Genomic DNA, 55,353 nt, shown 5'->3' with positions numbered 1-55,353 from the left:
CACAGCACCAGCGGCGTGACCAGCGCGGGAAAGACCGCGACGCCCACATATTTGAGGTGCAACAGCGCCCAGTCGGGCAACTGCCGTCCGCCGAGGATGCCGAGAAATGAAAACCGGATCAGGAAGGTGCCGACCCCCAGACCTAGCGTAAGGCCCCAAAAGGCGGTGTCGGAAATCATGGGCGCACCCGCGCGGCGCGGCGGCGCAGGTAAAGCTCGGTCTGGGCGCCGGCGACCATCGCGATTCCGGCGGCGACCGGCAGGCCGAGGCTCCATGGCACCCAGGCAAAGGCGATGGCCGCCAGCGCCGAGACCAGCGCGGCGACGACATGGGGCAGCGACCGCAACAGCGGCGCCAGCATCGCGATGAAACAGACCGGCACCGCGAAATCGAGCGACAGGCTGGCCGGCAGGCCGCGCCCCACCACCGCGCCGATCAGGGTAAAGGCGTACCAGACCGGGCAGATCAGCATCATGCAGCCGAAGTAATAGGCCACCTTCACCGCGGTCGGCATGGTCGGGTTGTCCTCGTAGGTGCGCACCGCCACGGCAAAGGCCTGATCGACCATCAGGTAGGCCATCAGCGCCCGCACCCCCAGCCGCGCATGGCCCACATGCGGCACCAGCGCCGCCGAATACATCGCCATGCGCAAATTCACCGCCAGCGCGATCAGCAGCGCGATGAAGACCGGGGCGTTTTCCTGCAACAGCGCCAGCGCGGTGAATTGCGAGGCCCCGGCGATCACCAGGACCGACATCGACATGGTTTGCAGGATGTCGAGCCCGGCATCGCGGGCCACCACGCCGAACAGCATCGAGTAGGGCACCACGATGATGATGAACGGCGCGCAGTCACGATAGCCGCGCCAGAAGGCCTCGGCCCGGGTCATTGCAGGTTCCGCGAGCGCCAGAGGAGCCGGATATAGGCCTTGCCCGCGGCCGCCGCGGCGCAGGTGTCCTTTTGCCGTTGGATGTCTTCGGCGGCGCCGGGGCCGACGAGGGCCAGTTCCTCCATACGGTCGCATTGAGTCATGTCTGCCATGAGGTCGTATTTCAGCTCGATCCCGGCAATGGCGGCGATCTCTTCCGGCGCCGTTTTGCGGATCTCGGCCATGTGCGCGGCGATGCCGTCAAACCACGACTCGCGGGCCTCGCGGAAGCATTGCGAGGCAAGGGCAGGGCTGTCGGGCGGGATCGCGCGGCATTCGGCCATCGTCTTGGCCAGACAGGGCGCGGGAAAGTCACCCATGGCCGCGTGCGCCTCGACGCAGGCGGCGACGGCGGGCAGGTCGATCTCGGCCGCCGCGGCCGGAACGGGCCCGGCCAGAAGGGCGGCGAGGCCCAGCGCGGTGCGCAATCTCATGACGTCTCCTCCCCGGGACGGTATGAATCCCCTTGCATTTGGTATACCAAATTGAAAACCTGTGCCAAGGGCGGCGGCAATGGCGGCGCGCCCATGGGAGGCAAGCCATGACAGATACCCGCGCGAACAAGCGGTTCCGCTCGCAGGAATGGTTCGACAACCCCAACAACCCGGGGATGACCGCGCTTTACCTGGAACGCTACCAGAACCAGGAATTCACACGCGACGAGCTGCAAAGCGAACGGCCCGTCATCGGCATCGCCAATTCCGGCTCCGACCTCGTGCCCTGCAACAAGATCCACGTCTTCCTGATGGACCGTATCAAGGCTGGCATCCGCGAGGCGGGAGGCGTGCCGATGGAGTTTCCCGTCCATCCCCTGCAGGAGACCGGCAAGCGGCCCACCGCCGCGCTCGACCGCAATCTTGCCTATCTGGGGCTGGTGGAGATCTTGCACGGCTATCCGCTGGACGGGGTGGTGCTGACCACGGGCTGCGACAAGTCCACGCCCGCGATGCTGATGGGCGCTGCGACCGTGGACATTCCGGCGATCGCGCTCAATGGCGGGCCGATGCTGGACGGCTGGTGGAAGGGCAAGCGCGCCGGCTCGGGTACCATCGTCTGGGAAAGCCGCCGCCTGCTGGCCGAAGGCAAGATCGACTATGACGAATTCATCAGCCGGGTCTGTTCGTCGGCCCCGTCGCTGGGCCATTGCAACACCATGGGCACCGCCAGCACGATGAACGCCATGACCGAGGCGCTGGGCATGAGCCTGACCGGCAACTCCGCCATCCCCGCCCCGTTTCGAGAGCGTATGGGGATGGCCTACGAGACCGGCAAGCGCATCGTGCAGATGGTGCTGGACGATCTGAAACCGTCCGACATCCTGACGCGCGAGGCGTTCGAGAACGCCATCGTGGTCAACGCCGCCATCGGCGGATCGACCAACGCGCCGCCGCATCTTCAGGCGGTCGCGCGCCACGCGGGCGTCGATCTCGACGTGACGGATTGGGAGCGTATCGGCTACGACGTGCCGCTGCTGCTCAACATGCAGCCGGCGGGCGAATACCTGGGCGAAAGCTTTTTCCGCGCCGGCGGCGTGCCCGCGGTGATGGGCGAGCTGATGAAGGCGGGCCGCATCCACGAAGGCGCGATGAGCGCCACGGGCAACACGATGGGCGTCAACCTCGCGGGGGTCGAAAGCGTCGACCGCGACGTGATCAAGACCTATGACGCGCCGATGCGGTCCAATGCGGGGTTCAAGGTACTCACGGGGAACCTGTTCGACTCGGCTTTGATGAAGACCTCGGTGATTTCCGACGATTTCCGCGCGCGGTTCCTGTCGGAGCCGGGCAAGGAAGGCATCTACGAGGCCCGCGCCGTCGTTTTCGAGGGCCCCGAGGATTACCACGACCGTCTGAACGACCCCGCCCTCGGCATCGACGAGAACACGATCCTGTTCATCCGCAACGTGGGCTGCGTCGGCTATCCGGGTTCGGCCGAGGTGGTCAACATGCAGCCCCCCGATCACCTGATCCGGGCCGGCATCAACCACCTGCCAACGGTGGGCGACGGGCGCCAGTCGGGCACCTCGGAAAGCCCCTCTATCTTGAACGCCTCGCCCGAATCCGTGGTGGGCGGGGGGCTGGCCTATCTGCAGACCGGCGATACCGTGCGGCTGGACCTCAATGCCAGCCGGATGGACGCGCTGGTGGACGAGGCCGAATGGGAGGCGCGCAAGTCCGCCTGGGCGCCGCCCGAGATCGTCAGCCAGACGCCGTGGGAAGAGATCTACCGCACCCATGTGGGCCAACTGGCCGATGGCGGCTGCCTGGAACTGGCGACCGCCTATCAGAAGGTCGGGCGCGACCTGCCGAGAGACAACCACTAGGCCCCGCCGGGGCAACGGAACGAGGGGAGGCGCGCCATGGCGCAGACGATCATCATCACCGGTGCCGCGCGCGGCATCGGCAAGGCCTGCGCCGAGGCGTTTCTGGCCGCGGGCTGGCGCGTGGGCATCGTCGGGCGCACCCAGGAGACGGTGACCGCGGCGGCGGCCAGCCATCCCGACGCGCTGGCGCTGCCCTGCGACGTCACCGACGAGGGCCAGGTGGATGCGGCCTTCGACGCGGCGCTCGCCGAATGGGGACGGATCGACGCGCTGTTCAACAACGCGGGCGTGTCGGTCATGGGCGGCACCGTCGACGAGATCTCGGTCGAGGACTGGCGGCGCTGCATCGACATCAACGTGACCGGCAGCTTCATCTGTGCCCGTGCCGCCTTTGCCCGGATGCGCGTGCAGGACCCGCAAGGCGGGCGGATCATCAACAACGGCTCGGTCTCGGCCTATGTGCCGCGCTGGGGCTCGGCGCCCTATACCGCCTCGAAACACGCCATCACCGGGCTGACGCGGTCGCTGTCGCTCGACGGGCGGCCCTACAACATCGCCTGCGGCCAGATCGACATCGGCAACGCGCTGACCGACATGGCCGCCAAGATGACCAAGGGCGTGCCCCAGGCGGACGGGTCCATCGCGGTCGAGCCGGTGATGGACGTGTCGAACGTGGCGAAATCGGTGCTGCACATGGCATCGCTGCCCTTGGAGGCCAACGTGCAGTTCATGACCGTGATGGCGAGCGCGATGCCTTATATCGGGCGGGGGTGAGGGCCGTCTCGGAAACCATCAAGTAGACAACCCAAGGGCCGAACGGGCGGGGCACTGGGCCGGTCGCCCTACGGTTCGGGAAGGGCTTGCGCTTTGTATCGTAGGAAGCCGGCTTCGCGGCGTGGACCCGGCCGTTCTTGATCTCGGGCGGGCGCACGGGTAGCCTATCGCTCGATGCTTGGTGCGCGGTCTCTTACCGCTTCAGGCATCGGGCAGGCGTGACACGGTGATATTCTCCCGGCCGTAGCACGATCCCTGGATCGGAGCGATATGCGGGGTTTCCGGGCAACCGGGTGGGAGGCCCCGCCGCCTGCACCACCCCTATCAGGCGCTGGCAGGCCATGCGCGAATTTACCGGAGTGCGGCGCGGCGCCTACAGTCACCCGCGGGAAACGGACGGGAAACGAGAAGGAAACCCCGACCGAAATCCGAAAGCGTAGTGCGGTTCAAACCAAGGCGTCAGACCGCCCGGCTTCCGGTGCGCGTGTGGCGGGTGAACGGGGACGGTGCGCCCAGCCCGGACCGAGCGTTTCGAGGACCGGTTACACCGCCCATTCCGCCAGCGCCGCCCGGTCGACCTCGACCCCCAGCCCGGGGCCCGTGGGCACGGCAACCCGGCCCTCTTCGCAGACGATCGGCGCTGTCAGAACGGCCATGCGGAACGGGTTCACCGTGCGGTCGAACTCCAGCCACGGGTCCGAGGGCGCGTGGCGCTGGGGCACCGGCGGCAGGATCGCCAGCATTTGCAACGCCGCGGCCACGGCCACGCCGGTGCCCCAGACATGGGGCACCAGCCGCACCCCCTCGGTTTCGGCCAGCGTTGCGATCTTGCGCATCTCGGTGATGCCGCCGCAGCCGCAGACGTCCGGCTGCAGGATATCCACCGCCCGGGCCGCAATTGCCTGGGCATGGGCATAGCGCGCGTGCCATGTCTCGCCGCCGGCCACCGGGATCGGCTGGCCCCGCCGCACCTCCTGGTACGAGGTCAGTTGTTCGGGTACCACGGGTTCCTCGAACCAGTCGATATTCTGGTCGGCCACGGCCCGGCCCAGCCTTATCGCCTCGATGGCGTCGTAGCCGTGGTTGGCGTCGATCATCAGGTGCCGGCCCTCGCCCAGCACCGCCCGCGCGGCACGGATCGCGGCGACGTCGATCTCGTGGCCATAGCCGATCTTGATCTTGGCCGCGGTAAAGCCCGCCTCGGCATAGCCGGCCAGCTCGGCCTCCAGCGTCGCGATCCGGTCGTGCCCCACCATGCGGAACCCGCCGGTGGCATAGGCCGGCACCGAGCTGCGGTAGGCGCCGCCGGCCAGCACATGCACCGGCACGCCGAAATGCCGGCCCGCAATGTCCCATAATGCGATGTCGATGCCCGATTGGGCCGTCACGGCGAGGCCGCGCTGTCCCTGGTCGCGGAACTGGTTGTAAAGGGTGGTCCAGATCGGCTCGCTCTCCAGCGGGTCGCGGCCGACGATAAGCGGCGCCATCGCCGCGACGACGCCCGCGTTGGCCTGCGCCGGCCCCAGGCATTCGCCCCAGCCCGCGGTGCCGTCGTCGCAGACGATCTCGACCAGGCAGGCCCAGCGTTCGGTGAAGGTGGAAAACGCGCTCTGGAACGGCACGTCCAGCCGGTGGCACAGAAGGTGGGTCTTGACCTGGGAGATTTTCATGGCGGGCCTTTCGCTTGTGGATCAGGCTGCTAGGCTGGCTGCAATACGGCAGGGGAGGGCCAGAGATGCAGCAGGTTTTGATGACGGGCGCGGCCGGGGGGATCGGCACGCTGCTGAGGCCGATCTTGCCCAAGCTCGGGGTAAAGATGCGGCTGAGCGACATGGCCGACCCCGACGGCGGCCCGGCCCCGGACGAGGATTGGGCGATGGCCGACCTGACCGACGCCGCGGACGTGGCCCGCGTCGTCGAGGGGTGCGACGCGATCCTGCATTTCGGCGGCATCTCGACCGAGAACCGGGCCGACCTGATCCACGAGGTCAACGTCAAGGGCACCTACACCCTTTACGAAGCGGCGCGAAAGGCGGGCGTCCGGCGCATCCTCTTTGCCAGCACCAACCACGTCATCGGGTTTCACCGGCGCGAGACCCTGCTCGACGCCGACAGCGAGGTTCGGCCCGACAGCATTTACGGCGTCTCCAAGGCCTATGGCGAGGCGCTGGCGACCTATTACTGGCACAAGTTCGAGATCGAGAGCCTGATCCTGCGCATCGGCTCGTGCTTTCCCGAACCCAAGGACCGCCGCATGATGGCCACCTGGATGAGCCGCGAGGACATGTTGCGGCTGATCGAGACGATGCTTTTCGCGCCGCGGCTGGGCTGCCCCGTGGTCTACGGCGTGTCCGACAACCCCGAATGCTGGTGGGACAATTCCAAGACGGCCTACCTGGGCTGGCGGCCTCGGGACAGCTCGGCCCAGTTCGCGGCGAAGTTCGCCGATTTCGAACCGGAGGATCCGAACGACCCGGCGGTGGTCTACCAGGGCGGGGGCTTTGCCAAGGCCGGCCATTACGAGGACTGAGCCTTTTTCTGGCGCTCCCGCTGCCAGATATAAAGGCCCGAGGCGATGATGATCGCGCCCCCGCCCAGCGTCCAGACCGTGGGCCAGGTGTCGAACACCAGGATGCCGGCCACGGCCGCGGTGAAGACCTGGACATAAACCATCGGCGCCAGCAAGGATGCGTCGGCCCAGCGATGCGCGATGGTGGCCGAGATATGCCCGGCCGCGCCGAAAGCGCCCACGGCGAAGAAGATCACCCATTGCATCGGGGTCTGCGGCCACAGCCAGCCGCCCAGGACAAAGGGCAGAAGTGCCAGCGCCGCCACCCCGCTCGACCAGATCTGCTGGGTCGAATTGGCCTCGACCCCCGCCAGCATCCGCGTCATCACGAAATACATCGAGGCCGAGACCATCGCGCCGAGGCTGAGCAGCATCGCCGGGTGGAACGACGCGCCCCAGGGCTGCATCACCACCAGCACACCCAGAAAGCCGACGCAGACGGCGGCGATGCGGCGGATGCCCACCCGTTCCCTGAGGATCGGAATCGCCAGCAGCGTCACCGCGATGGGCCCGGCGAACATGATCGTCGTGGTCACGGTGATTGGCAGGTATCTCAGCGCCGAGAAGTTCAGAACCGTGCTGCCCAGCAAGAAGAGCGAGCGGAAAAACTGCAACTTCGGGCTGTTGGAGACCAGCGCGCCGGCGCCGTCCTGCGGCAGGTAGAGCGACAAGGCCAGCAGCCAGTGCACCAGATAGCGCATGAACACGACCTGCAGCGTCGGCAGCCCGGCCAGGATCAGCCACTTGGCCGAGCTGTCGATGCAGGTGAAAAAGGTCACGGCGAGCGCCATCAACAGGACGCCGCCTGTGGTCTTTTCCTCTCTCGGTCGCGCGATTGCCATGGCTCAGCCTGCCGCCCACCCGCCGTCGATCACATGGGCCTGACCAGTGGTAAAGCCGGCTTCGTCCGAGGCCAGGTAGACGGCCAGGTGCGCGACCTCCTGTGCCGTGCCGATCCGGCCCATGGGCTGGCGGGCGACAAAGGCCTTGAGGGCGGCCTCGTAATCGCCCATCGCGCGCAGCCTGTCGTGCAGCGAGGGGCTGTCGACCGTGCCCGGGCAGATCGCGTTGACCCTTATCCCCTTGGTCACGTAGTCCAGCGCCACCGATTTCGTCAGCCCGATCACCGCGGCCTTGGACGCGCCGTAGATGCAGCGGTTGGGCGCGGCGACGATCGAGCCCGCCACCGAGGCGATGTTGACGATCGACCCGCCGCCGCGCTCCAGCATTCCGGGCAGGGCGGCCTGCATGGTGTGAAACTGTGCCTTAACGTTGAGGTCGAAGGCAAAGTCGAACTCGTCGTCGGTGGCGTCCAGTATGGTGCCCGAATGCACATAGCCCGCGCAGTTGACCAGCACGTCCGGCCCCGCGGCCTGAACCGCCGCGGTCACCGCCGCCTTGTCGGTGACGTCGAGGGCGAAGGTTTCGGCGTCGAGCCCGGCCAGCAGTTCGGCCTTGAGGTCCGTCGCGGTGACGGCGGCCCCTTCGCGCACCAGGGCCTCGGCGATCGCCCGCCCGATGCCCTGGCCCGCGGCGGTGACGAAGGCGCGTTTGCCGGCCAGTCTCATGGGCGTTCCTTTCCCAGGTTCCTGGCCATCCAGTCGACCATCTGCGGCACCATCAGATCGCCGCTGCCGCCGTCGCGCGCCTCGATCAGCGTGGCCAGTGGCGCCCCCGAAATCCGGCTGTGGCGCTTCAGATCGTCGGCCATCTGCTTGTAATAGCCCACATCCTTGGCCGCGTTGGTGACCGAGAAGGCCAGGTCGACCTGTCCGTCCATCGCGTAGTTGCGGATGAAATCCATCATCCCCGAATGGTTCGGCCCCGCCGCCAGCACGCCGTATAGCGCGCCGCGCTCGATGCCCGCCGCGTCGGCCATGGCAAACGCTTCGGACATCGCCATCGCGGTGGTCATGGCGTAGAAATTGTTGATCAGCTTGATCGTGTGCCCGTTGCCCAGTTTCCCAAGGTGAAAGACGTTCTCGCCGAGGGTATCGAGCACCGGCTTGACCCGGTCGAAGGCGGCCTCGTCGCCCGCGCACATGATGTTGAGCAGCCCGTCCCTGGCATGGGCCGGCGTCCGGCCCAGCGGCGCGTCGAGATAGGTCGCGCCCTTTTCCGCCAGATCGGCCCCGATCTTCAGAGTCGAGGCGGGCAGGGAGGTGCCGAAATCAATGATGACCTGCCCCTCGCGCGTGCCTTCCAGCACGCCGTCGGGGCCGTAGATGCGGCCCTCGACCTGATCCGAGGTGCCGACGCAGATCATCACGATGTCGCTCGCCTCGGCCATCGCCTTGGCGCTGGCGGCCTCGGTGCCGCCGCGCGCCACGGCCTCTTCAATGCCGCTGCGGTCGCGGTGGCCCAGGACGCTCAAGGTGTAGCCCGCGTTTTGCAGACATTCGACCATCGCCCGGCCCATAAGCCCGAGACCGATGAAACCGATGCTGGGTTTGCTCATGTCATCCTCCTGTCATGTTCCGCGAAAATCGTCTGGCACCTCGCCCGTGCCGACCGGCGCGCCGGTTTTGGCCGACAGCGCCACGGCCAGCGTCGTTTGCAGGGCCGCCAGCCCGTCGGGGCCGGTGCACAAAACGTCATCCTTTCCGCCGGCCACGACGCCCGCGAAACGTTCGATCTGGGCCAGCAGCGGGTCGAGCCGCTCGAATTCCGGCCCGGCGTGGCGGTCGAGCGGTTTGCTCCACTCGATTTCGCCCGGCCCGGAGCGGCCCCAGCGGGTGAGCGAGGGAAACGCCAGCGCGCCCTCGCTGCCCACGATGCGCAGGTAATCCTCGCCCGACAAGGCGATGCCGGGGTTTTCGCCGCAGCCGGCCTCGAACGCCCAGGGCGAGGCGCCGGCGTCCGACATCAGGAACGACCCGAGCGCGCCGTTTTCAAACCGCAGCGCCACCGCCGCGGTGTCCTCGACGGCAAGGCCGCGGCGGGCCGACGACACCAGCGCCGTGGCCTCGGCCACCCGGCCGAAGAAAAAATGCAACAGGTCGATCTCGTGGCTGAGATTGGTCAGCAGCGGCCCTGCGCCCGGTGCGCGGTGCCAGGCGATGTCGAAATAGCTGTCGGGCTTGCGCAGCGACCACAGGCCCTGCACCCCGACCGGCGCGCCGATTGCGGCCACCGCCGCGCGCGCGGCGCGCGAAAACGGGTGGCAGCGGCGGTGATGCCCGGTGAAGAGCGGCAGGCCGGCCGCCGCCGCGGCGGCGATCAGCGCGCCTGCGTCGGCACATGTCGCGGCGAGCGGCTTTTCCACCAGCACCGGCCATCCGCGGCCCAGCGCCTCGGTCGCCGACGGGAAATGCGCCGGCGTGGGCGTGGCCACGACCGCCGCGCGGGTGGTGCCGGGCACCTCGTCCAGCGTCGCCACGGCGGGCAGACCCATGCCGGCCAGCGCCGCGCGGCGGGGCGCGTCGGGCTCGACGACCGCGCTCAGCGCGATATGGGGCGATGCTGCCGCCACCTCGGCATGGCGCAGCCCGATCGCCCCGCCGCCGATCACGCAGAGAGGTAACGGCACGCTCACATCACCGCCCCGATCTGCCACGGGACGAATTCGTAGTCGCCCAGACCCTGCGCCTCGGATTTCGACCTGTCGCCCGAGGCCATCCGCAGCCACATCCGATAGATCTCGCGCCCGACCTCCTCGATCGTGGCGCGGCCGGTCAGGATGCGGCCGGCGTCGATATCCATGTCGTCGGTCAGCCGCTCGTACATCTCGGTATTGGTGGCGATCTTCATCGAGGGCGAAGGCTTGGCCCCGAAGGCCGAGCCGCGCCCGGTGGTGAAGGCCACGAGGGTGCACCCGGATGCGATCTGCCCGGTGACCGAGGCCGGGTCGTAGCCAGGGCTGTCCATGAAGACGAAGCCGGTCGTGTCGATGGGTTCGGCGTATTTGTAGACGCCCATCAACGGCGTGGTGCCGCCCTTGGCCGCCGCGCCCAGCGATTTCTCCAGTATCGTGGTCAGCCCCCCCTGCTTGTTTCCCGGCGAGGGGTTGTTGTCCATGCTGCCGCGGTTGCGCTCTGTGTAGTCCTCCCACCAGCGGATCAGGCCGATCAGCTTGTCGCCGATGTCGCGGCTGGCGGCGCGGGCGGTCAGCAGGTGCTCGGCGCCGTAGATCTCGGGCGTCTCGGCCAGCACGCCGGTGCCGCCCTGGGCGACCAGCAGGTCGCAGGCATGGCCCAGGGCCGGGTTCGCGGTGATCCCCGACCAGGCGTCCGAGCCACCGCATTGCAGCGCCACGGTCAGCGCGGAGGCCGGGCAGGGCTCGCGCTGCGCAGCGTTCACCCTGGGCAGCATCGCCTCGATCTTGGCGATGCCCAGTTCGACGGTTTTTCGCAGCCCGCCCACGTCCTGGATGTTCATGGTCTGGAACAGCGGCCCCGGTGTCAGCCCGTGGGCCTCGATCAGCCAGTCGATCTGCATCATCTCGCAGCCCAGCCCCGCCATCAGCACCCCGCCCACATTGGGGTTGCGCGCGTAGCCCCAGAGCACGCGCTGCAGCGCCTCGAACCCGGTGCCGTCGCCGCCCATGGCGCAGCCGGTGCCATGGACGAAGGCCACAACGCCGTCGACATCGGGGTAGGGGGCGAGCACGTCGTCGGTGAAATGCGACGCGATCATCCGCGCGGCGGTGGCCGAGCAGTTCACCGAGGTCAGCACCGCGATGTAGTTGCGCGTGCCGACCCGGCCCGAGGGGCGGCGGTACCCCATGAAGGTGTCGGCCTCGGCCGCCGGGGCGGCGGGCCGCAGGTTGGTGCCGAATTCGTACGCGGTATCGACGTTGCGAAAGTCGAGATTGTGGGTGTGGACATGGGCGCCGGGCGCGATGTCCTCGGCGGCGTAGCCGATGCGCTGGGCGTATTTCACCACCGGCGCGCCCTTGGCGATCGGCGCGCTGGCCATCTTGTGGCCGCGGGGGATCGGCTGGGCGGCGCCGTCCTCGCCCAGGGCAAGCGGCGCAAGCGCGGTGACGACGTTGTCGGCGTCGGAGAGGCGGACGGTCTGCATGGCGAGGTCGGGTCCTTTCGGGGGCTCTGCCCCCGCGCTGCGCGCTCCCCCGGGATATTTTCGGCCAGAAGAAGCGGGGGGCGTTTGTCGGGGGCGGCGGTGTGGGTCAGGCACAGGCGGGGCTGTCGCCCGTCCAGCGATGGATCGGGATATGGGGCTGGCCGGAGAGGCGCGCGCGCGCGGCGCGCCACATGTCGCGCCAGGCCTGCCAGTCGCGGAACTCGGCGCCGGGGGCGGCGCGCGAGCGGGCGACGAAATCGGGGAAATGGGCGCGGCCGGTGGGCTGGCCGGTGACGTTGTAGCGGATGTCGAAGGAGCAGCGGAAGCGGTCGGAGACATTGTCGAGCGAGGCATGCGGCGTGAGCGGGTGGAAGATCACCGCGCCGCCCGCCTTGACCGGCAGGGGCCGGGCGAGGGCGGGGTCGATGCAGCCCTCGGCGATGGAGGTCTGGCGGCGGGGGCAATGGGGGTACATGCGCGGCTTGCCCGGGATGACCTGGAGGCAGCCGTTGTCCTCGCTGGCATCTGTGATCGCCAGCCAGACGGTGACCATCGTGGTCCGGTCGCCGGCTTCATGGGCGACGGCGCGGTCCTGGTGCCAGTCGGTGGCCATGATATGGGCGGTGGTCTCGGTGGCCCTGAGGGTGCGGGAGGGCGGCTTGAGGCGGACATGCTGGATCGGGTTCGCGGTGATCTCGGGGCCGATCAGGTCTTCGACCAGGTCGAGCAGCCGGGGCGCGGTGAGCATGTCGAACACCGCCGGGCCGAAATGAAACGGGGTGTCGGCCGCGATCTCGCCGCCCGGTAGCGAGATGTCCATCGGCTGGAACCAGTCGACGCCCGCGGCATAGGCGGTGAGCAGCTTTTCGAAGAAATCCGCCCCGGCCGCTGCGGGCGGCACGCGGCCTTCGGCCTGCCAGCCCGCGTAAAGCCGGTCGAGCAGGCCGGCGTATTCGGCGCGAACCGCGGCGAGCGTGGCCGCGGGCAGAACGTCGTCGACCACGAGCACGCCGGTTGTGGAGAACTCTTCGATCTGGTCGGGGCTGAGAAACAGGGTCATGGCCGGCAGCTTTCAAGTTTGTCCCAGTCGAACGCGACGCCATGGCCGGGGCGATCGGGCGCGATGGCGTGGCCGTTTTCGATGGCAAGCGGTTCGTCGATATAGGAGTCCAGCCCGAAGCCGTGCGCCTCGAGGTAGGAGCGGTTGGGGCAGGCGGCCAGGAGCTGGACGGTGATGTCGTGGGCGCCGTGGCTGGTGACCGGCAGGTGGTATGCCTCGGCCAGCCGGGCGATCTTCATGAACGGGGTGACGCCGCCGCAATTGGTGACGTCGGGTTCGGGGAAGCTGACGCCGCCCTCGATGGCGGTGCGGAACTCCCAAAGCGAGCGCAGGTTCTCGCCCGAGGCGATGGGGATGCCGCCCTCGGTGAGGATGCGGCGGTGGCCGGCGGGATCTTCGGGCGGGATCGGTTCCTCGAACCATGTAAGGTCGAACGCGCGGAAAGCGCGGGCGGCGCGGATGGCGCCGTCGACGCTGTATTTCATGTTGGCGTCGGCCATCAGCGGCAGGTCGGGGCCGAATTCCGCGCGCATCGCGGCCATGCGGGCCACGTCTTCGGACAGCCTGTCGCGGCCGACCTTGATCTTGATCGCGCGGTGCCCCCTTTCGATGTTGTCGTGGGTCTGGGCGACCAGTTCCTCGGGGGTGAGGTCGAGGTCGATGCCGCCGGCGTAGGCGGGCACGCGGGGGTCGTAGCCGCCCAGCAGGCGCCAGAGCGCCAGGCCGGCCCGTTTCGACTTGAGATCCCACAGCGCGATATCCAGCGCCGATTGCGCCAGCACCGTGGGCCCGCCGCGCCCGCCGTAATGGAAGGCCCACCAGAGATCTTTCCAGATCGCCTCGATCAGGTCGGGGTCGCGGCCGGCGACGCGCGGGGCCATCTCGCGGCCCAGGATGTCGGCGATGGCGCCGCCATTGACGCCACAGGTGAAGGTGTAGCCGACGCCCTCGGCGCCGTCGCTATCGGTGATGCGCGCGGTGACGATCTCGAAGCCGGTCATCGTGCCGTGCATGCTGTCCTCCAGCGTGCGGGGCAGGGCGATCAGGTAGTGGTCGGCGTGCAGGCGGTCGATGCGGGGCATGGGGCCTCGAGCGGATTGGGGGCGCGGCGCGCCCGAAAGCAGGCCCGGGCCGCGGCGTGGGCCGCGCCCCGCGCCAAGGCCGTTCTAGAGAAACAGCGTGACGATCGGCGGCCAGGTCAGCAGCACCGACAGCGCAATCAATTGCAGCACGATGAAAGGCAGGAAGCCGCGGAAGATCGCCGTCAGGGTGATATGCGGCGGGGCCACCGATTTGAGGTAGAAGGCCGCGGGCCCGAACGGCGGCGACAGGAAGCTGACCTGCATGTTCATACAGAACACCACGCCGAACCAGATCGGGATGAAGCGCGGATCGACCGTTCCGAGCCAGCCGATTTCCTCGGCGGGCAGGCGCACCACGATGGGCAGGAACACCGGCATGATCAGCAGCACGATGCCGATCCAGTCCATGAACATGCCCATGATCAGGAAGATCAGCATCATCACCAGGATGATCCCCATGGTGGGCAGGTCGGCCCCCACGATCAGGTTGGCGACATAGGTCGGCCCGCCCGCCAGCGTGTAGGCCGCGGCCAGCGAGGCGGCGCCGATCGTCACCCAGATGATCGTGCCGGTCGAGCGCAGGGTCCGCAACAGGCTGTCCCAGACGATGTCGAACGTCATCTCGCGCCGGATCATGCCGATGACGAAGACCGCGACCACGCCCATCCCGGCCGCCTCGGTGATGCCGGTGATCCCCATGTAGATCGAACCCAGAACCACGCCGATCACGACAATCGGGGCAATCAGGCCCTTGCCCATCTCCCAGCCGCGCGCGCTGCGCTCGCGCCCGATCACGACGTAGACCAGCAGCGCGGCGATGGCGAAGGCGCCGATGATCCAGGGGATGTCGCTGACCATGCCGAGTGCGATCGGGTCTTCGCCCTCGCGCACGGTGTTGGTGCTGGTCGCGGTGAAGAACAGCGCCCTGAGCAGCAGGAAGCCGGTGAACCACATGGTAAAGCGCGACAGGAAGCCCAGGAACATCAGCCCCTTTTCGCGGCCATGCGGGTCGTTCGGGTCGTCCTCGGGCAGGGGAGCGAGCGAGGTGTTCATCCGGGTGCGCACGATGATGTAGATCAGGAAGAACGAGGCCAGCATGAACCCGGGCAGGAAGGCGGCGGTGAACAGCGCCTTGATCGAGGTCTCGGTCACCAGCCCGTAAAAGATCAGCACGATCGAGGGCGGGATCATGGTGCCGAGGCTGCCGCTGGCGCAGATCGTGCCGATGGCAAGGTTCTGGTTATAGCCCAGCCGCAGCATCTGCGGCAGTGCGATCAGGCCCAGAAGCACGACCTCGCCGCCGATGATGCCCGACATGGCGGCCATGATGACGGCCATGATCGAGGTGACGATGGCGATGCCGCCCCGCGTGCGCGACAACCAAACGTTCAGCGAGCTGTACATGTCGCGCGCGATTCCGGATCGCTCCAGTAGCGCGGCCATGAATATGAAGAGTGGTACCGATATCAGGACGTAATTCGTCATCTGACGGTAGACCGCCTGGCCCAGCACCGACATCGGCCCCTGACCGAAATCGCGAAACAGGATGCTGGCGTCGAATTTCAGCGCCAGCGTGACGAAGGCAAGGAAGGCCGAGGCAAAGCCCAGCGGCATGCCGATCGCCAGGAGCGCAAACATCGCCAGAAGGATGATGAGGCTCAGGGTGCCGATATCGACCATGGCTTATTTTTCCTCCAGCGCGCGGCGGATATTCTCGATTTCGGTTTCGTCGATATCCTCGATGCCCTTGTGGTGCTCGGGCAACTTGTTCCAGTCGGCGATCAGGTTCGACACCGCCTGGATCGTCACCAGCATGATGATGAACAGGATCGCCGGCTTGACCGTGCCGGGGATCGGCGGATCCCATGCGGTGCCGAAGGTCTCCATCCTCAGCATTCGACGCATCGCGTCGTTGTAACCGCCCCAGACCAGCGCGAAGAAAAAGCCGCAAATCAGGCCAACCGAGATCACGTCGGCCGTCTTTTGCATCCAGCGGGGCATGATGTCGTAGATCACGTAGATGCGGATATGGCTGCGCTGCTGCATGGCGTATTGCCCGGCCAGCAGGAACACGAAGGATGCGATCCACAGCGACAGCTCGTTGGCCCAGAGCGTGGGCCGCGAAAAGACGTAGCGCGACACCACCTCGTAAAACATCACCAGCACGATCAGCGCGACCGAGATCATCGCCAGCCGCCCGCAGACCATCGAGACGACATCGAAAAAGCCGCCCGGCTCGGGTTCGATGTCGCCCTTGGTGTCGGACAGGTAGAGCGAAGTGAAAAGCAGGCTGCCGGCGATGCAGATCAGCATGGCCCAGACCATGGGTCGGCCCGTCGGGCGGATCATCTCGTGCATGCCGATGGCGTTCTCGTCGATGATTTTGTTGGCCACCAGCCAGACATAAAGGATCGCCGTCACGCCGCAAAAGGCGATCATCGCCAGTTTTACATGCTGCCTCATGGGGCCCAGCCACAGGCTTCGATCTTGCATCGTCAGCCTCCCCCTACCTTGCCGCAGTTGAAAAAATGGCGAGCCCCGGTAGGGACCCGCCAGAAGCCGTTACAGGCTCGCCATCAGGCCCGAGGGATCAGTTGATCAGACCCAGTTGCTCAAGGTAGGTCTTGTGGCTTTCCAGAAGCGCGGCGGCCTCGGGCGAGCGGGTGCCCCAGTCTTCCCACGCCACCTGGGCGGCGCGACGGAACTCGGCGCGGTCCTCGGACGACCAGTTGTAGAGGGTCACACCCTGTTCCTTGAGCGCGGCCGCCGCTTCGGCGTTGGCCTTCTCGTTATAGAGCGCGATCTGGAAGCTCAGCTTTTGCCAGGCGGTGTCGATGATCCGGCGGTGCTGTTCGCTCAGCCCGTTCCAGACGTCGAGGTTGCACGCCAGATGGTCCGACGGCATCGAGTGGAAACCGGGATAGGTGGCGTGCTTGACGATGTCGTAAAGCCCGAGCCCCACGTTGTTGGCCAGGCCGCTCGCGTCGGCGCCGTCGATGATGCCGGTCTCCAGCGCGGTGAAGATCTCGGTGAAGTCCATCACGATGGGCGAGGCGCCGAGTTCGTCGAAAATCTCGGTCTCCATGCCCGGGGGCGAACGGAATTTCCAGCCTTCAAGGTCTCCGATGCCGGCGATGGGCTTCGACGAGGACAGCGATTCCTGGCCGTAGATCGACCAGCCGATTAGCTGCATGTTCTGCTCGTTGTAGAGCTCTTGCGCAGCGTCGTAGCCGCCGCCGTGGTAGAGCCAGCTATACTGCTGCCAGGGCGTCTCGTAGCCGCCCATGATGTCGCCAACGAACTGGAAGGCGGGGTTCTTGCCGGTCTGGTAGGCGCCGCCGGTGGCATCGCAATCGACGATGCCGTTGATGGCGGCATCGAAGGTTTCGGTGGTGGCCACGACCGAGGACGAATAGAACATCTCGATGGCGATTTCGCCGCCCGACATGGTCTGAACGTCATCGATCCACTGGGCCAGCCGCTGGCCGGTCGGGTGCTCGGTGGCATAATGCGTCTGGATGCGCAGCGTCACGTCCTGCGCCATGGCCGGAACCGCGGCGACAGAGGCCATGGCAGCCGACTTCAAAATCGATCTCAGCTTCATATTACTCCTCCCTTGGGGTCCTATCCCCCGAATGTTTGCGCATCCTCCCTGCGCAAGATGGTATACCATCCTGCCAAGACGCTAGCGAAAGCCACCTCGACAATCAACGGGTTTTGGTATACCAAATTCCGCAAATTGCACGGTGGCACGCCTAAAGATAATTTTTGAACATCGTAACCCGCCGTGAGAGACCCGAATGGCCGACCAGACCCTGCCGGAACAGATAGCCCAGACCCTCCGGCGCGATATCCTGCGCGGGAAACTGGCACCCGGCGAATCGATCAAGGAACGCGACAACGCGGCCGAGATGGGCGTCAGCCGCACCCCGATGCGCGAGGCGATCCGGATCCTGGCCAAGGAGGGGCTGGTGATCCTGCGCCCGTCGCGCAGCCCGATCGTGGCCAATCCCAGCCTTCAGGACATTACCGACAACATCGAGGTGCTGGCCTGTCTCGAACTGAAATCGGCGCAGCTCGCCTGCGAGCGGGCGACCGACGAGGAGCTGACCCGCATCCAGGGCCTCCAGCAGCACATGGAGGCGGTCTATGACACGGTCGAACCGGTCGACGTGTTCGAGATCGACATGCGCTTTCACATCGCCATCGCGCAGGCCTCGCACAACCCGTCGATGGCCGAGACCCACAACGCCTATCTTTCGCGGCTGTGGCGCGCGCGCTACCTGTCGGCCGTGCGCAAACGCTCGCGCGACCGCGTGCTTGCGCAGCACCGCGCCATCGTCGAGGGGTTGCTGGCGCGCGATGCCGCGCAGGTGACGCAGGAAATCGGTAGCCATCTGGAGCATCTGGCGATCAATGTACGGCACCGGTTCGAGGAAGACGGGCTGGTGCCGGAACAGGCGGCGTCCTGAGGGCGGCGCGGAAAACTATGCCGAAACAAGAGGAAAAGGGCGCATCATGAAGTTGTTGCGATATGGCCCGGCCGGGGCCGAAAAGACCGGTATGCTGGATGGTGACGGGCAGGTGCGCGACCTCGGCGCGCATGTGCCGGTGCTGACGGGGGCGGCGCTGACGCCCGAGGCGCTGGACCGGCTGCGCGCGCTCGACCCCGCCGAGTTGCCGCTGGTCGCAGACCCGGGCCGGATCGGCGCCTGCCTCGCCTCGGTGCCGAATTTCTACTGCATCGGCCTGAACTACGCCAAGCACGCCGCCGAAACCGGGGCCGAGCCGCCGAAAGAGCCGATCGTCTTTTCCAAGGCCAGCTCGGCGCTGTCGGGGCCGTTCGACCCGGTCATCATTCCGCGCCAGTCCGAAAAGGCCGACTGGGAGGTGGAACTGGGCGTCGTGATCGGGCGCGAGACGCTCTATGTCTCCGAGGCCGACGCGCTGAGCCATGTCGCGGGCTATTGCGTGATCAACGATGTCTCGGAACGGGCCTTCCAGATCGAGCGGGGCGGCCAATGGATCAAGGGCAAATCGGCCCCCAGCTTCGGGCCCATCGGCCCGTGGCTGGTCACCGCCGACGATGTGGCCGACCCCCAGGCGCTGGCGCTGTCGCTCGACCTCAACGGCACGCGGGTCCAGGACAGCTCGACCGACGACATGATCTTTTCGGTGCGCGAGATCGTCAGTTACATGAGCCGGTTTCTCAAGCTCATGCCGGGCGACATCATCGCCACCGGCACGCCCTCGGGCGTCGGCATGGGGATGAAACCGCAGCGGTTCCTCAGGCCCGGCGACGTGATGGAATTGCGCATCGAGGGGCTGGGCGAGCAACGGCAGGAGGCCGTGGCGGCGGGCTAAGGGGCAACCGCCCGCGGGATCTTCGCGGCCATAAGGCTCGCCGCGCGTCGCGCGGCGACCCGCCGGGGGCTCTGCCCCCGGACCCCCGGGATATTTTCGGCCAGAAGAAGCCAGGGGGCAGGACAGGCGTCGAGGGCCGTGCCGGGTGAAGGGGCACTCGTCCCGCTGACCGAGGGGACGATGCCGCTGCGTCCGCTCTCGCCCTCAGTGGATCAGCGACCCGCCGTTCACGTCCACCTCGGAGCCGGTGACATAGGCCGACAGCGGCGAGGCCAGGAACAGGCAGCAGCCGGCCACGTCCTCGGCCGTGCCGGCGCGCGCCATCGGGATGCCGTCGAGGATCATGGCCATCATCTCGTCGGCCAGTTTTCCGCCGGTGATGTCGGTGGCGATGAAGCCCGGACAGACCGCGTTCGAGCGCACACCGTCGGGCGCCAGTTCCCGCGCCATGGCCTTGGTCAGCCCGAGGATGCCGGCCTTGGCCGCCGAGTAATGCGGCCCGCCGAAGATGCCGCCGCCGCGCTGGGCCGAGACCGACGAGATGTTGACGATAGAGCCTGTCGCACGCTCGCGCATGTGGGGGATCACCGCCTGGCTCATGTAGAGCGTGCCGCGCAGGTTGACGTCGAGCACGGCGTCGTAGTTTTCCGGCTCGATCTGCATCAGCTTCAGCGGCTGGGTGATGCCCGCGTTGTTGACCAGCACGTCGATCTGCCCGAAGGCGTCGAGCACCGCGGCGGTCGCGTCGACGCAGGCCCATTTGTCGGTGACGTTGCAGGCCAGCCCCAGATGCCCCGCGCCGATATCGGCCGCGGCGGCCTTGGCCTGGCCCTCGTCGAGGTCGAGAATGGCCACCCGCGCGCCGTGTTCGGCGAACATCCTTGCGGTGGCCTTGCCCAGCCCGCGCGGCGACGCGGCGCCGGTGACGATCGCGGTCTTGCCGTCCAGCAATTTCATCTTGGGCTCCTTCAAAGCCAGGACTTGACCGACGCCGAGATCGCGTCGACCGACAGCCCGTATTGGTGGTGCAGCGTCGGCAGGGCGCCGGCGTCCAGGAATTCGTCGGGCAAGCCGACCTGGCGGAACGGCACATGCACGCCCGCGCGCATCAGCGCCCCGGCCACGGCCTCGCCCAGCCCGCCGATGACGGTGTGGTTTTCGGCGGTCACGACCAGCCGGCCCGATTTCGCGGCTTCGGCGGCGATGGTCTCGACGTCCAGCGGCTTGATCGTGGGCACGTGCAGCACGGCGCAATCGACGTCGTCGGCGGCCAGCCGCTCGGCCGCGTCCAGAACCCGCATCGTCATGAAGCCCGACGAGACGAACAGCACGTCGCGCCCGTCGCGGATCGTCTGCGCCTTGCCCAGCTTGAACTTGTAGCCGTAACGCCCTAGCACATCAGGTACTTTCCCGCGTAGAAGGCGCATGTAGACTGGCCCGGGATGCGCCGCGATGGCATGGGTGGCCTGCGCCGTCTCGACCGCGTCGCAGGGGTCGACGACGGTCAGGTTGGGCATCCCGCGAAAGATCGCCAGATCCTCGGTCGCCTGGTGGCTGGGGCCGTAGCCCGTGGTCAGCCCCGGCAGGGCGCAGACGATCTTGACGGGCAGGTTTTCCTCGGCAATCGCCATGGCGATGAAGTCGTAGGCCCGGCGCGAGGCGAAGACGGCGTAGGTGGTGGCAAAGGGCGTGAACCCCTCGCGCGCCAGACCAGCGGCGGCGGAGATCATCACCTGTTCGGCCATGCCCATCTGGTAGAAGCGGTCGGGGTAGGCGTTGGCGAAAACATGCATGTCGGTGTATTTCGACAGGTCCGCCGACAGCCCGACGATATCGTCGCGCGCTGCCGCCAGTTCGCGCAGGGCGTGGCCGAAGGGGGCGGCGACGGTCTCGCGCCCCTCGGCGTCCAGCGATGCGATCATCGCCGAGGTGCGCGCGCCGCCAGCGCCGGGGGCAACACGCGGGGTGTATTTCGACTTGCGCCTCGAATGGGCGCCGAAAGGGGGCTCGTGGGTCATTCGGGCTTCTCCGCGTCGAGGATGGCCAGCGCCTTGGTCCATTCATCGGGTTCGACCCGGATGAAATGGGTTTTCTCGCGCGCTTCGAGGAAGGGGATGCCCTTGCACATCCGGGTGTTGCAGATGATGACGCGCGGCTCGGGGCCGGCATGGGCGCGCGCCGCGTCGAAGGCGGCGACCAGCGCGTTCAGGTCGTTGCCGTCGATCTCTTGCGCGTACCAGCCGAAGGCGGCCCATTTCGCCGCCTCGGGGGTGCGGGCCAGTGCCTCGCGGGTCGGGCCGTCGGCCTGCTGGTTGTTGAAATCGACCACCGCGATGAGGTTGTCGAGCTTCCACTGCACGGCGGACATCACCGCCTCCCAGGTCGAGCCCTCGCCAAGCTCGCCATCGGACAGCAGGTTGTAGAGGAAGGCGGGGTTTTGCTTGCGCTTCAGCCCCAGCGCGGCCCCCACGGCGATGCCGAGGCCATGGCCCAGCGAGCCGCCGGTGATCTCCATCCCCGGCGTGTAGGACGCCATGCCCGACATCGGCAGGCGGGAGTCGTCCATGCCGTAGGTGGCGATCTCGTCGTCGGGCAGGATGCCGGCCTCGATCATCGCCGCGTAAAGCGCGATCGCGTAATGCCCGATGGAAAGGTAAAAGCGGTCGCGCCCCTCCCACTCGGGCTCGCCGGGGCGGTAGCGCATGGCGTGGAAATGGGTGACGGCAAGCAGGTCGGCCGCGCCGAGCGCCTGGCCGATATAGCCCTGGCCCTGCACCTCACCCATCAACAGCGCGTTGCGGCGGATCGCCCAGGCGCGTCGCGCGAGGCTCACGTTCGATCCGGCCTTGGCGGGGTCTGCTGTCACGGAATCCTCCCTGGTGCGCGTTGAATGACAGGGTGCATCAGTCGCGCGGGACGGCCCCGTATAGCAATCTCGAAATCTTAAGGCGTTCGTTAGAAAAACTTCAGACCCTGGTGCCAGAAAGCGATGGTTGCGGCCCGCCGCGCGTGTCTATCCTGCGCCGAATACGCGAAAAGGAGGGGCGGGCATGAACCTGTCGACGATGCTGGCGATACGGGCGGCCGAGGGGCGCCCGGTGCGGGTGGGGCTGATCGGGGCGGGCAAGTTCGGCTCGATGATCCTGGCGCAGGCGAAATTCATCGCCGGGCTGCACGTGGTCGGCATTGCCGATCTCGATCTGGCCAAGGCGCGCGGCGCGCTCTCACGGGTCGGCTGGGGGGAAGAGCGGTTCGGCGCGCCCTCGTTCGCAGCGGCGATGGAGGCGGGCACCACGCACCTGACCGAGGATGCCCGCGCGCTTTGCGCCGCGGAGGGGATCGAGTGCATCATCGAGGCCACGGGCCACCCCATCGCGGGGCTGCGCCATGCCATGGCCGCCATCGACGCGGGCAAGCATGTGGTGATGGTCAATGTCGAGGCCGACGTGCTGTGCGGCGCGCACCTGGCCGAGCGGGCCCGGCAACAGGGCGTGGTCTATTCCATGGCCTATGGCGACCAGCCCGGCGCGATCTGCGAACTGGTGGACTGGGTCCATTCCTGCGGTTTCGAACTGGTGGCCGCCGGAAAGGGCATGAATTTCGCGCCGCCCTACCGTTATTCGACGCCCGACACGGTCTGGAGCTTTTTCGGCTGGACCGACGAAGAGGTCGCCGCGGGCGATTTCAACCCGAAAATGTACAACTCCTTCACCGACGGCACCAAGGCCGCGATCGAGATGGCGGCGGTGGCCAATGCGACCGGGCTCGATTGCCCCGATGACGGGCTGGCCTTCTACCCCTCGGGGTTGCAGGACCTGGCCGAGGTCTTCAAGCCCGAGTCCGAGGGCGGGCGGCTGCCGAAGGCCGGGCTGGTGGATATCGCCGCCAGCCGCGAACCCGACGGGCGCGTGGTGCTGAACAACATCCAGTACGGCATGTTCGTCACCTTCCGCGCGCCGGACGACTATACCCGCGCCTGTTTCCAGCAATACGGGCTCTTGACCGACAAGTCGGGCTGGTACGGCTCGATGTGGCGGCCGTTTCACCTGATCGGGCTGGAAACCAGCGTGTCGGTGCTGTCGGCGGTGCTGCGCGGCGAGGCCACAGGGTCGTCCACCCGCTATCGGGCCGACGCGGTGGCGACCTCCAAGGGCGATTTCGCGGCGGGCGAATATCTCGACGGCGAGGGCGGTTTCAAGGTCTGGGCCAAGGCGATCCCGGCCACGCAGTCGATGCAGCGCAACGCCCTGCCCATCGGGCTTGCCCATCACGTGAAGCTGAAAAAGCCCATCGTCCGCGACCAGGTGGTCAGCTTCGACGATGTCGAGATCACCGAAGACCTCGACATCGTGGCGATGCGCGACGAGCAGAAGCGGCTGCTGGACGGCTAGGGCAGGGGGCGCCGCGGCCCGGCCCGCGCGTTCGACGCCCGGACAGGCGGAGGAGTTGGACAGGTTTGCCGCATCGTGGCAGGCTGGCCGCAAGGGACTGGTCGAAAAGGGGTGGGAGATGATCGATCCGCAAGGCGTTGCCCGGATGGCCGCGGACTACACCGCGGCATGGAATTCGAAATCGCCCGAGGCGGTGGCCTCGTTTTTCGCCGAGGATGGCGGCATCGTCATCAATAGGGGCGACCCGTGGTCGGGGCGCGCGCGGGTCCGCGACATGGCGGCCGGGTTCTACGCCGATGTGCCTGACCTCAGCCTGACATGCGACGATATCCGCTGCTCGGGAAACCATGCGGTTTATGTCTGGACATTCACCGGGCACGACGCAAAGACCGGCAACCCGCTGACCGTGCGGGGCTGGGAAGAGTGGGAGCTCGACGACGATCTCAAGGTCGTGGCCTCGCGCGGCTGGTTCGATGCCGACGAATACGCGCGGCAGGCCGAGGGGCGATAGCGCAGCGCGCCGCAAGAGCGCGCGCTGCGCCCATCGGCCGGGCAGCGCGCCCGAGCCGCGGCCTGAAACGGGTGAGGCGTTTGCCGGGGCCTTGGGGCCGACACGCCGCTCACGTCAACAAGGAGACCGACAATGCGCCCGAACCGACTGCGCGAGATCTGGGGGACCGGCAAGGCCGCGATCAACGGCTGGCTGGCGATTCCCAGCGGGTTTTCGGCCGAGACCATGGCCCATCAGGGCTGGGATTCGCTGACCGTCGATCTGCAGCACGGGGTGGTCGACTACCAGGCCGCCGTGGCGATGTTCCAGGCGATCTCGACCACCGACACCGTGCCCATGGCCCGCGTGCCCTGGCTCGACCCCGGCATCATGATGAAGGTGCTGGACGCGGGCGCCTACGCGGTGATCTGCCCGATGGTCAACAGCGCCGAGGATGCCGAACTCCTGGTCAAATCGACCAAGTACCCGCCCTTGGGCGGTCGCAGCTTCGGTCCGATCCGCGGGCTGCTTTATGGCGGGGCCGATTACCCCGAACATGCCAATGACACCGTGGTCGGCTTTGCCATGATCGAGACCCGCGCGGGGCTCGACAACCTCGAGGACATCCTTTCGGTGCCGGGGCTCGACGCGGTCTATATCGGCCCTTCGGACCTGTCGCTGGCGCTGGGCTGCCGGCCCACCTTCGACGATGTCGATCCGCCGGTCGCCGAGGCCATCGATTTCATCCTCGCCAAGGCCAAGGAGCATGGCAAGATCGCGGGCATCCACAACGGCACGCCCGAGGCCGCGCTCAGGCGCATCGAAAAGGGCTTTCGCTTCGTCACCATCTCATCGGATGCGCGGCTGATGGCGGCCGGCGCCCGCACGGTGGTGGGCACCATGCGGGCCGGAACCAGCACCTGAGGCTCAGCCCGGCGACGGCGCGCAGATATCGGCGACCGATTTCTTCACCGCGTCGAGGTTGAACACCTCATCCAGCCAGTCGTCCTTGAAGATCACCGATTTGGCGTTGTCGATGGCCAGAAGGGCGCCGTCCGAGAACTTGCCCTCGGGGAAGATGCCGAAGGCGATGGCCAGTTCGATCTTCAGATGCCCCAGGATGAAATCGTGCGCCGCGGCCTCGGGCACGCCCATGGCGACCGCCCGGTCGGTGGCCTCGCGCAGCGCCAGCGAGAACGTGGCGCCCACGGTTTCCGACAGCGCCGGTTCCAGCACCGCGATGTCCTGCAGCGTGCAGCGGTGCGAGCGGGCCACGGGGCCGTAGATGATCTTGGCCACCTCCTCGCACATCTCGTAATGCTCTTCCGGCCCCTGGATCAGCGCGCAGACGATGCCCTGCTCACCTGCGATGCCGCCGAAATAATCCTTCTGCGCCTCGACGTCGGGCGTCACCTCGAAGATGTTGGGGTGGCAGGGATGGCTGCAGAAATAGGTGACGTCGTCGCGCTTCGGCATCTCGCCGGCATAGGGCGCGGCGGCGTCGAGCACCACCAGCGCGGCCCCCGGTTTGACCTTTTCGATAAAGCTGTGGGCGATCTTGCCGATCATCCGGTCGGGCACCGCCATGACGATGACGTCGCTGTCGGCCAGCGCGTTGTCGGCATCGACCGTGTCGACGCCCACCTCCCGCTTGAGCCGCGCGCGGCCTTCCTGGGATATCTCCACATGGTCCACCTCGAAGCGCGAGCTTTTGAGGTTCTGCGCCAGCCGCACACCCATCTTGCCGCCCGCACCGAGCAACGCGATTTTCGTCATCTCTCCCTCCTTCAGGCGGTCCCGCCGCCGCGTTTGATCCAGCCGAAAAAGTCCCGGCTTCCCATCTGTCCGCCTTTCAGCGCCAGTTGCAGCCCGTCGAGGGCGGCATCGTCCGACCATGCGCGCATCAGCGCCGCGCCCGGTATCGTGGGCGCCAGCGCCGTGAGCGCGTAGAAATCCAGTGTCCGTGCGGCAAAGCCCGAGGTGTCGCCGCCCGAGATCACCGCGCGGGTCAGCCCGGTTTCCGCCAGCAGGTGACGCAGGATGCGCCCCAGCGCCGACCCGATCCGCCCGTTGGCGGTGTCCGGCGCGATGCCCGCGGCCTGGCAGGCCTCTCGCATCCGCGCCACGCCGGGGTCCTCTGGCCCGCGGGCCGAATGGATCAGCGCGTCGCGCCCCTCGGAAAGCGCCTGGCGCGCGGCGGCCAGCGCGGCTGCCTCGGCGCCGGCGTCGCCGCACGCCACCGCCGCCGCGTCGAGCGCGATGCCGGCAAAGCCGTTGGCCTCGGCCCAGTCGATCTGCGCCGCGGTGACCGGCGAGACCGAGCCCGAGACGGCGACCATTTGATCCACTGGCCCCGCGCCTGCGGTGCGGTCTATCCGCGGCATCAGCCCGGCCTGCCGCCAGTGTTCGACCAGCGCATACTCCACCCCCTGCGAGCCGACCGCAAAGATCGGCGCGTCGCGCCCTTCCCAGATCAGCGCGCCGCAGGCGGCCATGTCGGCCATGGTCATAGCGTCGAGCGCGATCACCTCTGCGCCGCGGTCGATTTCGCGCCTCAGCGCGGCCCGCGGATCGCCCGCCAGGTCTTCGAGGTCGATCAGCCCCATTGCCTTGGCCGTCTGGCGTGCCAGGTGCCGGCCCACGTCGGATTCATCCATCGGGGTCACCGGGTGGCGCGCCATGACCGGGTGCCGGTCGAGACGGAACACGCCCTCGGGCGCGCCGGCGAAAAGGTGCCCGAAACACTGGTAGCGCCGCATGTTGGGCGCGGCCACCAGGCAGGGCACCCAAGGGCCGGGCACGATGCCGGTGCCGATGTCGATGGCCCGCCCGATCGAGCCTGTCTCGGGCGCGGAATCGAGTGTCGAGCAGATTTTGTAATGTACCACCGGCGCGCCGGTTTCGGCGAGAAAGCGAAAGGCCGGGGGCAGGTGGGCCTCCATCCAGCCGGGCGCGTGGGTGCGCGCGGTGCTGGCGATGCCCACCGCGCGCGCGGCGGGAAACCGGGCCACCTGGTGCGGCAGCGGCAGATCGAGGAACAGCACCGCCGGCAGGCCGGCGAATTCCAGCGCCTCCATCACCGCCGCCGAGCCGGTGAAATCGTCGCCGTACCAGCCCAGCAGCACCCCCCCTGGCAGCCCGCTTTCGGTCGTCAAGCGTAGGTCTCCAGCGCGCGGGCCAGTGCCGGGTGGGTGCGGGCGTAGTCGCTGGCCGCGATCCCGGCCATGGCGGCGTCCCAGGCGTCGCGCAGGCTTTGCACGCCCGCAGCTGGCCCGTCCGGGTGCCCCATGATCCCGCCGCCTGCCGCATAGATGCAATCGGCGCTGCCGAGGCGGCGATAGGTTTCGGGCGGCTGCACCGCCGACTGCCCCGAGGAAAAGACCGGCATCGGGATGCAGGGTTTGTCGGGGAACAGGGGGTCCATCAGCGCGCGCGCCGAGGCGATCACCGAGGCGTCGGGTTCGCTGAACTTGTTGCCCAGCCCGTTGACATGCATGTGGTCGGCCCCGGCCAGGCGCCAGAGTTTCGACCAGGCGGGGTAGGACCAGCCCAGCATCGGCGCGCGCGACAGCGCGCCCCAGCCGTTGCGGTGGGCGTGGATCGGCAACTCGGAATGGCGCGCGAGCGCCAGCAGGCCCGTCAGCCCCACCGAATTGAGGCTGGCCATCACGCAGGTTCCGCCAAGATCGCGCACCAGGTCGTGCCGGCGGCGCATGTCATCGACCTCGCCGGTCAGGTTGAAGGCATACATCGCCTTCTTGCCGGTCCACTCGGCGTGATCGTTCAACACGCGCATGACCGCGCGCACGCGGTCCTCGAAGCGGCAGGCGGGGCCGTCGGCCTGCAGCTCGTCATCCTTGACGAAGTCGATGCCCGCACCCGCCAGGGTGCCCGCCAGCGCCGCCGTGTCCTCGGGCGAGAGGCCCACGCTGGGCTTGATGATGGTGCCGATCAGCGGGCCCTCCGCCACGCCCGCCAGCCGCCTTGTGCCCGCGATGCCGAACCGGGGGCCGGGGCCGGCGGCGGCAAAGGCGCCGGGCAGGCGGATATCCTCCAGCCGGAGGCCGGAAAACGGGCGTAGCTCGAAAAGGTTGCCGGCGACGGTGGCCATCAGGTTGGGCAGGTCGGGGCCGATATTTTCGAAGGGCCAGGACAGCGTGACCGCCGCGCGCGTATAGCCTGTGCCCCGATCGGGCATGGCGCAGGGCAGCGAGGGCGCGGCAACGGTGCCCAGAACCTCTAGCCGCTCGACCCGCGCCGCGGCGCGCTGCAACAGGGCGTCCGTTTCGCCCGGCAGCTTGACGAAGGTGCCCGACGATTGCTCGCCGGCCATCACCTCGGCCGCGCGGGCCGGGTCGTCCGGGGTCTCGATCAGATAGTCGGCCTCAATGCGCGCGTTCATCGTTGCGGTCTCGGATATTGCGGATCGGGCGACGGTCCCACGGGGATCGGCCACCGGTCAATCAATTAACGTAAAAGGGTTGTTTAGCAGAGCTTCACAAAAAAACTGTCTTTGGCTAACCTGCGGGATGCGCCGAAGCAAAAAAGCGCCGCTTTACCAAGGGGTTTCATGCGCGACATCAATCTCAAGGCGACCGAGTATTTCGAGGCCGTGGCGCGGCTTGGCACCGTGACCAAGGCAGCCGCCGAGCTGGGCGTGTCGCCCTCGGCGGTCAGCCAGCAGATCCGCCTTCTGGAAGGCCAGTTCGGCGTGAAACTCTTCCGCCGCGAAAAGCGCCGCCTGGTGCTGACGCTCGACGGCGACCGGCTGTTCCAGACCACGGCCCACGCATTCGGTGCGCTACGCAACGCCCGCAGCGCGATCGGCCGCCAGCGCGACATGCGCGGCCTCACGATCCGCGTCAGCCCCAGCTTCGGCGTGCGCTGGCTGGGTCCGCGCGTGGCGCGCTTTGCCGCCGACAACCCCGACTGGGCGATCCGCATCGACGCCACGCCCGATGTCACCTCGTTCGAGACCGAGGCGGTCGATTGCGACCTGCGCTACGGACATGGCGATTGGGCCGGCCTGACGGTGGATTGCCTGATGAGCGACCTGGTGATGCCGATGTGCAGCCCGGCCTATCTGGACCGGCTGCGCCGCCAGGGCGGCGACCTGGCGACGCAGCTGGAATCGGCCCGCCTCATCGACAGCGTCAAATCGCTTTACCGCTGGGATCTGTGGCTGGCCTCGAACCGGATCGAGCTGAAAGAGCTGGTCTACCCGTTCCGCTTCGACCGCTCGTCGATGTCGATCGAGATGGCCAAGCAATCGGGCGGCGTGGCGCTCGACAGTGCCACGCTGTGCCTGCCCGAACTCGCCCGCGGCGACCTGGTGCCGCTGAGCCTTGCCTGCCCGGTGGTCGAGTTTCCCGCCTACTGGTTCGTCTGTCCGACCCGGCATCTCAACCGCCGCATCGTCAGCCGCTTTTCCGGCTGGGTCGCGCACGAGGCCAAGGAATGCGAGGCCGAGGCCCGCGCGCTGCTTTCCGGGCTCGGCTGCGGGTTCGTCGCCGGGCGTGTGGGGCCCGAGGGCGTGTAGTGCCGCGCGGGCACGGTTCGCCCGAAACGTGCGCCCGGAGCGCTTTGGAGGCTGACAGCGCCGCCTGCATCCGCTTTGATGCGCGGAACCCGTCCCAGAAGTCGCCCGAGGCCCCGCATGAAGGAACATGTTCCGCGCAAGAAGCAGATGCCCCATATCAAGCGGCGCTGCCACCGCTGCCGCGGCACCGGCCGCGAACCCTGCCAGGTGTGCGGCGGCAAGGGTCAGGTCATGAAAGGCACGGACATGCGCGGGCATCCGCAATGGGGCACCTGCGACGGCTGCATGGGGCTGAAGACGAAACGCTGCGCGGCCTGCGGCGGCGAAGGGTTCGCCTGAGGGGCGGTGGACCCTCGGTGAAGGAATCCGCCGTATCTTTTTAGGAGAACTTCAAAGGTTTTGCCCGCGAAACCGGGTACCCCTCGGAAAGGCCGCGCACCCGCGGCGCGAAAGAGGGAGGGCGACCCATGGCCGATATCCAGGCGATGGCCCATGCAATCCGGTTTCTGGCCATCGATTCCATTCTCAAGGCCGGCGAGGGCCACCAGGGCGTGCCGCTGGGCATGGCCGAGATCGCGGCCACGCTTTATGCCCGCCACCTCAAGGCCGACCCCAAGGATCCGCTCTGGCCCGACCGCGACCGTGTGGTGCTGTCGAACGGCCACGGCTCGATGCTGCTTTACGCGCTTTTGCACCTGTCGGGCCATGACGCGGTGCCGCTCGACGGGCTCAAGACCTTTCGCAGGCTGGGCTCGGTTTGCGCCGGGCATCCCGAGATCGAGCAGGAGGCGGGTGTCGAGATCACCACGGGCCTGCTGGGCCAGGGCATCGCCTGCGCGGTGGGCATGGCGGTGGCCGAGGCGCGGCTGGAGGCCGAATTCGGCCCCGATCTGGTCGACCACCGGACCTGGGCCTTCGTCGGCGACGGCTGCCTGCAAGAGGGCGTGGGCCAGGAGGCGATCTCGCTGGCCGGGCATCTGCGGCTGGGCAAGCTGACCTTCCTGTGGGACGACAACCACATCACCGATGACGGCGACACGCTGCTGTCGATCAGCGAGGACGTGCCGGCGCGCTTTCGCGCTGCGGGCTGGCACGTCCAGGGCGTCGACGGGCACGACATCGCCGCCATCGACGCGGCGCTGGAGGCCGCCAGGGCCGATCCGCGCCCCTCGCTCGTCGCCTGCCGCACGACCATTGCGCGCGGCATTCCGCGGCTCGAGGGCCAGCGCGGCGGTCATAGCGCGCCGCTGACGCCAGACGACCGCGACGCGGCTGCCGCGGTGCTGGACTGGCCCCACCCGCCCTTCGCGGTGCCCGAGGCGATCCGCGCGGATTGGGCGGCGGCGATGGAGCGGGGGCAAACGGCCCATGCTACTTGGCAAGACCGGCACGCAAATCACTGGCAGGCCGCCGAATTCGCCCGCTGGACCGAGGGCCGCCTGCCCGCGGACTGGCCCGTCCGCGCCGCCGAGCTGCGCCAGGCCGCATCGCCCGCGCCGCGCGGCACCATCCTTGCCTCGGGCGATGCCTGCGATGCGCTGGGCGGCGTTCTGCCCGAGATGGTCGTGCTCTGCGCCGATCTTGAGGCGCCGACCAACCACAAGCGCGGCCGCCACGCCTTTACCGCCCAGGACCGGAGCGGCAGCTACGTCCATTGCGGGGTGCGCGAGCATCTGATGGGGGCGATGACCTGCGGCATCGCCGCCCATGGCGGGCTGCGGCCGGTCAACGTGACCTACCTGGCCTTTGCCGATTACGAGCGTCCGGCGATGCGCATGGCCGCGCTGATGGGGCTGCCGGGGCTGTTCGTCTTCAGCCACGATTCCATCGGGGTGGGCAGCAACGGGCCCACCCATCAGCCGGTGGAAATCCTGGCAAGCTTTCGCGCGATGCCCAACATGCGCGTCTTCCGCCCGGCCGACGCGATCGAAACCGCCGAGGCCTGGCAGATCGCGATGGAAGAACGGCACTCGCCCAGCCTGTTCGCGCTGTCGCGGCAGGACGCGCCGCCGGTGCGCCGCGAGGCGGGCGAGAACCTCAGCCGCCTTGGTGCCTATGTGCTGGCAGAGGCCGAGGGGCCGCGCGCGCTGACGCTGCTGGCCACGGGCACCGAGGTTGCGCTGGCGATGGACGCCCGCGCTGCGCTGCAGGCCGAGGGCATGCCCACCGCCGTGGTCTCGATGCCCTGCTGGGAGCTGTTCTGCGACCAGGACGCAGATTACCGGGACGCGGTGCTGGGCACGGCGCCCCGGATCGGGGTCGAGGCGGCGATGGAATTCGGCTGGTCGCGCTGGCTGCGCGCCGGCGACCGGTTCGTCGGCATGGAGGGTTTCGGCGCCTCGGACAAGGCCGAGACGCTTTACCGCCATTTCGGCATCACGCCGGAGCGCGTCGTCGAGATCGGCCGCGATCTGGCCACGGCCGGGTAGCTCAGTCGGCGAAGCGCGCCAGCCGCCGCAGGGTGTCGGCGTCGGTCGAGGGCAGGCCGAAAAAGTCGAGATAGGCGGGGATCTGTTCGTAGAGCATGTCCATGCCCACCTGCGTCACGCAGCCCCGCGCACGGGCGGCGGCCAGAAACGCGGTCGTCTCGGGGGTCAGCACGACCTCGCCGACAAAGCTGTCGGGCGCGATGCGCGCGGTGTCCGCCGGCATCGCGTCGTCGGGCCGCATCCCCAGCGGGGTCGCGTTGACCACGATCTGCCAGCCCGCCGGGTCGTTCGATCCGGTCGTGACCTCGGTCGCCGGGAAATTCTGCCGCAGCCGGTCGGCCAGCGCCGCGCCGCGCGCCCCGTCCACGTCGCAAAGGCCCAGCCGGGTCGCCCCGGCGCTGGCCAGCGAGGCGGCGATGGCCGAGCCCACGCCGCCCGCGCCCACGACCAGCGCCGAGGCGCCGCGCGCCGTACGGCCCTTGCGTTCCATCCCCCGGACAAAGCCTTCGCCGTCGAACATGTCGCCGATCAACCGGCCCGCCGCGTCGCGCCGCACCGCGTTGCACGCGCCGCAGGCCAGCACCCGTGGCGCGGCCTCGTCCAGCAGCGCCACTGCCGCCGCCTTGTGCGGCATCGTGATCAGCGCGCCCGCGAAATTGCGCAGCCGCGCCACGAGGGGCAGGAAGGCCGGGAAATCCTCGGCCTCGCACCCCATGGGCACCACCACCGCGTCAACCCCGGCCGCATCGAGCCAGGGGTTGTAGATCATCGGCGCCTTGAAGCTTTCGGTCGGCACGCCGAGATGCGCGATGATCCGCGTGCGCCCCGAGATGATCGGTGCGGCGGGCGTGGGCGTCATTCCACGGTCACGGACTTGGCGAGGTTACGGGGCTGGTCGACATCGGTGCCCTTGGCGACGGCGGTGTGATAGGCCAAGAGCTGTGCCGGTATGGCGTAAAGGATCGGCTCGACCAGTTCCGGCGCGTCGGGCAGCACGAGCCGCTGCCAGACCTCTTCGCCGGCCTCTTCGGCGCCGGCGGCGTCGGTGATCAGCAGCACCTTGCCGCCGCGGGCCAGCACCTCCTGCATATTCGACACGGTCTTGTCGAACAGACGGTCGTGCGGGGCCATCACGATGACCGGCATCCGCTTGTCGACCAGCGCGATGGGCCCGTGCTTCAGCTCGCCGCTGGCATAGCCTTCGGCATGGATATAGCTGATTTCCTTGAGTTTCAGTGCCCCTTCGAGGGCCAAGGGAAACATCGCGCCGCGCCCCAGGAACAGCGCGTCCTCGGCCTCGGCCAGGCGCTGGGCGAGCGCCTTGATCGGCGTTTCCAGTGCCAGCGCAACGTTGACCAACCCCGGCAGGCCGTTCAGCCCCTCCAGGTGGCCGGCGAGCGCGGCGTCGTCGATCCGCCCGCGCGCATGGGCGGCCTTGAGCGCGAGGATCGCCAGAACGGTCAGCTGGCAGGTGAACGCCTTGGTCGAGGCCACGCCGATCTCGACACCGGCCAGGATCGGCAGCGCCAGGTCGCTCTCCCGCGCGATCGAGCTTTCGGCGACATTGACCACCGCCACGGTCTGCGCCGCGCGGCCCTTGCAGAAGCGCAGCGCGGCCAGCGTGTCGGCGGTCTCGCCCGACTGGCTGACGAACAGCGCCAGCGTGCGGTCGGGGATCGGCGGCTCGCGGTAGCGGAATTCCGAGGCGACGTCGACATCGACGGGCAGGCCCGCCAGCCGTTCGAACCAGTATTTCGCGGTCAGGCAGGCGATGTAGGCGGTGCCGCAGGCGACCATGGCGATGCGGTCGATGCCGGCAAAGTCGATCTCGTCGCCGGGCCTGGCGATGGTCTGCCCGTCATCGCTGAGGTAGTGGCGGATCGCGTCGGCCAGCACCACCGGTTGCTCGAAAATCTCCTTGGCCATGAAATGCTTGTAGCCGGCCTTTTCCACGCGGGCGGCGCCGGGCTCGATGGTCTTGACCTCGCGGCCCACCTGGTGCCCGTCTTCGTCGAAGAAGGTGGCGCCGGCGCGGGTGACGATGGCCATGTCGCCCTCGTCGAGATAGGTGATGCGGGTGGTGAGCGGCGCCAGCGCGATGGCGTCGGAGCCAACGAACATCTCGCCCTCGCCATAGCCCACCGCCAGCGGCGAGCCGCGCCGCGCGGCGATCAGCAGATCGTCCTCGCCATCGAACAGGAACAACAACGCAAAGGCGCCCTCCAGCCGGGCCAGTGTTTGACGCGCGGCCTCGCGCGGGGAAAGCCCGGTCTCGAGGTAATGCTGCGCCAGCAGCGCCACGGTTTCGGTGTCGGTGTCGGTGCGCGGAGGCTGGCCCAGCCCGGCCAGTTCGGCGCGGAGCGCGCGGTAATTCTCGATGATCCCGTTATGGACGACCGCCACCCGGCCCGCCTGGTGCGGGTGGGCGTTGGCCACCGAGGGCGCGCCGTGGGTGGCCCAGCGGGTGTGCCCGATGCCGGCCTTGCCCGGCAGCGGCTCGTGCACCAGCAGGTCCGAGAGGTTCACCAGTTTGCCCACGGCGCGCCGCCGCGCCAGTCCGCCGTCGTTCACCGTGGCGATCCCGGCGCTGTCATAGCCGCGATATTCCAGCCGTCCCAGCGCCTCGACCAGCAAGGGCGAGGCTTCGTGGTCACCAAGGACCCCTACAATTCCACACATTAATGTCCAGCCTTTCGCTGTTTTTCCTTCAAAAACTTTAACCTTTCGAACATCTTTCGCGCGAGGCCCGGTTTGACCTCCTGCCTGGCCCGGCCCAGCGCCAGCGCGCCCTCGGGCACGTCTGAGGTAATCACCGAGCCCGAGGCCGTCATCGCCTCGTCGCCGATTTTCACCGGCGCGACCAGCATCGTGTCCGACCCGATGAAGGCCCGCGCGCCGATCTCGGTGCGGTGCTTGAACACGCCGTCGTAATTGCAGGTTACCGTGCCCGCGCCGATATTGGCAGCCTCGCCGATGCTGGCATCGCCGATATAGCTCAGGTGATTGACCTTGGCGCCGGCGTCGATCTGCGCGTTCTTGACCTCGACGAAATTGCCGATGCGCACATCCTCGGCCAGTTCCGCGCCCGGCCGCAGGCGGGCATAGGGGCCGACAATCGCGCCGCGGCTGACATGGCACCCTTCGAGATGTGAAAAGGCGCGGATGCGGGCGCCCGATTCGATACTGACACCGGGGCCGAAGACCACGTTGGGCTCGATCACCGCGTCGCGGCCGATCACCGTGTCGAAGGCGAAATGGACGGTCTCGGGGGCGGTGAGGGTGACGCCGGTCTCCAGCGCCGCGGCGCGGGCGCGGGCCTGAAAGGCGGCCTCGGCGCGGGCGAGGTCGGCGCGGGAATTGACCCCCATGGTTTCCGCCTCGTCGCAGGTCACCGCGGTCGCTGACAGGCCGCGCGCCCGGGCGAGACCGACGATATCGGTCAGGTAGTATTCGCCGGACGCGTTGTCGTTGCCGACCGCGTGGATCAGATCGAACAGCGTGGCCGCATCGGCGGCGATGACCCCCGAGTTGCACAGGCCGATGGCGCGCTCGGCCTCGGTCGCGTCCTTGTATTCGACGATCCGCTCCAGCGCGTCGCCCGCCGTCACCAGCCGGCCATAACGGCCCGCATCCGCAGGCCGAAAGCCCAGCACCACCACCGCATGACCGGCTCGCGCCGCGATCATCGCCCCAAGCGTTTCGGGCCGGATGAAGGGCGTGTCGCCGTAAAGCACGATCGCGTCGCCCTCGAACCCGTCGAGCGCCGGCCGCGCACGGGCCACCGCGTGGGCGGTGCCCAGCTGTTCCTCTTGCAGCACCACCTGCGCCTGGGGGTCGATCTCGCGCGCCGCGGCCTCGACCGCGGCGGCGTGGTGCCCGGCCACGACCACGGTGCGGTCCGGCGCCAGCAGCGCGCCGGCGGCCATGGCATGGGCCAAGAGCGGCGCGCCGGCCACCTCGTGCAGCACCTTGGGGCGGTCCGATTTCATCCGCGTGCCTTCCCCCGCGGCCAGGATGATCAGGGCGGTGCCCATGTCGCGCGCCTCTTTCCTTTTGTGTCGCTCCCTTTTATCGCGGAGTCGCCGGCGCGCAACCGGCGCCCCCATCACTTGGGGTTTCGCGACATTTCATCTGCGGCGGATTTCCGCGCTGGAGGGGCTCATGCGGACGGTGATCTTCGACCTCGACGGCACGCTGGCCGATACCAGCGGCGACCTGATCGCGGCGGCCAATGCCTGTTTCCAGCGGGCCGGCCGCGGCGCGCCGCTGGACCCCGTGGCCGATGCGGCCACCGCCTTTCTGGGCGGGCGGGCGATGCTGCAACTGGGCTACGAACGGCTGGACGGGGCCGCGGACGATGCCGAGGTGGCCGCCCACTACCCCTATCTGCTGGACTATTACGGCGCGCATATCGACCGGCACACCACGCTTTACCCCGGCGTGGCCGAGGCGGTCGCGCGGCTGAGGGGCGCTGGATACGCCGTGGGCATCTGCACCAACAAGCCCGAGGCGCTGGCCGAGGTCCTGCTGTCCCGCCTCGGGGTGCGCGACCTCTTTGCCTCGCTGATCGGCGCCGACACGCTGCCGGTGCGCAAGCCCGACCCGGCGCCCTACATCGCCGCGGTCGAGCGCGCGGGCGGCAGCGTTGCGCGCTCGCTTCTGGTCGGCGACACGGCGACCGACCGCACCACCGCCCGCGCGGCGGGCGTGCCGTGCGTGCTGGTGGGCTTCGGCCCTGCGGCGGACATCGTGGCCGGGCTGACCCCCGAGGGCCTGATCGGCCATTACGACGAGCTTTTCGACCTGGCCGAGCGGCTGATCCCGCGGGAGGCGGCGGAATGACCGAGCGGTTCACCGGCAGTTTCACCCAGCAAGAGCCGATCCCCAAAGACGCCATCGAAGCGGCGGTCGGGGTGATGCGCCACGGCCGGCTGCACCGCTACAACGTGGCCGAGGGCGAGGCGGGCGAGACCGCGCTTCTGGAACGGGATTTCGCCGCGTTCACCGGGGCGCGGTACTGCCTGGCCGTCGCCTCGGGCGGCTACGCGCTGGGCTGCGCGCTGAGGGCCGCGGGCGTGGCGCCGGGCGACACGGTGCTGACCAACGCCTTTACCCTGGCCCCGGTGCCGGGCGCGATTGCCGGGGTGGGGGCCACGCCCGTTTTCGTCGAGACGACCGAGGATCTGACAATCGACCTGGCCCATCTGGAGGCGCAGATCGCAGCCAGCGGCGCGGGTGTGCTGATGCTCAGCCACATGCGCGGGCATATCTGCGACATGGGCCGGCTGATGGCGTTGTGTGACGGGGCCGGCGTGACGGTGATCGAGGACTGCGCCCACACGATGGGGGCCGCCTGGGCCGGCGTGCCCTCGGGCCGACACGGGGCGATGGGGTGTTATTCGAGCCAGACCTACAAGCACATCAACTCCGGCGAGGGCGGGCTGATCGTCACCGACGACGCCGAGCTGATGGCCCGCGCGGTGCTGCTTTCGGGCTCTTACATGCTTTTCGACCGGCACCTCGCCGCGCCGCCGCCGGAGGCGTTCGAGGGGCTCAAGGCCGAGTTGCCCAACATATCGGGCCGGATGGACAATCTGCGCGCCGCGCTGCTGCGCCCGCAACTGGCGCGCCTGCCGGACCAGGCGGCGCGCTGGAACCGGCTTTATCGCGCGATGGAGGCGGGGCTCGGCGGCACGCCGGGCCTGCGCCTGATCGACCGGCCCGAGGCCGAGGCCTTCGTCGGCTCGTCCTTCCAGGCCCTGCTGCCGGGCTGGCCGGCGGAGCGTGTAGAAGCATTGCTCGCCCGCTGCGCCGACCGGGGGGTAGAGCTGAAATGGTTCGGCGCGGCGCAGCCGGCCGGGTTCACCTCGCGCTACGCCCATTGGGACTACGCCGAACCCAAGCCGCTGCCGCGGACAGACCGCGTTCTGGCCGGGCTGATCGACATGCGCCTGCCGCTGACCTTCTCGCAAGAGGATTGCGCGGTGATCGCGCGGATCGTGCGGGAGGAAGTGACGCGCGGCCAGGGCTTGCGCCACGGGGCCTCGGACGGTGGGGCGGACCGCTAGGCCAAGAGATCGAACACCTCGCCCCCGATCGAGACGTTCAGGCTGTCCTGCGCCGCGCCGTCGACCAGCGCCCAGAGGATCTGCCCGGTGGGCAAGTAGGTCACGAACGCCTCGGCCACGCCCTGAAGTCCGGCGCGGGGTGTCTCGGCAAGGGCCACCCGGAAATCGTCCGCCGTGGCGGCGCCGCCGCCGAAGATCAGCAGATCGCCCGCGGCGGCGGCGTAATCCTGCACCCAGTCCGACCCGTGGCCCGCGGCCGCCGCCACTCCAGCGAGCAGGTTAAGCCTCGGTCTCGGCGCGGGGCAATGCCGGCGCACGCCTGCGGATTATCGCGAGCCCGACCCGAACAGCGGCACCGTCGAGATCGCCATCTTGGCCGAGCCCTGTGCCAGTTCCCTTGCATGGACAAGATAGATCAGCGTGCGGTTGTCCGCGTCGTAGATCCGCTTGACCCTGAGCGATTTGAAGATGATCGACTGACGCTCGCGGAACACCTCTTCGCCGTCCCTGCCAAGGTCGATATCGCCGATCTCGATGGGGCCGGTCTGGCGGCAGGCGATCGAGGCGTTCGAGGGGTCCTCGAACCAGTTGCCCTGGCTCAGCCGGTCTAGGAAGGAGCGTTCGAAATAGGCGATGTGGCAGGTCACGCCGGGCACCTCGGGGTCGTGTACCGCCTCGATGATGACGTCGTTGCCGGTCCAGTCCACGCCGATGCGGCCCACCTCTTCGGCGGGGGCGGCCAGCGGCAGGGCGGCGATGAGGGCGGCGATGGGGGCGAGGCGGGGCATGGGTGGGCTCCTTTCGGTCTGGGCGTGACGCCAAGGTAGGGATGCGCTCGCGGCGGCGCCACCGCGATTGACGCCGCAGCCCGTTCGGTGATAGTTATATGAACAAGCGTTCAATAAGCGCATGGAGGAGGAGGGGGACCCATGTTCACCGCAACGATGGCATTCGACCTCGACGAGGACACCGCGGCGCTGCGCGACATGGTGCACCGCTGGGCGCAGGAGCGGGTGAAACCGTTGGCCGCCGAGATCGACAGAACCAACGATTTCCCCGCCGAACTGTGGCGCGAGATGGGCGAGCTGGGGCTGCTCGGGATAACGGTGCCCGAAGAGTACGGCGGCGCGGGCATGTCCTACCTTGCCCATACGGTCGCGGTCGAGGAAATCGCCCGCGCCTCGGCCAGCGTGTCGCTCAGCTACGGCGCGCATTCCAACCTTTGCGTCAACCAGATCAAGCTGAACGGCACCGAAGAGCAAAAGCGGAAATACCTGCCCGGCCTGCTGAGCGGCGAACATGTCGGTGCTTTGGCCATGTCCGAGGCCGGGGCGGGGTCCGACGTGGTGTCGATGAAGCTGAAGGCCGAAAAGAAGAACGGCTATTACACGCTCAACGGCACGAAATACTGGATCACCAACGGCCCCGACGCCGACACGCTGGTGGTCTATGCCAAGACCGACCCCGAGGCGGGGGCGAAGGGCATCACCGCCTTCCTCATCGAGAAGTCGATGAAAGGGTTCTCGACCTCGCCCCATTTCGACAAGCTGGGTATGCGCGGGTCGAACACCGCCGAGCTGATCTTCGACGATGTCGAGGTGCCCTTCGAAAACGTGCTGGGCGAAGAGGGCAAGGGCGTGCGCGTGCTGATGTCGGGGCTGGACTATGAACGCGTGGTGCTGGCGGGTATCGGCACCGGCATCATGGCCGCCTGCCTGGACGAGATCATGCCCTATCTGCGCGACCGCAAGCAGTTCGGCGAAAGCATCGGGAATTTCCAGCTGATGCAGGGCAAGATCGCCGACATGTACACGGCGATGAACAGCGCGCGGGCCTATGTCTACGCGGTCGCACGGTCTTGTGATCGCGGCCAGGTGACGCGTCAAGACGCTGCCGCCTGCGTTCTATATTCCTCGGAAGAGGCGATGAAACAGGCCCATCAGGCGGTGCAAGCCATGGGCGGCGCTGGATTTTTGGCCGACAGCGCCGTGTCGCGGCTGTTCCGCGACGCCAAGCTGATGGAGATCGGCGCGGGCACATCCGAGATCCGGCGGATGCTGGTGGGGCGTGAACTCATGAAGGCGATGGATTAAAGGTGAGTCGTAGACTCAACTTTGTGAGGTGATCCTATGCGACTCTCCCTTTTCCTCGTCGCCGTCCTGGCGCTCGCCGCCCCCGTGGCGGCCCAGGAGGTCAAGTTCTCGCCCGATGCCACGCTCGACTGCATGAAGAAACAGCGCCTGCCCGGCGCCGACGACACCTGCATCGGCTCTTCCGCCCGGGTCTGTTTCCAGCGCATCAAGAATGCGTCCAACGCCGATATCGCCGCCTGCATGGGCAAGGAATCGGAATACTGGAAGGGCAGGATGGACGCGGCCTATGACCGGATGATGGAACTGGCCGAGGCGGCCGATGCTGAATTCTCGAAGACCGAGAAGGCCAAGGTCGTACCGTTCAAGCTGACCGAAGACCTGGCGATCCAGCAGGAGAAATGGGCCGAATGGCGCGAAATCCGCTGTGCGGTCGAGGCGATGATGCGCCGCGGCAGCCCCTACACGATGACCGCGGCGGCCAACTGCACGATGAAACGCATCGGGGAACAGGCGCTATTTCTGGAAAGCGCCGTGACCTACATGGAAACCAAGTAGGCCCGTCGCGGCCGCCCCGGGGAGGGGGCGGCCGCACGGCGCGGGCCGCGAAGGGAGGCGCGACCGATGACCCTCAACGAGAAGCAACAGGCGCTCTGCGACGCCAATACCACCGATTTCAGCGGGCTTTCGGCGCTCTTCGTCAATACCTCGCTGAAGCTCGATCCGCATGACAGCCACACGCGGCGGCTGATGAACGTCGCCGCCGAGATCATGGCCAAGAACGGCATCCATGTGGAGCATCTTCACATGCTCAGCCATGTGGTGCCCCCGGGCGTCTACCCGGACATGACCGAACACGGGCATGACCGCGACGACTGGCCCGAGCTGTGGGACAAGGTGAAGGCCGCCGATATCCTGGTGGTCGGAACGCCGCTCTGGCTGGGCGAGGAAAGCTCGGTGGCCCGCGTGCTGATCGAGCGGCTCTACGGCATGTCGGGCGAGCTGAACGACAAGGGCCAATCGGTCTATTACGGGCGCGTGGCGGGCTGCGTCGTCACCGGCAACGAGGACGGGGTCAAGCACGCCGCGATGACGCTGCACTATGCGCTCGGCCATCTCGGCTACACCATCCCGCCCCAGGCCGATTGCGGCTGGATCGGCGAGGCCGGGCCGGGCCCGTCCTATGGCGACATGGTGGATGGCAAGCCCGCGGGCTTCGACAACGAGTTTACCCAGCGCAACACCACGATCATGACCTGGAACCTGATGCACATGGCCAAGATGCTGAAGGACGCAGGCGGGTTGCCGAACCACGGCAACGACCGCCGCGCCTGGGCAGCCGGCTGCCGCTTCGATCACGAGAACCCGGAGCATCGCGCGTGAAACTGTCCTCCGCCGCCGTACCGGGCTCCGAAGCGTTCCAGACGAACCACGCCGCGCATCTCGACGCGCTTCGCGTCGTGGAAGAGGCCGCCGCGCTGGCCGCCGCCGGCGGCGGCGAAAAGGCCCGCGCGCGGCACCTGTCGCGCGGCAAGATGCTGCCGCGCGAACGGGTGGCGAACCTGCTGGACCCCGGCGCGCCCTTCCTCGAAATCGGCGCCACCGCCGCGCACGGGCTTTATGACGGCGCAGCGCCCTGTGCCGGCGTCATCGCCGGGATCGGCCGGGTCGAGGGGCAGGAGGTCATGGTGGTCTGCAACGACGCCACCGTGAAGGGCGGCACCTATTACCCGATGACGGTGAAAAAGCACCTCCGCGCCCAGGAGATCGCCGAGGAATGCCATCTGCCCTGTCTCTACCTGGTGGATTCCGGGGGCGCCAACCTGCCCAACCAGGACGAGGTCTTTCCCGACCGAGACCATTTCGGGCGCATCTTCTACAATCAGGCGCAGATGTCGGCCAAGGGCATCCCCCAGATCGCGGTGGTGATGGGATCGTGCACCGCGGGCGGCGCCTATGTCCCCGCGATGTCCGATGTCACAATCATCGTGCGCGAGCAGGGCACCATCTTCCTCGCCGGCCCGCCGCTGGTAAAGGCCGCCACGGGCGAGGTGGTGACGGCGGAAGACCTGGGCGGCGGCGACGTGCACACCCGCCTTTCGGGGGTTGCCGATTACCTGGCCGAGGACGATGCCCACGCGTTGGCGCTGGCCCGCCGCGCCGTCAGCCACCTCAACCGTGAAAAGCCCCGGACCGTGCGCTGGGACTCGCCCGAAGACCCCGCCTACGACCCCGAGGAATTGCTGGGCGTGGTCCCCGCCGACCTGCGCACGCCCTACGATATCCGCGAGGTCATCGCGCGGCTCGTCGACGGCTCGCGCTTCGACGAGTTCAAGCCGCGCTTCGGCGAAAGCCTCGTCACCGGCTTCGCCCATGTCATGGGCTGCCCGGTGGGCATCGTCGCCAATAACGGCGTGCTGTTCTCCGAATCCGCCCAGAAGGGCGCGCATTTCGTCGAGCTGTGTTCGCAGCGGGGCACGCCCCTGGTGTTTTTGCAAAACATCACCGGCTTCATGGTCGGGCGCCGCTACGAAAACGAGGGCATAGCGCGGCACGGCGCCAAGATGGTCACCGCGGTGGCCACGACCGGCGTGCCCAAGATCACCATGATCGTCGGCGGCTCGTTCGGCGCGGGCAATTACGGCATGGCCGGCCGCGCCTACCAGCCGCGCCTTTTGTGGACATGGCCCAACAGCCGTATCAGCGTGATGGGGGGCGAACAGGCCGCGGGCGTGCTGGCCACCGTCAGACGCGACGCGATGGAGCGGGCGGGCGAGACCTGGAGCGCCGAGGACGAGGCCGAGTTCAAACGCCCCACCGTCGAGATGTTCGCGCGCCAGAGCCATCCGCTCTACGCCGCCGCCCGGCTCTGGGACGACGGCATCATCGACCCCCGCAAATCCCGCGCGGTGCTGGCGCTGTCGCTCTCGGCCGCGCTCAACGCGCCCGTCCCCGACACCCGCTTCGGAATTTTCCGCATGTAGCACAGAGCCCCTGCCGTTTCTTCTGGCCGCAAATATCCCGGGGGGTGCGGGGGGCTGGCCCCCCCCGCGCTCCCTCCAAGAGGTCGCCGATGTTCAAGAAAATCCTGATCGCCAATCGCGGCGAGATTGCCGCCCGCATAGCGCGCACCGCCCATCGGTTGGGTGTGGCCACCGTCGCGGTCTATTCCGACGCCGATGCCGAGGCGGCCCATGTGGCGGCGGCCGACGAGGCGGTGCGCATCGGCCCGCCGGCCCCGGCCGAGAGTTACCTGCGGGCCGAGCGGATCATCGAGGCGGCGCTGGCGACGGGATCGCAGGCGATCCACCCGGGCTACGGGTTCCTGTCGGAAAACCCCGATTTCGTCGAGGCGGTCGAGGCGGCGGGGCTGACCTTCATCGGCCCCTCGGCCCGGGCGATCCGGGCGATGGGGCTCAAGGACGCCGCCAAGGCGCTGATGGAGGCGGCCGGCGTGCCGGTCGTGCCGGGCTATCACGGCGACAACCAGGACGACGCCCACCTCGAGGGCGCGGCAGATGCCATCGGCTACCCGGTGCTCATCAAGGCCGTGGCGGGCGGCGGCGGCAAGGGGATGCGCAAGGTCGCACGCGCGGCCGATTTCCCCGCCGCGCTGGCCGCCGCGCGGTCCGAGGCGCGGGGCGCCTTTGGCAACGATGCCGTGCTGATCGAGAAATACATCGAACGCCCGCGCCATATCGAGGTGCAGGTCTTCGGCGACGGCGCCGATGCGGTCCACCTCTACGAGCGCGACTGCTCGCTCCAGCGGCGCCACCAGAAGGTCATCGAAGAGGCCCCCGCACCGGGCATGACGCCCGAGATGCGTGCGGCGATGGGCGAGGCGGCGGTGCGCGCGGCCGAGGCCATCGGCTACAGGGGCGCAGGCACCGTCGAATTCATCGTCGATGGTGCGGGCGGACTGCGCCCCGACCGGTTCTGGTTCATGGAGATGAATACGCGGCTGCAGGTCGAACATCCCGTGACCGAGGCCGTGACCGGGCTCGACCTCGTCGAATGGCAGCTGCGCGTGGCCGCGGGCGAGGGGTTGCCGATGCGCCAGGACGACATCCCGCTCACCGGTCACGCCTTCGAGGCCCGGCTTTACGCCGAGGACGTGCCGGCGGGCTTTCTGCCGGCCACCGGGCGGCTGACTCATCTGGCCTTTCCGCCGGGGCTGCGGGTCGATACCGGCGTGCGTCCGGGCGATGCGATCAGCCCGTTCTACGACCCGATGATCGCCAAGATCGTGGCCCACGGCCCCACCCGCGCGGTGGCGCTGAACCGCCTCGCCCGCGGGCTGGAGGACACGCAGGTCGCGGGCTCGGTCACCAACCTCGCCTTTCTGGGCCGTCTCGCGCGGCATGCGGGCTTTGCCGCCGGCGATGTCGATACCGGCCTTATCGAGCGTGACCTCGCCGCGCTCGCCGCCGCGCCCGGCCCCGCGCCCGAGCATCTGGCCGCGGCGCTTCTGGCCGCTGCCGACCCCGGCGGGGGGGCGCTGGCGGGCTTTTCGCTCTGGGCGCCGCTGCGCCGCAGCTTGACGCTGTCGCGCGACGGCGACGAGATCACGGGCGCGGTGATGTTCGAAGGGCCAGATCTTGCAGCGGTCGAGATCGCCGAGGCCACGCTCGCAGCACATCGCGAGGGAGAGGGCTGGCGCGTTGGCGGGCGGTCGCCGGGCCGGGTGCTGAAGGCGGGCGGCGCGATCCACGTCTTTGCCGGCGCGGCGGGGACGTTCAGCTTTGCCCCTGTCGACCCGCTTGAGCGGGCCGCCGCGGCCGGGGCCGGTACCGACGTGATCGAGGCGCCGATGCCCGGGCTGGTCAAGTCGATTGCCGTTGTGGCGGGTGACGAGGTGACACAGGGCCAGCCGCTCGCCATTCTGGAGGCGATGAAGATGGAACACGCGCTGGCCGCGCCGCGCGCTGGCCGGGTGGCCGAGGTGCTGGCCGCGGCCGGTGCCCAGGTCGAGGCCGGGGCCGCGTTGATCCGGCTGGAGGAGGACGAGGCATGATCAGGCTGCACCACTGCCCCCAGGCGCGATCGTTCCGCACGCTTTGGCTGATGCACGAGATGGGGCTCGATTTCGAGACACGGCGCTACTCGTTCTTCGACAAATCGCTGAGGCAGCCCGACTACCTGGCGCTCTCGCCCGCGGGCCGGGTGCCGGCGCTGGAGATCGACGGGCGCGTACTTTTCGAATCCGGTGCGATCACGGAATACCTGGTCGAGACGCGGCCCGACTGCGGGCTGGGCCGCTTTCCCGGCGATGCCGAGCGCGCCGACTGGCTGGAATGGCTGCATTTCGCCGAGACCATGGGCCAGCACATCGCCATCCTGACCCAGCAGCATATCGTTCTGCGCGAGGACTGGATGAAAAGCCCCACGGTCATGCGGCTCGAGGCCAAGCGGCTGGAAAAGGTGCTGGAGGTGGTCGACCGTGTGGTCGAGCGCCGGGACTGGCTGTTGCCGTCGGGGTTTTCGGCGGTGGACACCAATATCGGCTACGGTGTGATGATCGCCCGGCGTTTCGTGCCGGCCGCGTTGTTGCCGGCGGTCGACGCGTATTACGGGCGGCTGGCGGATCGTCCGGCCTTTCGAAAAGCGGTGGAAGAGGACGGGCCGGCCGAGATCTACGGCCGTGACTTCTACGAGGCGCCGAATGAGTGAGACGTTGAGAGATCCGGGCCGGCCCGCCCCGCGTGCTTCGGCGCGGCGGTCCGGATCGGCCGGCGGAGCGGTGTTGCGATGACCGATTTCGTCGAGATCTTCGAGGTGGGCCCCCGCGACGGGCTGCAGAACGAGGCACGCCCGATCCCGACCGCCGACAAGATCGCGCTGATCGACACGCTCAGCCGCGCGGGTTTTCGCCGGATCGAGGCGGCGAGCTTCGTCAGCCCGAAATGGGTGCCGCAGATGGCCGACGGGGCCGAGGTGCTGGCGGGGGTCACCCGCCAGCCCGGTGTGCGCTACGCGGCGCTGACGCCCAACCTCAAGGGCTACGAGAGGGCGAAAGCCGCGGGCGCCGACGAGATCGCCATTTTCGGCGCGGCCTCGGAAGGGTTCAGCCGGGCCAATATCAATGCCTCGATCGAGGAAAGCCTCGCCCGTTTCGCGCCGGTGGCCGAGGCCGCCCGCGCCGACGGCATCCCGATGCGCGGCTATATCTCCTGCGTGACCGACTGCCCCTATGACGGGCCGACCCCGCCGGGCAAGGTGGCCGAGGTGGCAGAGAAGCTGCGCGGCCTGGGATGCTACGAGATCAGCCTGGGCGATACGATCGGGCAGGGCACGCCGGAAAGCATAACCGCGATGCTGCGCGCGGTGCTGGAGGCGGTGCCGGCCGACCGGCTGGCAGGGCATTACCACGACACCGCGGGCCGGGCGCTGGCGAACATCGAGGCCTCGCTGGGCCTCGGCCTGCGGGTGTTCGACGCCGCCGTCGGCGGGCTGGGGGGCTGCCCCTATGCCAAGGGGGCGACGGGAAACGTTGCAACCGAGGCGGTCGCCGACCGTCTGGCCGCGCTGGGCTACGCGACCGGGCTGGACCGGGCGGTGATCGAAGAGGCGGCGGATATGGCGCGCGGGATGCGTGGCGGGCAACAGGCCAAAGCATGAATCCTGGCAGCAGTCCTGGGAGCGGGCGATGAGCGACGAACTGACACTTGAGACCGACGCGCGCGGCGTGGCGTGGCTGCGCCTCGACCGTGCCGACAAGCACAACGCGCTGTCGGCGGGGCTGATCGCGGCGCTGCACGCGGCGGCCGACACGCTGGGCGCCGACCCGGACGTGCGCGCGGTGGTGCTGACCGGCGCGGGCGAAAGTTTTTGTGCCGGCGGCGATCTGGGCTGGATGCGCGCGCAGATGGCCGCCGACCGGGCCACCCGCGCCGCCGAGGCGCGAAAGCTCGCCCACATGTTGCAGGCGCTGAACACGCTGCCCAAACCGCTGATCGGGCGCGTGCAGGGGCAGGCCTTCGGCGGCGGGGTCGGGCTGATCTCGGTCTGCGACATCGCCATCGGGGTCGAAACCGCGCGGTTCGGTCTGACCGAAACCCGGCTGGGGCTGATCCCGGCGACCATCGGGCCCTATGTTACCGCGCGGATCGGCGAGGCGCGGGCGCGGCAGGTGGTGCTGTCGGGGCGCCGGTTCGATGCGGGCGAGGCGGTGCGCCTGGGCCTGCTGACCCGTGCCGTGCCCGAGGACGCGCTCGACGGCGCCATCGAGGCAGAGATCGCGCCCTTTCTTTCCGCCGCGCCAGGGGCGGTGGCGCGCGCCAAGGCGCAACTGCGCAGCCTCGGCCCGGTCATCGACGAGGAGGTCATAGAGGCCAGTATCGCCGAATTGGTTGCCTGTTGGGAAGGCGCCGAGGCCGCGGAGGGACTCGACGCCTTTTTCGGGAAACGCCCGCCGAGGTGGCGGCGCGCGTGATGAGATGGGCGGCTGCGGCTCAGGCGGCGCGGAAAGCCGAGGCGAGGCTTAGGACCGCGGCTGCGGCAAATGCCTTGAGAGGCGAAAGCATTGCATTATCTCTATGAAAATTCTTGCGAAACGGTGACGCTACGCCAAACGTCCATATGGAAAAACTACCAAAGGTTGCTCGCGGTTGTCAGGGTGCGCTCTCACGATGCGGCACGGCACGGGAATCGCGCTTTGGGCCGGTGTCCCAAAGCGTCTTCCGGGGCCGCCGCGCGGCTGGCGCAGGGGCCGCTTTCGACCGCCTTCGGCCGGGTCGAAAACCCTGTAAAACAAAGGCTAGAGGTGCCTTCTCAACCGATGCGGCATCCCGCCGCTTTTTCAATGCGCACAACTGTATACATTTGCACGGCTGCGCGTTAACAACGGGGCGTGCGCGGGGGCCGGTTTGTTGACCGGTTTCCAAGGCGCGACTAGACCTCGGGACGAGAGGCGCCCGGCAACGCGCGGACAGGACAGAGGAGGAACGGGCCGGTGAATGCACTTCTGAGCGATTATCTTCCGGTGATTATCTTCTTCGGCATGGCCATCGGGCTGGGGCTGATGCTGATCCTGTCCGCCGCCATCGTCGCCGTTCGCAATCCCGACCCCGAAAAGCTGTCGGCCTACGAATGCGGTTTCAATGCGTTCGACGACGCGCGGATGACCTTCGACGTGCGCTTCTACCTCGTTGCGATCCTGTTCATCATCTTCGATCTCGAGATCGCCTTTCTCTTCCCTTGGGCGGTGTCTTTCGGCACCGTGGGCGTGGTCGGCTTCTGGTCGATGATGGTCTTTCTCGGCGTGCTGACCATCGGCTTTGCCTATGAATGGAAGAAGGGGGCGCTGGAATGGGAGTGATGACGGGCACCAACACCGCCGGCGCAGATAGCGAGCATGCCACCCAGTCGCTCAATGCCGAGCTGCAGGACAAGGGTTTTCTCGTCACCTCGACCGAGGACATCATCAACTGGGCGCGGACCGGGTCGCTGCACTGGATGACCTTCGGCCTGGCCTGCTGCGCGGTCGAGATGATGCAGACCTCGATGCCGCGCTACGACCTGGAACGCTTCGGCACCGCGCCGCGCGCCAGCCCGCGCCAGTCGGACCTGATGATCGTCGCCGGCACGCTGACCAACAAGATGGCGCCCGCGCTCAGGAAGGTCTACGACCAGATGCCCGAGCCGCGCTACGTGATCTCGATGGGGTCCTGCGCCAATGGCGGCGGGTATTATCACTATTCCTACTCGGTCGTGCGCGGCTGCGACCGCATCGTGCCCGTCGACATCTACGTGCCTGGCTGCCCGCCCACCGCCGAGGCGCTGCTTTACGGCATCCTCCAGCTTCAGCGCCGGATCCGGCGCACCGGCACCATCGTGAGGTGAGCGAATGACCGACGCCCTGAACGAACTCGGCGCCCATATCGAGGCCCGGCGCCCCGACTGCGTGCTGTCCTACGAGGTTGCGCATGACGAGCTGAACGTGACCGCGGCGCCCAGCTCGATCACCGGGCTGGTCGACTTTCTGCGCGCCGACGCGACCTGCCGGTTTTCCTCGCTGGTCGACATCACTGCGGTGGATTATCCCGAGCGCGAGGCGCGCTTCGATGTGGTCTACCATTTCCTGTCGATGTACCAGAATCAGCGCCTGCGGGTGAAACTGCCCGTGCGCGAGGACGAAATGGTGCCCTCGATCATCCGCATCCACGCCTCGGCCGACTGGTTCGAACGCGAGGTGTTCGACATGTTCGGCATCCTCTTCTCGGGCCATCCCGACCTGCGCCGCCTGCTGACCGACTACGGATTTCGCGGGCACCCGCTGCGCAAGGATTTCCCCACCACGGGCTATACCGAGGTGCGCTATGACGAAACGCAGAAGCGCGTGATCTACGAGCCGGTCAAGCTGACCCAGGAATACCGGCAATTCGATTTCATGAGCCCCTGGGAGGGCGCCGATTACATCCTGCCCGGCGACGAGCGGGGGGACGGCGCGGCGTGAGCCAGACAGCGACGATATCCGGGCGCACGCTGATGTTCGGCGTGGGCGCCACCAAGGCGGGCACGAGCTGGCTTTACAGCTATCTCGCAGGCCACCCGCAGTGCCATCTGCGCAGCGTGAAAGAGTTGCACTTCTTCGACGCGATCGACGAGGGGCGCCGCGACAAGCAGGCGGCCCAGTTCGAGGCCGAGCGCGAAATGCTGACGCGCCGGGCCGAAACCGGCGCGGGTTCGCCCGAGAAACGGGCCGAGCGGGCGCAGCGGATCGCCGACCTGGGCACGTTCGCGGATGTGCTGCGCGCGGGGGACGAGGCGGCCTACCTGGCCTATCTCGAGGCCGGCGCGGCGGCCGATTCACGCCTTATTGCCGACATAACCCCCGGGTATGCTCTGCTTTCGGAGGGGCGCCTGAAACGGATGGCCGCGATGGCACCTGACACGCGTTTCGTCTATCTGCTGCGCGACCCGGTCGAGCGGCTGTGGAGCCATGTGCGCATGATCGCCAGGCGCCGTGCCGCCACGGGCGAGGACATCACCGAGCGGGCCGGCCGCATCCTGCGCCGCGTGCTGCGCGGCGAAGAGGACCATATCGCCCGTCGCGGCGATTATCGCGCCGTGCTGGGCCGGCTGCGCGCGGCCGTCGCGCCGTCGCGCCTGTTTACCGCCTTCTACGAAGAGCTTTTCAGCGATCAGGGCGTCGCCCGGCTGTGCGCCTTTCTGGGCCTGTCTCCCGCCCCTGCGCCGCTGGCCGAGCGGGTGCACGAAGGCGTGCCGGTGCCGATGAGCGACGCGCAACGCCGCGCCGCGGCCGACTGGCTGCGTCCGCAATACGACTACGTCGCCGCCAGCCTGGGCCCGGTGCCCAGCGTCTGGCGCGCGCATATGGCGGGGGTGTGAGATGATGGACGGAAAATTCGGCGACGCCCGCACGGGCGAGCAGAGCATCCGCAACTTCAACATCAACTTCGGCCCGCAACACCCTGCGGCCCATGGCGTTTTGCGCATGGTGCTGGAGCTTGACGGCGAAATCGTGGAACGTGCCGATCCCCATATCGGCCTGTTGCACCGCGGCACCGAAAAGCTGATGGAAAGCCGTACCTACCTGCAGAACCTGCCCTATTTCGACCGGCTGGATTACGTGGCCCCGATGAACCAGGAACACGCCTGGTGCCTGGCCATCGAGAAGCTGACCAAGACCGAGGTGCCGCGCCGGGCCCAGCTGATCCGGGTGCTGTTTTGCGAGATCGGCCGGGTGCTCAACCACCTGCTGAACGTCACCACCCAGGCAATGGACGTCGGCGCGCTGACGCCGCCGCTCTGGGGGTTCGAAGAGCGCGAGAAGCTGATGGTGTTCTACGAGCGCGCCTGCGGGGCGCGGCTTCACGCCGCCTATTTCCGCCCCGGCGGCGTGCATCAGGACCTGCCGCCCGAGCTGATCGAAGATATCGACCGCTGGGCCGACGAATTCCCGAGGGTGTTGGACGACCTGGACGGGCTGCTGACCGAAAACCGCATCTTCAAGCAGCGCAACGCCGATATCGGCGTCGTCAACGAGCAGGATATCCTCGACTGGGGCTTTTCCGGCGTGATGGTGCGCGGTTCGGGCCTGGCGTGGGACTTGCGCCGGGCGCAGCCTTACGAGTGCTACGACGAGTTCGAGTTTCAGATTCCCGTGGGCAAGAACGGCGACTGCTACGACCGCTATCTGGTGCGGATGGAAGAGATGCGCCAGTCGACCCACATCATCAAGCAGGCCTGCGAAAAGCTGCGCCGCGAACCCGGAGAGGTGCTGAACCGCGGCAAGATCGCCCCGCCCACGCGCGGCGACATGAAGACCTCGATGGAGGCGCTGATCCATCACTTCAAGCTTTATACCGAGGGCTTCCATGTGCCCGCGGGCGAGGTCTATGCCGCGGTCGAGGCGCCCAAGGGCGAATTCGGCGTCTACCTGGTGGCCGACGGCACCAACAAGCCCTACCGCGCCAAGCTCCGCGCACCGGGCTTTCTGCACCTTCAGGCGATGGACTACATCGCCACGGGCCACCAGCTGGCTGACGTCGCCGCGATCATCGGCACGATGGACATCGTTTTCGGCGAGGTGGACCGATGAGCCGCCTTTGCCGCTACCGCATCTGGGTGGGGACCCCTGCATCGCAAGACCGCGATGCGCCAACTCACGCGGCCCGCAATGGGGCCGTCAAACTGGAGGACCACCCATGAAGACCCTTAAAACCCTGGCGCTTTGCGCCGTTTTCGCCCCCGTGGCCACAATCGCGCAGGCCGCCGCCACCGAAGAACAGCTCGCCACCGTGCGCGCTGCCATCGAATCCGCCGGCTGCGTGATCACCACCGACGACGCCGCCGCCCAGGTGGAGAGTGCCACCGGCTACGAAGAAGAGACCCTGCGCGCCGTCGTTGACGAACTGCGCGTCATGGGCGAAGTCGGCGATGCGTCGGAAGAGGGCGGCATCCGTCTTTTGACAGGAGGTTGTGCCGAGTAATGCTGCGACGACTGCACCCCGATCAACCAGACAGCTTCGCCTTCACCCCGGCCAACCAGGCCTGGGCGGAGGCGCAGTTGACGAAATACCCCGCGGGGCGCGAGGCCAGCGCCATCATCCCGCTGCTGTGGCGTGCGCAGGAGCAGGAGGGCTGGCTCTCGCGGCCGGCGATCGAGCATGTCGCCGACATGCTGGGCATGGCGCATATCCGCGCGCTGGAGGTTGCGACCTTCTATTTCATGTTCCAGCTCGCGCCGGTGGGTTCGGTCGCCCATGTGCAGGTCTGCGGCACGACGTCTTGCCTGATCTGCGGTGCCGAAGACCTGATCGGGGTGTGCAAGTCGAAGATCGCCGAGGCGCCGTTCGCCCTGTCGGCGGACGGCAAGTTCTCTTGGGAAGAGGTCGAATGCCTCGGCGCGTGTTCGAACGCGCCGATGGTGCAGATCGGCAAGGATTATTACGAGGATCTCACCGCCGAGCGGCTGGCCGCGATCCTCGACGAGCTGGCCGCGGGCAAGGTGCCTGTGCCGGGCCCGCAAAACGGCCGCTTCGCGTCGGAGCCCGAGGGCGGGCTGACCAGCCTGACCGAGGCCGACACCAAGCACTACAGCTACAACGCCTCGGCCGAACTGGCGACCGAGATCGGCGACACGGTCAAGCGGATCGACGGCACCGAGGTGCCGCTTCTGGCCCCGTGGGGCCTGGCGCCGGGCCACGGCAAGGGCCGCAGACCGGTGCCGATGCGCGCGCCGGGCGCTCAGGGGGTGGACGACCTGACGCGGCTGGAAGGCGTTGATAAAAAGCTGCAGGCCATGCTCAATGGGATTGGCATTTTCCATTTCGCGCAGATCGCCGAGTGGGGGGCCGACAACGTTGCCTGGGCAGACGCGCATCTGGAGGGATACGAAGGGTGCGCGAGCCGGGGCAATTGGGTGGAACAGGCCCGTGGGCTTGCCGCCGAGGGCAAGACAGCGGCCGCTCGACGCGCTACAACTGACGGTGTCGAGACTTAAACGTCGTATCGGAGTCGGACGATGACAATCACTCACAACGAACACAAATTCAGATGCGCCTTGCTGTGGTGGACCCTGTCCGCCGTGATCGGGCTTACCGTGGCAGTAATCGCTTATGCGATCGGATTCTGGTCGCTGGTTGCGGTCATTGCCGGTCTGGTGACCTTCGCGGTTTGCGGTTACGTGTTGACCGAGGGCTTCTGCCGCAGCCCTGACGAGCTCAACGCCGAGCGGGCCGAGAAGGCCGAGATCGAGGCGCGCCGGGCCCCCTATCTGGCGGCCAACGCGAAGGCCGCGGCGAACCCGCCGGTCAGCGAAAAGCCGGGCAGCAAGGCGCCCAAGCCGGCGGCACGCGCGCCCGCGCCCAAGGCGGCGCCTGCACCCGCCCCGAAGAAGGCCGCGCCCAAATCGGCGCCTGCGCCCGAACCGAAGAAAGCCGCGCCCAAACCTGCGCCTGCACCCGAACCGGCGCCTGCGCCCGCACCCGAGGCAGCCAAGCCCGAGGCGGCAGAGGTCGGCAAGCGCCCGGCGGCGCTGGACGCACCGCGCGGCGGGTCTGCGGACGATCTCAAGAGGATCAAGGGCGTCGGGCCGAAGCTGGAAAAGCTGTGCAATCGTCTGGGCTTTTACCACTTCGACCAGATCGCCAAATGGACCGACGAAGAGGTGGCCTGGGTCGATGAAAACCTCGAAGGCTTCAAGGGCCGGGTGAGCCGCGACGACTGGGTTGCCCAGGCCAAGCTGTTGGCCGAGGGCGGCGAGACCGCCTTCTCCAAACGGGTCGACGAGGGCGACGTCTACTGAGGTGCATGTGACGGCAGGGGGCGATCAGGACAGGGCATTGGCCCGGCAGGCACGGCTGGTGGCCGTGGTGATAGCCGTGACGATGCTGGTCTGGGTCGCCGCCCAGGCGCTGGGCGGGCGAATGGGCCTGCCCGCGCGCTACGCCTTTCTTGTCGACTTCGCGGCCCTTGCAGCGTTCGTCTGGGCGCTGGTGGTGACATTTAGACTCTGGCGGGCGCGCCGGAACAACCGAGGCTGAGCCATGCTGACCGATCAGGACCGCATCTTCACCAATCTCTACGGGATGCACGAGCGCACCTTGGCCGGCGCCAAGAAGCGCGGCCACTGGGACGGCACGGCCGCGCTGATTTCCAATGGCCGCGACTGGATCATCGACGAGATGAAGAAATCGGGGCTCAGGGGGCGCGGCGGCGCCGGTTTCCCGACCGGTCTTAAATGGTCTTTCATGCCAAAGGAAAGCGACGGGCGGCCGCACTATCTGGTGGTCAATGCCGACGAATCCGAGCCAGGCACCTGCAAGGACCGCGAGATCATGCGTCACGATCCGCACACGCTGGTCGAGGGGTGCCTGCTGGCCTCTTTTGCGATGCAGGCGCACACGGCCTACATCTATATCCGGGGCGAATACATCCGTGAGCGCGAGGCGCTTCAGGCGGCTATCGACGAGGCCTACGAGGCGGGTCTCTTGGGCCGCAACGCCGCCGGGTCGGGCTGGGATTTCGACCTTTACCTCTCGCACGGGGCAGGGGCCTATATCTGCGGCGAGGAAACCGCGCTGCTGGAAAGCCTGGAGGGCAAGAAGGGGATGCCGCGGCTCAAGCCGCCGTTCCCGGCGGGCGCGGGGCTTTACGGCTGCCCGTCGACGGTCAACAACGTCGAATCCATCGCCGTCGTGCCCACCATCCTGCGTCGGGGCGGCGACTGGTTTGCCAGCTTTGGCCGGCCCAACAACGCGGGCACCAAGATCTTTGCGATCTCGGGCCATGTGAACCATCCCTGCGTGGTGGAGGAAACCATGTCGATCGGCCTCAAGGACCTCCTTGAGAAACACTGCGGCGGGGTGCGCGGCGGATGGGGCAACCTCAAGGCGGTGATCCCCGGCGGCTCGTCGGTGCCGCTGCTTCCGGCGGATTTGTGCGACGACGCGATCATGGATTTCGACTGGCTGCGCGAGCAGAAATCGGGCCTCGGCACCGCCGCGGTGATCGTGATGGACCAGTCGACCGACGTCATCAAGGCGATCTGGCGGCTGGCCAAATTCTACAAGCACGAGAGCTGCGGCCAGTGCACGCCCTGCCGCGAGGGCACCGGCTGGATGATGCGCGTAATGGACCGTATGGTGACCGGCGAGGCCGAGGTCGAAGAGATCGACATGCTCTTCGACGTCACCAAGCAGGTCGAGGGCCACACGATCTGCGCGCTCGGCGATGCCGCGGCCTGGCCGATCCAGGGC

Annotated in this window: 56 protein-coding genes (2 of these 56 only partly in view); 31 read left to right on the top strand and 25 right to left on the bottom strand. The window is 68.0% G+C overall.

Annotation, left to right across the window (positions count from 1 at the left end; all coding sequences use genetic code 11):
* The 3 genes in view from Ga0609869_RS14595 to Ga0609869_RS14585 are tightly spaced (each overlapping or abutting the next) and all read right to left on the bottom strand, a layout consistent with a single transcriptional unit that may run on beyond the window.
* Positions 1-179, bottom strand: partial view of an AzlD domain-containing protein gene (locus tag Ga0609869_RS14595; protein WP_125403903.1) — the 5' portion only. The gene continues 151 nt to the left of window position 1, outside the view; only the first 179 of its 330 coding nucleotides appear in the window; the start codon lies at positions 177-179; the stop codon falls past the left edge of the window.
* Positions 176-889 (bottom strand): AzlC family ABC transporter permease, encoded by a 714-nt coding sequence (locus Ga0609869_RS14590; protein ID WP_125403902.1) that lies wholly within the window; start codon positions 887-889, stop codon positions 176-178. The genes Ga0609869_RS14595 and Ga0609869_RS14590 overlap by 4 nt, the downstream gene beginning before the upstream one ends.
* Positions 886-1,362 (bottom strand): hypothetical protein, encoded by a 477-nt coding sequence (locus tag Ga0609869_RS14585; RefSeq protein WP_125403901.1) that lies wholly within the window; start codon positions 1,360-1,362, stop codon positions 886-888. The genes Ga0609869_RS14590 and Ga0609869_RS14585 overlap by 4 nt, the downstream gene beginning before the upstream one ends.
* A 107-nt stretch (positions 1,363-1,469) precedes the next feature.
* Between Ga0609869_RS14585 and Ga0609869_RS14580 the strand changes: the two genes are divergently transcribed.
* Positions 1,470-3,251 carry an IlvD/Edd family dehydratase gene (locus Ga0609869_RS14580; protein WP_125403900.1) on the top strand — a complete coding sequence of 594 codons (1,782 nt, stop codon included), beginning with the start codon at positions 1,470-1,472 and terminating at the stop codon, positions 3,249-3,251.
* Positions 3,252-3,287: 36 nt separating this feature from the next.
* Positions 3,288-4,025 (top strand): SDR family oxidoreductase, encoded by a 738-nt coding sequence (locus tag Ga0609869_RS14575; RefSeq protein WP_125403899.1) that lies wholly within the window; start codon positions 3,288-3,290, stop codon positions 4,023-4,025.
* A gap of 542 nt (positions 4,026-4,567) precedes the next feature.
* Here the strand turns inward: Ga0609869_RS14575 and Ga0609869_RS14570 are convergent.
* Positions 4,568-5,695, bottom strand: a complete 1,128-nt coding sequence (locus Ga0609869_RS14570; protein ID WP_125403898.1) for a mandelate racemase/muconate lactonizing enzyme family protein — start codon at positions 5,693-5,695, stop codon at positions 4,568-4,570.
* A 65-nt stretch (positions 5,696-5,760) separates the two neighbouring features.
* Here Ga0609869_RS14570 and Ga0609869_RS14565 point away from each other — a divergent pair, with 65 nt between their 5' ends.
* On the top strand, positions 5,761-6,555 hold the full coding sequence (locus tag Ga0609869_RS14565; protein WP_125403897.1) for an NAD-dependent epimerase/dehydratase family protein: 795 nt from the start codon (positions 5,761-5,763) through the stop codon (positions 6,553-6,555).
* Here the strand turns inward: Ga0609869_RS14565 and Ga0609869_RS14560 are convergent.
* The 10 genes from Ga0609869_RS14560 to Ga0609869_RS14515 all read right to left on the bottom strand — a co-directional run bounded on the left by Ga0609869_RS14560 (position 6,543) and on the right by Ga0609869_RS14515 (position 17,362).
* Positions 6,543-7,436, bottom strand: a complete 894-nt coding sequence (locus Ga0609869_RS14560) for a DMT family transporter (protein ID WP_125403896.1) — start codon at positions 7,434-7,436, stop codon at positions 6,543-6,545. The two genes, Ga0609869_RS14565 and Ga0609869_RS14560, sit on opposite strands and share 13 nt — an antisense overlap.
* Before the next feature lie 3 nt (positions 7,437-7,439).
* Positions 7,440-8,162 carry an SDR family oxidoreductase gene (locus Ga0609869_RS14555; protein WP_125403895.1) on the bottom strand — a complete coding sequence of 241 codons (723 nt, stop codon included), beginning with the start codon at positions 8,160-8,162 and terminating at the stop codon, positions 7,440-7,442.
* Positions 8,159-9,052, bottom strand: coding sequence for an NAD(P)-dependent oxidoreductase (locus Ga0609869_RS14550; protein ID WP_125403894.1), 894 nt, complete (start codon positions 9,050-9,052; stop codon positions 8,159-8,161). The genes Ga0609869_RS14555 and Ga0609869_RS14550 overlap by 4 nt, the downstream gene beginning before the upstream one ends.
* 12 nt (positions 9,053-9,064) lie before the next feature.
* On the bottom strand, positions 9,065-10,123 hold the full coding sequence (locus Ga0609869_RS14545) for a Gfo/Idh/MocA family protein (protein WP_245972152.1): 1,059 nt from the start codon (positions 10,121-10,123) through the stop codon (positions 9,065-9,067).
* A gap of 2 nt (positions 10,124-10,125) precedes the next feature.
* A complete protein-coding gene (locus Ga0609869_RS14540) occupies positions 10,126-11,616 on the bottom strand; it encodes a UxaA family hydrolase (RefSeq protein ID WP_125403893.1) in 1,491 nt (496 codons plus the stop codon).
* Between the two features lie 106 nt (positions 11,617-11,722).
* Complete coding sequence (locus Ga0609869_RS14535) at positions 11,723-12,676, bottom strand: phytanoyl-CoA dioxygenase family protein (protein WP_125403892.1); 954 nt, start codon at positions 12,674-12,676, stop codon at positions 11,723-11,725.
* Complete coding sequence (locus Ga0609869_RS14530; RefSeq protein ID WP_125403891.1) at positions 12,673-13,758, bottom strand: mandelate racemase/muconate lactonizing enzyme family protein; 1,086 nt, start codon at positions 13,756-13,758, stop codon at positions 12,673-12,675. The genes Ga0609869_RS14535 and Ga0609869_RS14530 overlap by 4 nt, the downstream gene beginning before the upstream one ends.
* Before the next feature lie 84 nt (positions 13,759-13,842).
* On the bottom strand, positions 13,843-15,438 hold the full coding sequence (locus tag Ga0609869_RS14525; protein ID WP_125403890.1) for a TRAP transporter large permease: 1,596 nt from the start codon (positions 15,436-15,438) through the stop codon (positions 13,843-13,845).
* Positions 15,439-15,441: 3 nt separating this feature from the next.
* Entirely contained in the window at positions 15,442-16,251 is an 810-nt protein-coding gene (locus Ga0609869_RS14520; RefSeq protein WP_125403889.1) for a TRAP transporter small permease subunit, read from the bottom strand.
* Between the two features lie 97 nt (positions 16,252-16,348).
* The gene (locus tag Ga0609869_RS14515; RefSeq protein WP_125403888.1) at positions 16,349-17,362 is read right to left on the bottom strand and encodes a TRAP transporter substrate-binding protein; all 1,014 of its coding nucleotides are present in this window, start codon (positions 17,360-17,362) and stop codon (positions 16,349-16,351) included.
* A gap of 196 nt (positions 17,363-17,558) precedes the next feature.
* On the opposite strand from Ga0609869_RS14515, the gene Ga0609869_RS14510 reads away from it, so the two are divergent.
* Positions 17,559-18,230, top strand: a complete 672-nt coding sequence (locus Ga0609869_RS14510; protein ID WP_125403887.1) for a GntR family transcriptional regulator — start codon at positions 17,559-17,561, stop codon at positions 18,228-18,230.
* Between the two features lie 46 nt (positions 18,231-18,276).
* The gene (locus tag Ga0609869_RS14505; protein ID WP_125403886.1) at positions 18,277-19,122 is read left to right on the top strand and encodes a fumarylacetoacetate hydrolase family protein; all 846 of its coding nucleotides are present in this window, start codon (positions 18,277-18,279) and stop codon (positions 19,120-19,122) included.
* A 204-nt stretch (positions 19,123-19,326) separates the two neighbouring features.
* Here Ga0609869_RS14505 and Ga0609869_RS14500 read toward each other — a convergent pair whose 3' ends face one another.
* The 3 genes from Ga0609869_RS14500 to Ga0609869_RS14490 are packed head-to-tail and all read right to left on the bottom strand — an operon-like array spanning position 19,327 to position 21,988.
* Positions 19,327-20,079 (bottom strand): SDR family NAD(P)-dependent oxidoreductase, encoded by a 753-nt coding sequence (locus tag Ga0609869_RS14500; RefSeq protein ID WP_125403885.1) that lies wholly within the window; start codon positions 20,077-20,079, stop codon positions 19,327-19,329.
* Between the two features lie 11 nt (positions 20,080-20,090).
* Positions 20,091-21,140 carry a transketolase family protein gene (locus Ga0609869_RS14495; RefSeq protein WP_125403884.1) on the bottom strand — a complete coding sequence of 350 codons (1,050 nt, stop codon included), beginning with the start codon at positions 21,138-21,140 and terminating at the stop codon, positions 20,091-20,093.
* Positions 21,137-21,988 (bottom strand): transketolase, encoded by an 852-nt coding sequence (locus tag Ga0609869_RS14490; protein ID WP_211336785.1) that lies wholly within the window; start codon positions 21,986-21,988, stop codon positions 21,137-21,139. The genes Ga0609869_RS14495 and Ga0609869_RS14490 overlap by 4 nt, the downstream gene beginning before the upstream one ends.
* Positions 21,989-22,172: 184 nt before the next feature.
* Between Ga0609869_RS14490 and Ga0609869_RS14485 the strand changes: the two genes are divergently transcribed.
* The 3 genes from Ga0609869_RS14485 to Ga0609869_RS14475 all read left to right on the top strand — a co-directional run bounded on the left by Ga0609869_RS14485 (position 22,173) and on the right by Ga0609869_RS14475 (position 24,927).
* The gene (locus tag Ga0609869_RS14485) at positions 22,173-23,513 is read left to right on the top strand and encodes an NAD(P)H-dependent oxidoreductase (protein WP_125403883.1); all 1,341 of its coding nucleotides are present in this window, start codon (positions 22,173-22,175) and stop codon (positions 23,511-23,513) included.
* 118 nt (positions 23,514-23,631) lie between these two features.
* Positions 23,632-24,024 (top strand): nuclear transport factor 2 family protein, encoded by a 393-nt coding sequence (locus Ga0609869_RS14480; protein WP_125403882.1) that lies wholly within the window; start codon positions 23,632-23,634, stop codon positions 24,022-24,024.
* 132 nt (positions 24,025-24,156) lie between these two features.
* Positions 24,157-24,927: an HpcH/HpaI aldolase family protein gene (locus Ga0609869_RS14475; protein ID WP_125403881.1), complete on the top strand. Its 771-nt coding sequence runs from the start codon at positions 24,157-24,159 to the stop codon at positions 24,925-24,927.
* Positions 24,928-24,930: 3 nt separating this feature from the next.
* On the opposite strand, the gene Ga0609869_RS14470 is transcribed toward Ga0609869_RS14475, so the two are convergent.
* From Ga0609869_RS14470 to Ga0609869_RS14460, 3 genes are read right to left on the bottom strand one after another with little or no spacing between them, the layout of a single operon-like run.
* Positions 24,931-25,779, bottom strand: coding sequence for a phosphogluconate dehydrogenase C-terminal domain-containing protein (locus Ga0609869_RS14470; protein ID WP_125403880.1), 849 nt, complete (start codon positions 25,777-25,779; stop codon positions 24,931-24,933).
* 11 nt (positions 25,780-25,790) lie between these two features.
* Positions 25,791-27,158, bottom strand: coding sequence for a four-carbon acid sugar kinase family protein (locus Ga0609869_RS14465; protein WP_245972151.1), 1,368 nt, complete (start codon positions 27,156-27,158; stop codon positions 25,791-25,793).
* A complete protein-coding gene (locus tag Ga0609869_RS14460; protein WP_125403879.1) occupies positions 27,155-28,405 on the bottom strand; it encodes a ribulose-bisphosphate carboxylase large subunit family protein in 1,251 nt (416 codons plus the stop codon). Before Ga0609869_RS14460 ends, Ga0609869_RS14465 begins: the two co-directional genes overlap by 4 nt.
* 168 nt (positions 28,406-28,573) lie before the next feature.
* On the opposite strand from Ga0609869_RS14460, the gene Ga0609869_RS14455 reads away from it, so the two are divergent.
* From Ga0609869_RS14455 to Ga0609869_RS14445, 3 genes are all read left to right on the top strand, one after another.
* On the top strand, positions 28,574-29,542 hold the full coding sequence (locus Ga0609869_RS14455; RefSeq protein WP_125403878.1) for a LysR family transcriptional regulator: 969 nt from the start codon (positions 28,574-28,576) through the stop codon (positions 29,540-29,542).
* A 117-nt stretch (positions 29,543-29,659) separates the two neighbouring features.
* Positions 29,660-29,881: a hypothetical protein gene (locus Ga0609869_RS14450; protein WP_125403877.1), complete on the top strand. Its 222-nt coding sequence runs from the start codon at positions 29,660-29,662 to the stop codon at positions 29,879-29,881.
* Between the two features lie 128 nt (positions 29,882-30,009).
* Complete coding sequence (locus Ga0609869_RS14445; RefSeq protein WP_125403876.1) at positions 30,010-31,971, top strand: transketolase family protein; 1,962 nt, start codon at positions 30,010-30,012, stop codon at positions 31,969-31,971.
* Between the two features lies 1 nt (position 31,972).
* Here the strand turns inward: Ga0609869_RS14445 and Ga0609869_RS14440 are convergent, their stop codons facing one another.
* The 3 genes from Ga0609869_RS14440 to glmU are packed head-to-tail and all read right to left on the bottom strand — an operon-like array spanning position 31,973 to position 36,005.
* Complete coding sequence (locus Ga0609869_RS14440) at positions 31,973-32,830, bottom strand: shikimate dehydrogenase family protein (RefSeq protein ID WP_245972149.1); 858 nt, start codon at positions 32,828-32,830, stop codon at positions 31,973-31,975.
* On the bottom strand, positions 32,827-34,650 hold the full coding sequence (gene glmS / locus Ga0609869_RS14435) for a glutamine--fructose-6-phosphate transaminase (isomerizing) (RefSeq protein WP_125403875.1): 1,824 nt from the start codon (positions 34,648-34,650) through the stop codon (positions 32,827-32,829). The genes Ga0609869_RS14440 and glmS overlap by 4 nt, the downstream gene beginning before the upstream one ends.
* On the bottom strand, positions 34,650-36,005 hold the full coding sequence (glmU, locus tag Ga0609869_RS14430) for a bifunctional UDP-N-acetylglucosamine diphosphorylase/glucosamine-1-phosphate N-acetyltransferase GlmU (protein WP_125403874.1): 1,356 nt from the start codon (positions 36,003-36,005) through the stop codon (positions 34,650-34,652). The genes glmS and glmU overlap by 1 nt, the downstream gene beginning before the upstream one ends.
* Positions 36,006-36,132: 127 nt before the next feature.
* On the opposite strand from glmU, the gene Ga0609869_RS14425 reads away from it, so the two are divergent.
* Both Ga0609869_RS14425 and Ga0609869_RS14420 read left to right on the top strand, forming a co-directional pair.
* Positions 36,133-36,813: an HAD-IA family hydrolase gene (locus Ga0609869_RS14425; protein WP_125403873.1), complete on the top strand. Its 681-nt coding sequence runs from the start codon at positions 36,133-36,135 to the stop codon at positions 36,811-36,813.
* Positions 36,810-38,039 carry a DegT/DnrJ/EryC1/StrS family aminotransferase gene (locus tag Ga0609869_RS14420; protein ID WP_125403872.1) on the top strand — a complete coding sequence of 410 codons (1,230 nt, stop codon included), beginning with the start codon at positions 36,810-36,812 and terminating at the stop codon, positions 38,037-38,039. The genes Ga0609869_RS14425 and Ga0609869_RS14420 overlap by 4 nt, the downstream gene beginning before the upstream one ends.
* Here the strand turns inward: Ga0609869_RS14420 and Ga0609869_RS14415 are convergent.
* Complete coding sequence (locus Ga0609869_RS14415) at positions 38,036-38,305, bottom strand: hypothetical protein (protein ID WP_125403871.1); 270 nt, start codon at positions 38,303-38,305, stop codon at positions 38,036-38,038. The two genes, Ga0609869_RS14420 and Ga0609869_RS14415, sit on opposite strands and share 4 nt — an antisense overlap.
* Positions 38,306-38,365: 60 nt before the next feature.
* Positions 38,366-38,827, bottom strand: coding sequence for a CreA family protein (locus Ga0609869_RS14410; RefSeq protein ID WP_125403870.1), 462 nt, complete (start codon positions 38,825-38,827; stop codon positions 38,366-38,368).
* Positions 38,828-38,968: 141 nt separating this feature from the next.
* Here Ga0609869_RS14410 and Ga0609869_RS14405 point away from each other — a divergent pair, with 141 nt between their 5' ends.
* The 18 genes from Ga0609869_RS14405 to nuoF form a co-directional block, all read left to right on the top strand.
* Positions 38,969-40,132: an isovaleryl-CoA dehydrogenase gene (locus Ga0609869_RS14405; protein ID WP_125403869.1), complete on the top strand. Its 1,164-nt coding sequence runs from the start codon at positions 38,969-38,971 to the stop codon at positions 40,130-40,132.
* 36 nt (positions 40,133-40,168) lie between these two features.
* The gene (locus tag Ga0609869_RS14400; RefSeq protein WP_125403868.1) at positions 40,169-40,687 is read left to right on the top strand and encodes a lysozyme inhibitor LprI family protein; all 519 of its coding nucleotides are present in this window, start codon (positions 40,169-40,171) and stop codon (positions 40,685-40,687) included.
* A gap of 66 nt (positions 40,688-40,753) precedes the next feature.
* Positions 40,754-41,512: a flavodoxin family protein gene (locus Ga0609869_RS14395; RefSeq protein ID WP_125403867.1), complete on the top strand. Its 759-nt coding sequence runs from the start codon at positions 40,754-40,756 to the stop codon at positions 41,510-41,512.
* Positions 41,509-43,113 (top strand): carboxyl transferase domain-containing protein, encoded by a 1,605-nt coding sequence (locus Ga0609869_RS14390; RefSeq protein WP_125403866.1) that lies wholly within the window; start codon positions 41,509-41,511, stop codon positions 43,111-43,113. Before Ga0609869_RS14395 ends, Ga0609869_RS14390 begins: the two co-directional genes overlap by 4 nt.
* An 89-nt stretch (positions 43,114-43,202) precedes the next feature.
* Positions 43,203-45,143, top strand: a complete 1,941-nt coding sequence (locus tag Ga0609869_RS14385; protein ID WP_125403865.1) for an ATP-binding protein — start codon at positions 43,203-43,205, stop codon at positions 45,141-45,143.
* Complete coding sequence (locus Ga0609869_RS14380; RefSeq protein WP_125403864.1) at positions 45,140-45,799, top strand: glutathione S-transferase family protein; 660 nt, start codon at positions 45,140-45,142, stop codon at positions 45,797-45,799. The genes Ga0609869_RS14385 and Ga0609869_RS14380 overlap by 4 nt, the downstream gene beginning before the upstream one ends.
* 78 nt (positions 45,800-45,877) lie before the next feature.
* On the top strand, positions 45,878-46,747 hold the full coding sequence (locus tag Ga0609869_RS14375) for a hydroxymethylglutaryl-CoA lyase (RefSeq protein ID WP_125403863.1): 870 nt from the start codon (positions 45,878-45,880) through the stop codon (positions 46,745-46,747).
* Between the two features lie 28 nt (positions 46,748-46,775).
* Positions 46,776-47,561 carry a crotonase/enoyl-CoA hydratase family protein gene (locus Ga0609869_RS14370; RefSeq protein ID WP_125403862.1) on the top strand — a complete coding sequence of 262 codons (786 nt, stop codon included), beginning with the start codon at positions 46,776-46,778 and terminating at the stop codon, positions 47,559-47,561.
* Between the two features lie 567 nt (positions 47,562-48,128).
* Complete coding sequence (locus tag Ga0609869_RS14365) at positions 48,129-48,446, top strand: NADH-quinone oxidoreductase subunit A (RefSeq protein ID WP_438826890.1); 318 nt, start codon at positions 48,129-48,131, stop codon at positions 48,444-48,446.
* A complete protein-coding gene (locus Ga0609869_RS14360; protein WP_281273256.1) occupies positions 48,437-48,970 on the top strand; it encodes a NuoB/complex I 20 kDa subunit family protein in 534 nt (177 codons plus the stop codon). Before Ga0609869_RS14365 ends, Ga0609869_RS14360 begins: the two co-directional genes overlap by 10 nt.
* A gap of 4 nt (positions 48,971-48,974) precedes the next feature.
* Positions 48,975-49,583: an NADH-quinone oxidoreductase subunit C gene (locus Ga0609869_RS14355; protein WP_125403860.1), complete on the top strand. Its 609-nt coding sequence runs from the start codon at positions 48,975-48,977 to the stop codon at positions 49,581-49,583.
* Positions 49,580-50,479, top strand: a complete 900-nt coding sequence (locus Ga0609869_RS14350; RefSeq protein WP_125403859.1) for a sulfotransferase family protein — start codon at positions 49,580-49,582, stop codon at positions 50,477-50,479. Before Ga0609869_RS14355 ends, Ga0609869_RS14350 begins: the two co-directional genes overlap by 4 nt.
* 4 nt (positions 50,480-50,483) lie before the next feature.
* Complete coding sequence (locus Ga0609869_RS14345) at positions 50,484-51,692, top strand: NADH-quinone oxidoreductase subunit D (RefSeq protein ID WP_211336788.1); 1,209 nt, start codon at positions 50,484-50,486, stop codon at positions 51,690-51,692.
* 106 nt (positions 51,693-51,798) lie between these two features.
* A complete protein-coding gene (locus tag Ga0609869_RS14340; protein ID WP_125403857.1) occupies positions 51,799-52,083 on the top strand; it encodes a hypothetical protein in 285 nt (94 codons plus the stop codon).
* Positions 52,083-53,096, top strand: coding sequence for an NADH-quinone oxidoreductase subunit NuoE (gene nuoE / locus Ga0609869_RS14335; protein ID WP_125403856.1), 1,014 nt, complete (start codon positions 52,083-52,085; stop codon positions 53,094-53,096). Before Ga0609869_RS14340 ends, nuoE begins: the two co-directional genes overlap by 1 nt.
* Positions 53,097-53,180: 84 nt before the next feature.
* The gene (locus Ga0609869_RS14330; protein WP_245972147.1) at positions 53,181-53,900 is read left to right on the top strand and encodes a helix-hairpin-helix domain-containing protein; all 720 of its coding nucleotides are present in this window, start codon (positions 53,181-53,183) and stop codon (positions 53,898-53,900) included.
* Between the two features lies 1 nt (position 53,901).
* Positions 53,902-54,138 (top strand): DUF5337 domain-containing protein, encoded by a 237-nt coding sequence (locus Ga0609869_RS14325; protein ID WP_125403854.1) that lies wholly within the window; start codon positions 53,902-53,904, stop codon positions 54,136-54,138.
* A gap of 3 nt (positions 54,139-54,141) precedes the next feature.
* On the top strand, positions 54,142-55,353 hold the 5' portion of the coding sequence (nuoF, locus tag Ga0609869_RS14320; RefSeq protein ID WP_125403853.1) for an NADH-quinone oxidoreductase subunit NuoF. 84 nt of this gene lie beyond the right edge of the window; 1,212 of the gene's 1,296 nt are visible here — the first part of the coding sequence; it begins with the start codon at positions 54,142-54,144; the stop codon falls past the right edge of the window.

The sequence above is a fragment of the Rhodovulum iodosum genome (assembly GCF_041020385.1).
Taxonomy (GTDB): domain Bacteria; phylum Pseudomonadota; class Alphaproteobacteria; order Rhodobacterales; family Rhodobacteraceae; genus Rhodovulum; species Rhodovulum iodosum.
Note: the sequence above shows the minus strand (reverse complement) of the source record. Positions and strands in the feature narration are given on the sequence as shown.

Coding starts and splice junctions, on each gene's coding strand:
- Ga0609869_RS14590 (WP_125403902.1), bottom strand. CDS start 889: ATGACCCGGGCCGAGGCCTTCTGGCGCGGCTATCGTGACTGCGCGCCG.
- Ga0609869_RS14585 (WP_125403901.1), bottom strand. CDS start 1,362: ATGAGATTGCGCACCGCGCTGGGCCTCGCCGCCCTTCTGGCCGGGCCC.
- Ga0609869_RS14580 (WP_125403900.1), top strand. CDS start 1,470: ATGACAGATACCCGCGCGAACAAGCGGTTCCGCTCGCAGGAATGGTTC.
- Ga0609869_RS14575 (WP_125403899.1), top strand. CDS start 3,288: ATGGCGCAGACGATCATCATCACCGGTGCCGCGCGCGGCATCGGCAAG.
- Ga0609869_RS14570 (WP_125403898.1), bottom strand. CDS start 5,695: ATGAAAATCTCCCAGGTCAAGACCCACCTTCTGTGCCACCGGCTGGAC.
- Ga0609869_RS14565 (WP_125403897.1), top strand. CDS start 5,761: ATGCAGCAGGTTTTGATGACGGGCGCGGCCGGGGGGATCGGCACGCTG.
- Ga0609869_RS14560 (WP_125403896.1), bottom strand. CDS start 7,436: ATGGCAATCGCGCGACCGAGAGAGGAAAAGACCACAGGCGGCGTCCTG.
- Ga0609869_RS14555 (WP_125403895.1), bottom strand. CDS start 8,162: ATGAGACTGGCCGGCAAACGCGCCTTCGTCACCGCCGCGGGCCAGGGC.
- Ga0609869_RS14550 (WP_125403894.1), bottom strand. CDS start 9,052: ATGAGCAAACCCAGCATCGGTTTCATCGGTCTCGGGCTTATGGGCCGG.
- Ga0609869_RS14540 (WP_125403893.1), bottom strand. CDS start 11,616: ATGCAGACCGTCCGCCTCTCCGACGCCGACAACGTCGTCACCGCGCTT.
- Ga0609869_RS14535 (WP_125403892.1), bottom strand. CDS start 12,676: ATGACCCTGTTTCTCAGCCCCGACCAGATCGAAGAGTTCTCCACAACC.
- Ga0609869_RS14530 (WP_125403891.1), bottom strand. CDS start 13,758: ATGCCCCGCATCGACCGCCTGCACGCCGACCACTACCTGATCGCCCTG.
- Ga0609869_RS14525 (WP_125403890.1), bottom strand. CDS start 15,438: ATGGTCGATATCGGCACCCTGAGCCTCATCATCCTTCTGGCGATGTTT.
- Ga0609869_RS14520 (WP_125403889.1), bottom strand. CDS start 16,251: ATGCAAGATCGAAGCCTGTGGCTGGGCCCCATGAGGCAGCATGTAAAA.
- Ga0609869_RS14515 (WP_125403888.1), bottom strand. CDS start 17,362: ATGAAGCTGAGATCGATTTTGAAGTCGGCTGCCATGGCCTCTGTCGCC.
- Ga0609869_RS14510 (WP_125403887.1), top strand. CDS start 17,559: ATGGCCGACCAGACCCTGCCGGAACAGATAGCCCAGACCCTCCGGCGC.
- Ga0609869_RS14505 (WP_125403886.1), top strand. CDS start 18,277: ATGAAGTTGTTGCGATATGGCCCGGCCGGGGCCGAAAAGACCGGTATG.
- Ga0609869_RS14500 (WP_125403885.1), bottom strand. CDS start 20,079: ATGAAATTGCTGGACGGCAAGACCGCGATCGTCACCGGCGCCGCGTCG.
- Ga0609869_RS14495 (WP_125403884.1), bottom strand. CDS start 21,140: ATGACCCACGAGCCCCCTTTCGGCGCCCATTCGAGGCGCAAGTCGAAA.
- Ga0609869_RS14485 (WP_125403883.1), top strand. CDS start 22,173: ATGAACCTGTCGACGATGCTGGCGATACGGGCGGCCGAGGGGCGCCCG.
- Ga0609869_RS14480 (WP_125403882.1), top strand. CDS start 23,632: ATGATCGATCCGCAAGGCGTTGCCCGGATGGCCGCGGACTACACCGCG.
- Ga0609869_RS14475 (WP_125403881.1), top strand. CDS start 24,157: ATGCGCCCGAACCGACTGCGCGAGATCTGGGGGACCGGCAAGGCCGCG.
- Ga0609869_RS14470 (WP_125403880.1), bottom strand. CDS start 25,779: ATGACGAAAATCGCGTTGCTCGGTGCGGGCGGCAAGATGGGTGTGCGG.
- Ga0609869_RS14460 (WP_125403879.1), bottom strand. CDS start 28,405: ATGAACGCGCGCATTGAGGCCGACTATCTGATCGAGACCCCGGACGAC.
- Ga0609869_RS14455 (WP_125403878.1), top strand. CDS start 28,574: ATGCGCGACATCAATCTCAAGGCGACCGAGTATTTCGAGGCCGTGGCG.
- Ga0609869_RS14450 (WP_125403877.1), top strand. CDS start 29,660: ATGAAGGAACATGTTCCGCGCAAGAAGCAGATGCCCCATATCAAGCGG.
- Ga0609869_RS14445 (WP_125403876.1), top strand. CDS start 30,010: ATGGCCGATATCCAGGCGATGGCCCATGCAATCCGGTTTCTGGCCATC.
- Ga0609869_RS14440 (WP_245972149.1), bottom strand. CDS start 32,830: ATGACGCCCACGCCCGCCGCACCGATCATCTCGGGGCGCACGCGGATC.
- glmS (WP_125403875.1), bottom strand. CDS start 34,650: ATGTGTGGAATTGTAGGGGTCCTTGGTGACCACGAAGCCTCGCCCTTG.
- glmU (WP_125403874.1), bottom strand. CDS start 36,005: ATGGGCACCGCCCTGATCATCCTGGCCGCGGGGGAAGGCACGCGGATG.
- Ga0609869_RS14425 (WP_125403873.1), top strand. CDS start 36,133: ATGCGGACGGTGATCTTCGACCTCGACGGCACGCTGGCCGATACCAGC.
- Ga0609869_RS14420 (WP_125403872.1), top strand. CDS start 36,810: ATGACCGAGCGGTTCACCGGCAGTTTCACCCAGCAAGAGCCGATCCCC.
- Ga0609869_RS14410 (WP_125403870.1), bottom strand. CDS start 38,827: ATGCCCCGCCTCGCCCCCATCGCCGCCCTCATCGCCGCCCTGCCGCTG.
- Ga0609869_RS14405 (WP_125403869.1), top strand. CDS start 38,969: ATGTTCACCGCAACGATGGCATTCGACCTCGACGAGGACACCGCGGCG.
- Ga0609869_RS14400 (WP_125403868.1), top strand. CDS start 40,169: ATGCGACTCTCCCTTTTCCTCGTCGCCGTCCTGGCGCTCGCCGCCCCC.
- Ga0609869_RS14395 (WP_125403867.1), top strand. CDS start 40,754: ATGACCCTCAACGAGAAGCAACAGGCGCTCTGCGACGCCAATACCACC.
- Ga0609869_RS14385 (WP_125403865.1), top strand. CDS start 43,203: ATGTTCAAGAAAATCCTGATCGCCAATCGCGGCGAGATTGCCGCCCGC.
- Ga0609869_RS14380 (WP_125403864.1), top strand. CDS start 45,140: ATGATCAGGCTGCACCACTGCCCCCAGGCGCGATCGTTCCGCACGCTT.
- Ga0609869_RS14375 (WP_125403863.1), top strand. CDS start 45,878: ATGACCGATTTCGTCGAGATCTTCGAGGTGGGCCCCCGCGACGGGCTG.
- Ga0609869_RS14370 (WP_125403862.1), top strand. CDS start 46,776: ATGAGCGACGAACTGACACTTGAGACCGACGCGCGCGGCGTGGCGTGG.
- Ga0609869_RS14365 (WP_438826890.1), top strand. CDS start 48,129: ATGGCCATCGGGCTGGGGCTGATGCTGATCCTGTCCGCCGCCATCGTC.
- Ga0609869_RS14360 (WP_281273256.1), top strand. CDS start 48,437: ATGGGAGTGATGACGGGCACCAACACCGCCGGCGCAGATAGCGAGCAT.
- Ga0609869_RS14355 (WP_125403860.1), top strand. CDS start 48,975: ATGACCGACGCCCTGAACGAACTCGGCGCCCATATCGAGGCCCGGCGC.
- Ga0609869_RS14345 (WP_211336788.1), top strand. CDS start 50,484: ATGGACGGAAAATTCGGCGACGCCCGCACGGGCGAGCAGAGCATCCGC.
- Ga0609869_RS14340 (WP_125403857.1), top strand. CDS start 51,799: ATGAAGACCCTTAAAACCCTGGCGCTTTGCGCCGTTTTCGCCCCCGTG.
- nuoE (WP_125403856.1), top strand. CDS start 52,083: ATGCTGCGACGACTGCACCCCGATCAACCAGACAGCTTCGCCTTCACC.